The following is a 57671-nucleotide window of genomic DNA, read 5'->3' as shown; positions in this document are numbered from 1 at the left end:
CTTGCCAGTCTGTTTTTTGCTCAGCTATCTCATCTAATTTTTGCTCTAAATCCGATGTAAAGTCGCTATCTACTATATCATTAAAATGCTCTTCTAGCATGCCTATCATGCTAAATGCTATCTCGTTTGGTATTAGCTGTTTTTTCTCAACTTTTACATAGTCACGCGAAGTTAAAAGAGAGATGGTAGGAGCATAAGTTGATGGGCGACCTATACCAAGACTTTCTAGTTTTTTTACAAGTCCTGCTTCTGAATATCTAGATGGAGGCTCTGTAAAATGTTCACTATCTTTAATATTTTGTAACTTCATATCATCGCCTATATTTAATAAAGGCAAAATTTTATCCTTATCCACATCGCCATAAACTTTATAAAATCCATCAAAAAGTACTTTTTTGCCGCTTATTTTTAGCTCAGATCGCTCACTTTTTACAAATACATTTTGCGTCTGGCTTACACTATCACTCATCTGTGAAGCTAAAAATCTATTATAAATAAGTGTGTAAAGCCTTAATGCATCTTTTTCTAAAAATTTAGTCGCAATTTCTGGAGTAAAGCTTAAATTTGTTGGGCGGATAGCCTCGTGCGCCTCTTGTGCGCTTTTTGATTTTGTTGTGTATATATTTGGCTTTGAAGGCAGATACTTCTCTCCAAACTCAGCCTTTATCTTATCTCTTGCGGCTTTTATAGCCTCTTTTGCTATATTTAAGCTGTCAGTTCTCATATATGTTATAGCACCCATAAAGCCATCATGCATCTGCACACCCTCATAAAGACTTTGAGCAAGCATCATCGTTTTTTTAGGACTAAAGCCAAGGCTATTACTGGCGCTTTGCTGAAGTGTTGATGTCATAAATGGTGCAGATGCCTTTGTTTTTCTATCTTTACTCTCTATCTCACTGACCTTAAAATTTTCATGTGTTAAAACATCGACGATAAGCTTTGCTCTGTCTGGATTTTGTATAGTTAGCTTTTCTATCTTTTGATCATCAAATTTAATAAGCTCGGCCTCTAAATCCTTTTTAAACCTAATATCTATACTAAAGTATCTAACTGGCTTAAACTCTCGAATTTCACGCTCTCTATCAACTATGATTTTAAGAGCAGCGCTTTGAACACGGCCTGCTGAAAGCCCCTTTTGTATCTTTAAATTTAAAAGCGGACTAAGCTTATAGCCAACTATACGATCAAGTAAGCGGCGTGCTTGTTGAGCATTTACGCTATCCATATCAAGCGAGCGCGGATTTGCAAGAGCAGCTTGTATGGCTGTTTTTGTAATCTCATGAAAAACTATACGAGGCAAGCTGGTTGGCTCTTTACCTATGGCATGGGCTATATGAAAAGCTATGGCTTCTCCCTCCCTATCCTCATCGGTAGCAAGATATACCTTCTCGGCTTTTTTTGCAAGCTCTTTTATCTGTTTAACAATAGCTGAATGATCGGTGCTAACGCGATACTCTGGTATAAATGTGTCATTTTCTATTTTTATGCCAAAACTTGACTTTGGCAGATCTCTAATGTGTCCTTTTGAGGCGATAACTTCATAGTCTTTACCAAGAAAATTCTTAATCGTCTTTGCTTTTGCTGGAGACTCCACTATGATTAAATTTTTCATATTTTCGCTTAGCCTTTTTACTTTTTTTGCGTAATTGTAGCAAATTTGTAACTTAAAGTTTGTTAAATTTATCAATTTCTAGATAATTTTAAAAAAACAAAAGCTTTTTTTCTTATAATACCAAAATCTAAATTTTAGGACATTTTATGCTTTTAAATGAGCCCTTGCTCTACTATAAAAATATTTATAAAAAATTTCCAAATAGCTATCTTTGTGAAGACAAAGACCAAGTTATAATAGGTATAGACTGTGATTATATAGACGCGAATAAATGTGACTTTAACCAACTAAAAGTCTATTTTTTAAATGCAAAGACAAACAATGAGATAGAGGCTAATTTTGCTGGTTTTTTTGGAGTTTTTGCTCACGATGGCGTAAATTTCTTTGAAAATATAGGTTTTAGTAAAAAAAAGCAATATGACTTTCCTAAGTTTTTTTATGCAAATGCCAAAGCCTACTTGCACTATGATAAAGTAAGCAAAATTTACACATTTTATGGCGATGAGGATAGGTATTTTTCATTTTTAGAGCAAGCTTTTGAATCAGATGAGTCAAAAAAAGAGTATTTTTACAAGATAAAGACGAATTTATGTGAAGAAAAGAGACATTTTAAAGCCATTGTAAAAAAAGCAAAAGAGTATATAGCTAGTGGAGATATTTTTCAAGTTGTGCTTTCAGAACAGCTAAAAATAGAGACAGATTTTGATAGCATTGACTTTTATAAAGAACTTAGCACATTAAATCCTAGTCCATATATGTTTCATTTCCCTACACCTTACGGAGATGTGGTAGGAAGTTCTCCAGAGCTTGTTTTTAGTCTTAAAAATGGAGAAATTTTTGTAGCGCCCATAGCTGGAACTCGTCCAAGAGGAAGTGATGCAAATGCCGATGCGATGCTTGAAAATGAGCTTTTAAATGACGAAAAAGAGCTAGCAGAGCATAAGATGTTAATCGATCTAGCCAGAAACGATATAGCTCATGTGGCAAAACCAAGAAGTGTAGTAGTAAAAAACGCCATGCATATCCAAAGATATCAAAGCGTTATGCATATAGTGAGTGAAGTTTATGGGCAAAAAAGTGATAACGCCGATGCATTTGATGTTTTAGCTTCGATATTTCCAGCTGGAACACTTAGCGGTACACCAAAAATTCGTGCCATGCAGATTATCTCAGAGCTTGAGAGCTTTTCTCGTGGTTCGTATGGGGGCGGCATAGGATTTATAAATTTTAACCAAAATGCACTTATAGCCATACTTATCCGCTCTGCGATATTTGTTTCAGAAGGTAACACAAGTAGCGTTTTTGTCCAAGCTGGTGCGGGTATAGTTTATGACAGTATCCCAGAAAATGAGTATGATGAAATTTGCCATAAAAGAGCAAGTGTAATGCGCGTATTTAAGGACAATAGCAAGGAAATTTATGATACTTTTGATAGATAACTATGATAGTTTTGTATTTAATGTAAGACAGTATGTTGCAGAGCTAACAAATGAACAAATTTTATGTGTAAGAAATGACGAGATAACGCTTGATGAGATCCGCTGTCTTGCGCCAACTCATATCATTTTAAGCCCAGGACCAAAGCACCCAAAAGATAGCGGTGTGTGTTTAGAAATTTTACGCTCAGATATTGAAGTACCGATACTTGGAATTTGTCTTGGTCATCAAGCCATAGGGCTAAGCTATGGTGGCAAGATAAAACAGCTTTCACACCCTCTTCACGGTAAAACATCAAACATAGACATTTTGTGCGCCAAGCCGTTATTTAGTGGGCTTCCGAGCAAAGTTGAAGTTATGAGATACCACTCGCTTTATGTTGATGAGCTTAGTGATGAACTACAAAGCCTTGCGGTAAGCGAAGATGGCGTGTGTATGGCACTTCGTGTTAAAAATAGAAAAATTTTTGGCATTCAGTTTCATCCTGAAAGCTACTTTTCGCAATATGGCAAAAAAATGATAGAAAATTTTCTAAACATTGACAAAAAAGAACAAAAACGGGAGAACAAAATGATAAATTTCGCACCTTACATGGTAAAGCTGCAAAATGGCATAATGCTTGATGGGGCTGATTATGCTGTTATTTGCAAAGCGATAAATGATAAAGAGTATGACATCGTGCAGCTAGCTGGACTCTTGGTGTTAATAAGTGAAAAAAGCCTTTATGCTCAAAGCGTTGCAGCACTTGTAACAAATATCTTAAAATACTCACAAACCTACACAGACACAAGCGATATGTTTGACATCGTGGGAACTGGTGGCGATAGGTTAAAAACCATAAATATTTCAACAACAGTGGCTTTTATACTCGCAAGCCTTGGTGTAAAGGTCGCAAAACACGGCGGAAAAGCAGTTACAAGTAAAAGCGGAAGCTCTGATACGCTAAGCGCACTTGGTGTAAAACTTAGTGCAAGCATTGATGAAAACAGAGCAAAGATACAAAAGCAAAATTTAGCATTTTTTCATGCGCCATTTTTTCATAATATTATGGCTGAGGTTAAAGAGGTTAGAGAGCGCCTTAAAATAGGTACTTGCTTTAACATGATGGGACCACTGCTTAATCCAAATTTGGGACTAAAGTTTCAGATGGTTGGCAACTATTTGGAGCCTATTAACGAACTCATGGCACAAACCCTACTTACACTTGGCAGAAAGCATGCCTTGGTTGTGCATGGAATGGACGGCATGGACGAGATAACGCTTTGTGATGAAACGCTTATTCACGAAGTAAAGGATGGTAAAATTTTATCTTATCGGGTAACGCCGGAGCAATTTGGATTTCAAAGGGCATTTCATGCTGATATTGAGGGTGGCACAAGTGAAGAAAATGCTGAAATTTTAAAAGCGACTTTGCGTGGCGAGATAAGTGGTGCAAAGCTTGATATAGTCGTGCTAAACGCGATGTTTGCACTTTATGCAGCTGACTTTGTAAAAAGTCCAAGTGATGCAAAACCGATCATTCTTGAAGCTATTAGCAGTGGCAAGGCATGGAAATTTTATCAAGAGTATATAAAAGAGTAGTTTTTGAAAACACTTATAAAAATTTGCGGTATCAAATCAACTGATGAAGCTAAGGCGGTACTTGAAGTTGGCGCTAAATTTGGCACTCTAGCCAGTGTGAAGCCTTGCATAAATGGTAAAAATACTTCTAGTGATATGGATTTTAGTGAGATAAATTCTAGCAAAAGTAATGTGCTTGATAGCTTAAGTGTGTCGCTAGAAAATGCCATTAGTTTCATAGGCGTGATATTTGCTCGCTCAAAGCGTCAGGTAGATATACAAACCGCTCGTGAAATTTCGCGCTTGGCTCATCGTTATGGTGTTAAGTGCGTTGGAGTGTTTGCAAGTAGCGACGCGAAAAGTTGTGTGAGCTATTTAGCGCAAAACGGCGTTCAAAGTGACTGTGAGATAATGGAAATATGTGAGTATTGTGAGCTTGATGTGGCACAAATTCACGGCACGATAAGCCAAAATTTATACGCAAATTTAAAAGATATGGGTTTAGATGTGTTTAAGGCTGTGAGTGTATCGCCTAACGCAAAGACCTTGCCAAGTGTAGATGAGCCTTGCGATATGGCTCTATATGACTGCAAGGGCGAGAGTTTGGGTGGAAATGGCACGAGCTTTGGCTGGGAAATTTTGCGTGATTTAAAGCCTTTTAGCTTTGGTATGGCTGGTGGCATAGGCGAGCAAAATTTCGCCCAAGCTTTAGAGTTTAAGCCATTTTTAATCGACATAAACTCAAAAGTAGAAGATGAAAATTTAGTAAAAGTGCCAAGTAAAATTGAGAAAATTTTACAAATTTTTCAAGGTGCTAAAACGCTAGACTTTAACAGGCATAAATGATACAATTAACAAAACTAAAAAAGGCAAGCAATGAATAAAAAAGCGTATTTTGGAAAATTTGGGGGGCAGTTTGTGCCAGAAACTGCGATGTTTGCACTCGCTGAGCTTGAAAAGGCTTATGAGAGTATCGCAAAAACGCCAGAGTTTAAAGCCGAGCTTAATGACCTGCTTAAAAACTATGTCGGTCGTCCAAGCCCACTTTACCACGCCAAACGCCTGTCTAAGCACTACGGACACGAAATTTATCTAAAAAGAGAAGATCTAAACCACACAGGAGCTCACAAGATAAATAACGCCCTAGCACAGGCACTTTTAGCTAAAAAAATGGGAAAAACTAAGATCATTGCCGAAACTGGTGCAGGTCAGCACGGCGTAGCCACAGCCACAGCAGCGGCACTTTTGGACTTAGAGTGCGATGTGTATATGGGTGCGGTTGATATCGCTAGACAGAGCCTAAACGCCTATCGGATGAAACTACTTGGTGCAAATTTAATCAGCGTAGAAGATGGACTAAAAACACTAAAAGAAGCGACTACGGCGGCGATTCAGACTTGGGTAAATGAGATAGAAAGCACATTTTATGTCATCGGCTCAGTCGTTGGACCGCACCCATATCCGCTAATAGTGCGTGATTTTCAAAGTATCATCGGTCGTGAGACTAAAGCTCAGCTAAAAGAGTATGGCGTAAAGGCTGACTACATCATCGCTTGTGTAGGTGGCGGCAGTAATGCGATTGGGATTTTTTACGAGTTTTTAAGCGATGAGAGCGTAAATCTCATCGGTATCGAAGCGGCTGGGCTTGGGGCTAGCACGCCCTATCACGCAGCCACGCTCACAAAGGGTCGCGAGGGGATAATTCACGGTATGAAAACCATCGTTTTGCAAGATAAATATGGCATGATAGAGGAGGTGCATAGCATTTCGGCTGGGCTTGACTATCCTGGTATCGGACCAGAGCATGCATATCTGCACGATATCAAACGCGTAAAATACGAGCCAGTAACCGACGATGAGTGCATAAATGCCCTAAAACTCACAACTCGCCTAGAGGGCATTATCCCGGCGATCGAGAGCTCTCACGCCTTGGCGTATCTTGAAAAACTATGCCCAAATTTAAAGGCAAAGTCCGTCATCGTCGTCAATGTATCAGGCAGGGGCGATAAGGACATCGATACGATTATGAACTATGAAAAAGGCAAAATTTATGGATAAAATTTCAAATGCACTTAACGGCAAAAAGGCAAATATCGGCTACATTGTGGGCGGTTATCCAAGCGTGGAGCATACGAAGGAGTTTTTGGCAAATTTAGACGCAAGTTGCCTTGATTTGCTTGAAATTGGCATACCATACTCAGATCCGCTTGCAGACGGCAAAGTCATAACAAAGGCGAGTTTTAGCACTGCACAGCGTGGGCTAAACACCGATAGTATCTTTGAAATTTTAAGCGAATGCAAGGGTAAATTTAACAAGCCGATTGCGTTTTTGGTCTATTTTAACCTTGTTTTTGCTTACGGCATTGAAAAATTCATCAAAAAAGCCAAAGAGTGTGGCGTAAGTGGTATGATCGTGCCTGATCTGCCAAGCGAGGAGAGTGGGGAGGTTTTTGCGATCTGTCAGAGTGAAAATTTCGCTCTTATTCCGCTTATTAGCGTTACATCTGGTGAGCGTATTAGCGAGATTTTAAGCCGTGCAAGTGGCTTTGTCTATGCGGTTGGAGCTATCGGTGTGAGTGGCTCAAAACGCGCAAGCACCGAGCGCCTAAAAGAGCTTGTAAAAAATGCTAAAAATTTTACAAATTTACCAGTTTGCGTTGGCTTTGGCGTTAGAAATCGTGATGATGCAAATGAGGTTAAAAGCTACGCCGATGGTGCGATAATAGGCACGGCAATCGTGGAGCTAGCGGATAAATTTAGTGGAGATGAATTAATGCGAAAAGTAAGCGAGCTATTTTAAAGGGCAAAAATGAAGCAAATCATGCTATGTGCGATAAGTTCGCTAAGTTGCGGAATATGCGATGAGGACTGCGGATACTGCACGCAAAACATCAACTCAAAAGCAAAAATTTCACGCTATCATATAAAAAGTAAAGACCAAGTCGTAGCTGAAGCAAAAAGAGCAAGTGAGAGCCATGCTCTTGGCTTTTGCCTAGTTACAAGTGGAGCAAGGCTAGATGATGCTAAAACTGAAAAAGTGGCACGCATCGCACACGCCGTTAGCAAAAACTTTCCACGACTAAAGCTCATCGCTTGCAACGGTATGGCAACACGCGAACAGCTAAAAGAGCTAAAAAGTGCTGGTGTATTTAGCTACAACCACAACCTAGAAACAAGCCGTGAGTATTTCCCCAAAATTTGCACCACTCACAGCTGGGATGAGAGATGGCAGACAAATCTTAATGCCAAAAGCGTAGGACTAGAGCTTTGCTGTGGTGGGATATACGGACTTGGCGAGAGTGAGAGCGATAGAGTGAGCTTGCGTGCTAGCTTAGCTGAGCTTGCGCCATTTTCAAGTCCGATAAATTTCTTTATGCCAAGCAGCGGACTTTTAATAAAGCAAGAAATTTTAAGCGCGAACGAAGCGTTTAAGATCATTGATGATAGCGTAAAAGCTTTGCCAAACACTAGGCTTATGATAGCTGGTGGTCGTGAAAAAGTACTTGGCAATAGGCAATATGAAATTTTCTCACACGGTGTGACAGCAATAGTATTAGGCGACTACCTTACGCAAAAAGGCGAACTAGTTAGTAAAGATATAAGCGAGCTGATAAAGCGTGGATACAGTTTTGCGGTTGCATAAGTAGATAAAATTGAGTAAAATTTTATACCAAAGGGCGAGTAAAACACTTAAAGCTACACCAAGCAAAGCACGATGTAGCCGAGCTTTTAGTAAGCTCTTGTAATTATTAGGCAAATTAATGCTATAATTACAACTAAGGTTTTAATGGACAATTAACTCACCTCATTTCCGAGGTAAAATTTAAAGCCAGAGGTTGCGACCCTTTGGCTTTAACCTCTGCGTGTGATTATATCAGATAGAGCTTTATTTTAGGTAAGTTTTTTAAATTGATGAAATTTTAAATGAAATTTACACTCAAGAAAGTAAAATTTTAAAATTTTATACCAAAGGGCGAGTAAAACACTTAAAGCTACACCGAGCAAACCACGATGTAGCCGAGCTTTTAGCAAGCTCTTGTAATTATTAGGCAAATTAATGCTATAATTACAACTAAGTGATTTATACGGTTCAAATCATCACCTCATTTCCGAGGTAAAATTTAAAGCCAGAGGTTGCACCCTTTGGCTTTAACCTCTGCGTGTGATTATATCAGATAGAGCTTTATTTTAGGTAAGTTTTTTTAAATTGATGAAATTTTAAAAGAGCGCTAGTAAATTTTACCAAAACCAAAATTTTAAAAAAAATATGAAATCTCTCTAAAAACAAAAATAAGAATATAGATTATAAATATATAAAAGACCTAGACCGCCGAGACGATCTAGGTTGAGTTTTAACACTTTTGCAGAAGAAGCATATCTTTTTAAAAAGATATTTTCGGTGTGTTGCCACACCAAGGTTAGAAACTTACATAAGTGGTTAAACTACTGTAAAAGTTTCATAACATTTTTCCAGCCAAAGAGCTTAAAAGCTCTTTGCGTAGAAATTTCATTCAGCTTTTACTACTGTAAAAGCTTCATTACATTTTAAAGAAATGTTATATTAAGCTACCTTAGTTATTGAAGTAGCTTCATAACATTTTGCTGAACGCTGTTAGCTTGACTCATAGCATAACTACCAGACTGAGCTAGTATATTAAACTTAGAGAAGTTAGCAGACTCAGCTGCAAAGTCTACATCACGGATCTGAGACTCAGCTGCCTTTACATTCACCTGAGTTGTAGTGATGTTGTTTATAGTTGTGATAAGCTGGTTTTGTACAGAACCTAGGTCAGAGCGGATCTGATCAAGTGTGATCTGAGCTGACTCAGCTATATCCATAACTGCCATAGCGCCGCGTAGTGTCATAACACCAGCTGATTGAGCTACTGACAAATCTTTGCTCATTCTTTGAAAGCCCATAGCTGTCGCTAGCTTAGCATCTATCTGACCACGAACATCTCTTAGAGATACTGACTGCTGTTGTCCACCATCAGTTGAGAAAGCTTTACTTAGTTTAAAATCTGCATTTGCTGACAGTTTAATATCACGACCATCAAGGCGAACTAGATTTAGACGACCAATAAAGCTAGATAACTGCTTTTTGCCACCAAGACCAGCAGAAATATCTTTTCCTTTAATCTCCATAGCACGACCTGAACGGCTTGTTAGTACCATCTTACCTTCTGTATTTACAGAGGCTTCAACACCTGTTTGGTCTTTAACAGCATTGATAGCATTTACCAATGCGCCATTCTTATCATTTTCCTTAACTTCTAAATCACCTATCTTCACGCCATTAATAGTTAAAGATTTGATCATACCACCAGATATAGCTTTTGATGCTATCCAAGTAACATCAAATGATGCTCGAACACCAGTTTTATCTGAAACCTTGTTGATATTTTCAGCCAAAGCACCTAGACCATTACCAAGACCAGATGAGATGATAGCTGAAGCTACTTTAACATCATTTACACCATCTACATTTAAAAATTTAAGTTCAATCTTTCCTGCTTTTGTCAAAAGCTTAGAGCTTTCAAAACGAGTAAGACCGATCTTGTCAGATGTAGTAGCACCGATGCTAGCTTTAACAGTTTGGTTAGAGTAGGCACCTATCTGAAATTCTTTGTTAGAGAATGTTCCGTTAAGTAGCTGCTGACCGTTAAAAGATGTAGTGTTACCTATGTTATCAAGCTCTTCCATCAAACGAACGATATCAGCCTGAAGTGCTTGACGAGAACGAGTAGTTTGACCATCTTGAGCAGACTGAGTAGCTTTAGTCTTAATAGTGTTAAGAATTTTTAGCTGCTCGTCCATAGCTTTGTCAGCTGTCTGGATGATACCGACTGCGTCGTTGCCGTTAGCTATAGCTTGACCAAGGGCACTTGCTTGTGAACGAAGGCTATCTGCAATAGCCAAACCTGATGCATCTTCTGCCGCGGTGGTGATTCGTAAGCCTGAGCTTAGCTTTTGCAAAGAGCCTGAAATGTCTCTGTTGTTGCCTACAGCATTAGCGTGCGAATTCATCGCGTTGATGTTTGTGTTAATACGAAAACTCATTGTAAATCCTTTTAAAATGTATTTAGCAACCTGTCCTTTGGTTACTTGCATACCATATCGGACAAAGTCAAAAAAACTTTATAGCTAAATATAAAAAATTTGCAAAAATTTTAAAAATTTTCTAGAAAGTAGGAATTTTCAAGCTTTTTAGCCACTTGGCTAGCGTGAATTTCTGAACTAAAGTCATCTAAATGTTTTGCGTCTGGTTCATTTTTGTAAATTTCATAAATTTTTTCAAGCTCTTTTACTATGTCATCAAGGCTGTTTTGCCCATCAAAAAGAAGTGCTGTCCTAGCATCCAAAGTATCCATATAGGTCTTTGAGTTAAGCTGTGTGGCTAGCAACATAACTGGCTTATGCGTGCTAGCAAAGTATCTAAGATAGCCTGCTACTCTTGGCTTTAGTCTAGTTTTGCCCTTTTCATACTTTATATGGCTAAATTTTTGTGTGGATAAAAGTGTGGCTGGGTTTGCCATAAGCGCCAAAAAGGCATCGACGCTATCATCGCTAATGCCAAGCTCATTAATACTGATACTAGCTGGATAAGCGTCATAAATTTTAGCAAAAATTTCGTTAAACTGCGGGTTTAGTGGCTCATCATTTATACTATAACCATCTTTTGTTTTTTCAAGCTTTGCGATGATGTGAATGAGTGAAATTTCATCAAGGCTGATGTTTGTTTCAGACTCTTCGTTTATCTCATCTTTGTGCATAACAAGACTCTTGCGAAACGAGCGATTTAAAAAAAAGTCACGCATTTGCTCGCGGTCGATACGACTTTTATAGGTTTTGTTTATATGTCTATCAAATCTAGCAACGCCAATACCAGGTGCAAAAACATCATCAAGCGTACTTTCAACCAAATATCCAAGCCCAAAGTCGCTTAGGCGGTTTGCAAATTTGTAAAAAAGCTGTGCTTCGTTTGTCGTTTCAAAAAACTCGTGCAAGATGTAGTAGTCGTTTTTGCTATCTTTTAGTATAGAACGGACGAAATTTAGCTGTGTAAGCAGTAGCTCTTGAGTTTGTTTTAGAGCTTGGCTACTTTTAGCATGAAAGTTCATACGCAAAAACTCACCCATAAAATTTAGCTCTCTTTTTGCGATATCAAGGCGTTTTATGCCACTTTCATCTTTGGCACAAAACATCATATAATCACGCAAAGTATCAAAACTTTTCCAACCCGGATAGACATTATAGGATATAAAGGCAATGCCATTTTGTTTTAAAAGTGTCTTTGTGAGCGCAAGAAAGGCGTCTCTGACATTTTTTCTAACCCAACTATAAAAGCCATGAGCGATAATGTAGTCAAATTTCCCAAGCTCTTTTATATGCTCTGGACTTAGTGCCATTATATCAGCTTCAATAAGATGAAAATTTTCAATCCCCATCTGATTGGCGATGGCATTGCCAGTATTTACCTGTATGCTTGATATATCAACACCAACAACCTCAGCGTCTGGATAGGCTACTGCAAGTGGCATGATATTACCACCAAAAGCGCCGCCCAACTCAAGCACTCTAGCCTTATGAACTGGTGTTGGCTCAAGACGCAAAAATTTACCTATCGCATGCAAGCGAAGTACCGAGCTATCGTGAAAAGCTGCCGAAAAATAGGGCATCTGGTCGTAAGAGCTCTTTACTTCAAATGATTGCATTATCTTGCCTTTGTTATAAATTTTATGAAATTATAACGCAAAATCTTGTTTTTAACAAAAAAAATGTATAATAAAAGCAAATTTAACACGGAAAGAAACTTGCAAGAGAACGGACTTTATATACTTTTAACGCTTGCGGCGATCATTTTTGCTTCGCCTTATATCTCCAAAAATTTTCGCATACCTATTGCACCAGTGGAGATAATGCTAGGTACTATCGCTGGATATCTTGGTCTTTTGTCACACAATGAGCTTTTTAACGCGATAAGCGAGGCTGGCTTTTTCTTTTTAATGTTTTTAGCAGGCATGGAGGTTGATCTTAGGATCTTTTTAAATGCGGATAGAAAAGTTTTAAAACTAGGCTGCATATATATCGCACTTTTATATGTCATCGCAACTTTTTGTATGTTTGTATTTAAGCTTGATCCGCTTTTTATCATTATCATACCGATAATGGCTGTGGGTATGATATTTACACTATTTAAAGAGTACGGCAAGGATCAGCAGTGGTTAAATTTAAGCATGTTAATAGGCGTTATCGGCGAAGTGGTAAGTATCACACTACTAACGATAACATCGGCTTATTTGCAGTTTGGTGGGAGCTGGGACTTTTGGCTTAGCATTATCTATCTGCTTGGGTTTTTGCTACTTAGTGGGGGGTTATTTAAATTTCTTGGTATTATTTTTTGGTGGTTTCCAGGCTTTAAAACTGTACTTATGCCACAATATGACAAAAACGAAAAGGATATACGCCTAAGCATAGCCGTCTTTCTTGCTGTGTGTGCGCTGATGGTCTTCTTGCGACTTGAAGTTGCATTTGGTGCTTTTATCGCTGGTATGATAATCGCTACATTTTTTAACCACAAACAAGACTTGCCACATAAGCTTGGTAGCTTTGGCTTTGGCTTTTTGGTTCCTATATTTTTTGCTCACATCGGCTCAACGCTAAAAGTTGAGACACTTTTTGTTAGTGAAGTAGTGAAAGAGGCGATATTTATAACAGTAACGATGATAGCATGCAGACTTGTTGCGAGTATAGTTTTTATAAATATCTTAAAGATAAAATACATCATCATCTACGCACTTAGCCACTCTATGCCACTTACGCTTTTAATCGCCGTTGCAACCATAGCTCACAAGTCTGGTAGTCTAAGTGATGAGTTTTATTCATCGTTTGTTTTAGCAAGCTTGTTGCAAGTGCTATTTTGCATGGTTGCTATAAAAATTCTAGTAAATTTTAAATTCAAAAAAGCATGACAAGCTCTGAGCTTTTAGACCTTGCAAAAAGTGCCGCTATAGCTGCTAGTAATGCTATAAAACGCCATTATAAAAGTAGCTTTAAAGTAAGCTTTAAAAGTGATAGCTCCCCACTAACAAGTGCTGATATAGCAGCAAATGAAGCGATAATGCAAATTTTAAAACGCTCAGATATTGCCATTTGCTCTGAAGAAGAAATTTTAGACGAGAAAGAGCGCACGAGTGCAAAGACTTTTTGGCTAGTTGATCCGCTTGATGGAACTAGAGAGTTTATAGATAAAAATGATGAGTTTTGCGTATGTATCGCACTTATAGAGCAAGACGGTGTAACGCTTGGAGTGATAATGATACCGATGAGTAATGAGATTTTTTTTGCAAGCAAGGATGGGGTTTTTACTCAAATTTTAGATGAAAATGGCAAAATTTTACACCAAAGCAAACTTGAGCACTCAAACAAAAACAGACAAATTTTATACACAGGAAGACGCTCAAAAGCTATCCGTGAGCGTAAGATAGCTAGCGAATTTGATCTAAACTTTACACAACTAGGCTCTGCTATAAAATTTGCAAAAGTAGTGCAAAATGGTGGTATATATGCGCGCTTTAGTAAAAGCTCACTTTGGGATATAGCAGCTGGCGAAGCGATAGTGAAATTTAGTGGTGGGATAATGTGTGATATCAAAAATTTTGCACCGATAAACTATAGCGCAAAAAGTCTTGAAAGTCCAAAATTTATAGCTATTAGCAAAGAAAATTTAGCGCAAAAAGATGAAATTTTAGCCCTAGCAAGGGAGCTTTTATAACCTTATATTTTTTTTAAAATATATAAAAACTCACTTACATGGATATTTCTTGAGCTTAAATTTCTACTTGCCCTAAATGTGTTGTATCTTTGCTCGATGGTCTTTACATTTCCAAGCTTAGCCAAGTTGTGTTCAAATTGCTCTTTTGATATAAATCCTTCGCTGTTAAAAGAGATAAGCACTATACGAGCCTTTAGGCACTCTATCAGGCTAAAAAAGGCATTAGCGGCATTTGCTTTTTGGTTATAAATAGAGCGATTCCAATCTTTTGCAATACCAGAAATTCGCGAAATTTCAGCTGGTCGCTCGTTTTTTGCTATCAAATTTAACATAAAGTAGTTTGAGCTGTATGGATGTTGATTATATGGCGGATCAAGATAGACTAGATCAAGCGTATCAAGCTCGTTAGCAAGGGCATTTGCATCGGTTTGATATATCTCGTAAGGTACGCTAAAATTTGAAAAAACGGGTGTTTTTAGCGTTATGTCTCCTGTGATACGCTTTAAAGCATTTTTAGCCTCGCCGCCAAACTGTCCTATACCTTGTTTGTTTTTATAAAAGCCCTTAAATACACCACTTGTATTAGCATGCAAGCTTGCTTCATAAAGTAGTGGAGCGATAAAAAATTTACGCATATCAAGTGGCAACTCATCTATCAAAGCCCTTGCAGTGTCGATAAATATCGCATTTTTTCGGGTATAAAAAACTCTCTCATTTGGCTTTATCGCACTTTCATCTTTTGGCGCATAAAGCTCGGTTATAAAATTTGGTTTTAAGTTTGCATTTACTCGCTTTACAAATGCCTTGTTTGAAGCTTTTAAATGCGTTTTAAACTCATCATCAACATTGCAAAGATAGCACTCATTAACTATACGAGAATAAAGCTCAAGGTCATTTGCTAGGATAAAGCTTGCGTGTTGTTTTAAGTATCTAGCTACGATACCAGAGCCACTAAAAAGATCCGCGCAACTAAGCTTTTCTCGTCCAAGCTCGCTTTTAGCAAATTTCACACCTTGTGCGATTAGCCCAAGCAAGGCTCGTTTGTTACCAAGATAAGTTAAAATTTGCTCTTTTAAAAAGGCTGTATTTTCAGCTTTTAACTCGGTTTTTGTAGAAATTTTAAGCTCTGTTTGGGTGCTATTTTTACTTGGCATTTCACCCATTTTTACGCGCAAACTCTTTCATAAAATCAGCTAAAACTTCCACATCGTTTTGACTCACCGCGTTATATATCGACGCTCTTATGCCACCAACTAGTCTATGCCCTTTAAGTCCGAGCATATTATTAGCCAAGGCATCTGCTACAAATTTAGCCTCCAAAGCCTCGCCACTAGCTATGTTGTAGCTAATATTCATCAAAGAGCGGTGCGCCTTTTGCGCGTGTCCTATATAAAAGCCATTTGAGTTGTCTATCACATCATAAATCGTCTTTGCCTTGGCTAAATTTCGCTCTTTCATCACAGACAAACCACCTTGATCGATAAGCCACTGCATAGTTAAATTTAGTAGATAAATGGCAAATGTCGGCGGTGTGTTGTAAAGCGACTTTGCATCAGCATGGGTTTTGTATCGTAAAAATGTCGGCACATCATTACGCCAAACTCGCTCTATCAAATCTTTTCGTATAATGATAATACTCACACCACTAGGACCTGCATTTTTTTGAGCTCCGCCATAAAGTAGTCCAATGTCACTAAAATCAAGCGGCTCAGAAAAAAAGTCACTACTAGCATCGATGACAAGTAGTGCAGATGAGCGCGGCAGGGCTTTATACTGCGTACCGTATATTGTGTTATTTGTGCAGATATAAGCATAATCAGCATTATCGCTAAAATTTACCTCTGGAATGTGGTTAAATTTCTCACTTTCACTACTTGCAACAACACTTACATTTACGCCCATAAGCCTGGCTTCTTTTATGGCTTTACTCGTCCAAACCCCTGTATTTGCATACTCTGCGATACCGCCTTTATAAAGGTTAAAAGGTATCATAGCAAACTGCAAATGTGCCCCACCTTGCAAAAATAAAACTTCATATTCATCGCCGATACCATAAAGCTTGCGTATTTTAGACATCGCACCAAAATGCACTTCCTCGTAAGTCTTGCCCCTATGGCTAACCTCCATAATGGACGCACCCTCTCCGTGAAAGTCGGTAAATTCGGCTTTAGCTTGCTCTAAAACACTAAGCGGCAAGCCAGTTGGTCCCGCGCTAAAATTTATCTTTCTCATCATCGCTCCTTTAGTTAGTTATCATCGCTTCTCTACTGCCATTTTGTGATACTAGGGTTATTTGTGTGCCGTTTTCTAGGCTCATTAAATCTGCATTTTGCCCATTTATGCGTACCTGTACCATATTTTTTGTTATCTCATAAAACCCACTTCTTGCCTCAAAAAGCGCATGTAGTGTTTTGATATTATTTTCAAGGGCTAGAAATTTAATGTTAAGAGCATTGTCAAGTCGCTCACTAAGGCGCAAACAAAGTGAAATTTTATGCTCTATCTTTGCTTTTAAGGCATTTGGTGAAAGCTTTGCAGTTAGTAAAACTATCTTATTTTCAAGTAGTGCAAAACGCGAACTTAAGGTATTTTCCAGTTTATCATCAAGCTCATCAAGATACTGCATAAAGCTGCTCTCATCAGGCAAAAGCTCAGCCATCGCGGCACTTGGTGTTGGTGCACGAAAGTCAGCTACAAAGTCGCTTATAACATAGTCTATCTCGTGCCCTATCGCACTTACTACTGGGGTTTTTGTGGCAAAAATTTCCCTAGCAAGTCCCTCGTCATTAAAACACCACAAATCCTCTCGACTACCGCCACCACGAGCAAGCACGATAACATCTACACCGTATCTATCAGCTTTTTTAAGAGCATTTATAAGTGAAGCTGGCGCGGCTTGACCTTGTGTAAGAGCATCAAAAATAAAAATTTGTGCCATCTGCCACCTAGCGGCAGTGATACGAAGCATATCTTGCAAAGCAGCGGAAGTAGCGCTTGTAACAAGTGCGATGCGTCTTGGGATATACGGTAAAGGTTTTTTATGCATGGTGCTAAAAAGCCCCTCTAGCTCGAGCTTTTCTTTTAGCTGTTTAAAGGCGGTCTCAAGCGCACCCTCTCCATCAACTAAAAGTGTGCTAGCTATAAACTGATAGCTTCCACTTGGTGCATAAAGTGAAATTTTACCTCCTAAAACCACGCTCATACCATCTTGAACTGCAAATTTAAGCTTTGAGTTTGCCCCCTTAAACATCGCGCAAGAGATACTTGCGTTCTCATCTTTAAGACTAAAATACCAGTGTCCAGAGCCGTGTTTTGTAAGGCGTGAAATTTCTCCGCGCACCTCGACATAGCTAAAATGAGTCTCTAGCAAGATCTTTGCTTGCTCATTTAGTTCGCTAACGCTTAGCATTTTAACCCTTTTAAATTTTTTACATCAAACAAACTCAAGAACGCACCTTTTTAGCGATAAAAAGTGTTGAAATATCCATACTAAAGCCTCTACAAACTTCAACTTCAAAGCCAGCCTCATAAAGCTCGTCGCAAAAAGTTTTTGCATCTAAAAAGCTTTCAATCGAGCTTGGTAAATACTCATATGCCTCTTTATTTTTGCTGATAAGTCCGCCTATAAACGGTAAAATTTTTGTCAGATAAAAGTCTCGTAAAGCCGTTACAAAGCCACTTTTGTTGCGTTTAGTAAATTCTAAAACCACAACATATCCGCCCATTTTTAGCACTCTGTTAAACTCAGCCAATGCCTCTTTTCGGGCTACGACATTGCGTATGCCATAACTTATGCTTAAAATTTCAGCACTTTCGTTTGTTAAAGTTGTCTTGTCTGCAAAAGCTTGGATAAACTCAAAGTTAGGAAATTTTGAGCGCGCAACATCAAGCATGCCACTTGATGGATCTATGCCAGTAAGTTTAGCTATATGCACGCCGTACTTCCGCGCTATCTTACTCCAAAGCCCCATCATATCGCCAGTCCCGCATGCCACATCTATAATATTAATGCTTTGTGCGCGATATTTATTTAGCATATATCTACACGCAAATTTACGCCAGCTCACATCTACGCCTATGCTTAAAACGCGATTTGCCACATCATAGGTAGGGGCGATATCATTAAACATTTCGACTATTTTTTCTTGTTTTTCCATATTTTATGCCTTTTTATAGTGATTTTTAAGCTCTTTTGAGCCTTGCAACACCGCTTTAATAAACTTTTTAACGCCCCTTAAAGTCTTTGTGCGAATTTTATAAATTTTAGCATAAATTCTTACGCACTGCTCATCAGCTTGCTCATCTTGCGGTAGTTTTTGCACTAGGGTTAGGATATTATCAAGTTCTTTTAGCTCTTTTAGTCTTTTTATCAGCTTATTTGCACGCTCTAAAATTTGCCCACTAAAAGTGGTGCCGCGAAATCCTTGAAATAAAATTTCCACTCTTTCAAGCTTGCTAAGTAGAGTAAAAAACTCATCATTTTCGCTTTGTTCACCTATACCTTTTGCAAATTTTGCTGAGCTTATAGCATAAGATCTTGCTCTTTTTGCGAGAGATATTTTAAGGATTTCATCATAATTTTTTGCAACAAAAAAATCGCTCGTATCACTTAGAAAAATTTCCCAATCCTTTAAAAAATCCTCATTTTCAATGACCTTTTTAGCGTTTTTTATCTCGATCTCAAAGGCATTTTCAAGAAAAAATTCAAGCCAAGCGGCATTTTTAAGCTCATCTAAAAACAAAAGTGCTTTTAAAATTTTGATACTTTTTTGGCATGAGTTAAGAAGCTTGGTAAAATTTGCTAAAAAAAACTCAGCTGTTTTTTCGTCAAAAATATCAAAAAACAACTCAAAAGATATCTTTGTTAAAGATATCTTCTCATATAAAGTAAGAAATTTTTGCTCGTTAAACTCGCTTTTAAGATCATCTTTTAAGGTTAAAATTTCTATCAAGTAATAATATAAAAGTGCGCAAACTGCATCTTTTGTGCGTAAATTTTTAGGAAAATTTGGGGCTATCATAAAAGTTTTAAAAACCCTCAATGCTTCAGCAAAGTCAAAATTTTCAAACATACAAAGTGGGGTTAAGTTTTGCTCGTTAAATTCTCTTTCAAGTGTAACTTCGCGAACTATAAAATTTGTTAAAAATTTTGGTGGCTTGAAAAATACACCGTAAAGCTCGTCATTAAAAGCTATCTCTAAAATATAAAGCCCGCTAAGTTCACCTTGAAAAACTTCAATGTTACATAAATTTCCATTTAGTTTAAAACTATAAATTTGTTTTGAAACTATGTTAGATGAGCCGTTTTTTGCAGCTATAAACTCATCTTGCCCAATAGGCAACAAATCGCTATCTTTTTGGTAAAAAAACTTATCATCAGTTTTTATAAATTTGATAGAATTTGTGTAAAAATATGAGTACTTTGAGCTTTTAAAAACAACTTCCCAAGAGTTTAAAAGCTCCAGCAGAGCGCCATCTTTGAGTAGAAATTTGCGTTTTATATCTAAGCTCATCAAGCCTCCCTGAAATTTTATAATATTTTATCAGGTTATGGCTTAATATGCGTTTTACTTTAACGACAATGTTTGCAGTTTTTAACAGTAGCAACTACACTTAGGTTATCAATAATATTGCCAAGTTTTTTCTCAAGCCCCTCCTGATAGGCATCAAGTCCCGCCTCAGCATGCATAACATCTTCAACATGCCCACAACTTTGACAGACAACATGTATATGTGGATGTTCATAGATGTCGTATCTTGGCTTTTGATTTAAAACATTTACCTCAACAACCAAGCCTTCATCTTTTAAGGTATTTAAATTTTTATAAACTGTCGCCAGTGAGATAGATGGATTTTCAGCCTTTATCTCTTCGTAAAGCTCATCAATAGTTGGATGCATGTGCTTATCAAGCACCTTCAAAACACTGAGTCTTTGAGGGGTAACTTTGAGATTAAACTGCTTTAAAAGTGAAACATGTTGCATAATAATCCTTTGATTTTTGCAAGAATATAACAAATTTTTACTTAAGGGATTATTAATTAATATTATTTATCATTTAATAACTTTTTGGAAATTTGCTCCACACTAAGCCCTAAACTATCCTCTACAAGCGATGTTGCGCCATGCGTTATAAACTCATCAGAGTACTCAAAACTGCTTATAGTTACATCATAAATTTTATGCTCTTGCAAAAATCCAGCCAAAATTTCACCAACTCCGCCCCTTTTTGCACTATCGCTAAAAATAAACCATTTTTTACAGCTCTTAGCAAGTTCTAAAAGCAAATTTTCATCAAGCGGCTTAACAAAGATAAGATCGATCAAATTTACACTCATTTGGGTATTTTGCATAACCTTATATGCCTTGCCAACGCCGTTTCCATAGCCGATAAATGCCACATCGCTATCATTTTTTACTAACCACTCGCCCTTACCCAAGGCTGGCAAATTTGGCGCAAATTCATCACTTAGTAAAAATGCTCCACGAGGATAGCGAAGAGCCTTTACGCCCTTATTTGAGTAGGCAAATTCCATACAATTTCTAAGGCACTGAGCACAGCGCGGCGCTAGGATGATGACATTTGGGATGAGGTTAAAATAGCTAACATCAAATGCCCCTTGATGAGTTTCTCCGTCCTCGCCAACTATACCAGCCCTATCCATCGCAAATGTTATATCTAAATTTAATATACAGGCATCATGTATAACTTGGTCAAAGGCTCTTTGCATAAATGTTGAATATATCACGACAAAGGGCTTAAACCCCTCTTTTGCCATCGCAGCCATAGAAGTTACGGCGTGCTGCTCAGCTATAGCAACATCCCAAAAACGCTCTGGAAATTTTTCTATTAGCATATCCATGCCAGTACCAGTTGGCATCGCAGCCGTAACGCCTACGATATCGCTATGCTCTGCTGCCATCTTTAAGAGATGTTCTCCAAAAACTTGTGTGGCTGACTTTCTGTCTGCTTTTTTAATAACTTCGCCTGTAACAACATCAAAAGGTCCTACACCATGCCAGCTCGCAAGATGCCCTTCAGCCTTTTCATAGCCCTTGCCTTTTAAGGTCTGAGCGTGGACGATAACTGGCTTTTTCATCGTTTTTGCTGTGTTAAAGGTAGATATAAGTTCTTCAAGATTATGCCCATCAACAGGACCTATATACTCAAGCCCAAGCTCTTCAAAGAAAATTCCTGGCGTTATAAGCCGTATGCTCTCTTCAGCCCTGCGTGCCATGTAAGAAGCCGACTCTGGCATGTATGAAAGCAGTTTTTCAACACCACTTTTAAATTTTTGGTAAGCCTCACCAGCCATAATGTGGCTAAGATATTTGCTTATCGCGCCGATTGGCTTGCTAATGCTCATCTCATTATCATTTAAGATGATAACACATGGATATTTGCGATCTCCAAGCTCGTTTAGCGCTTCATAAACCATGCCAGCACTCATAGAGCCATCGCCTATAAATGCTATTGGTAAGCGGTTTTCGCCTTTTAAGTTTATAGCCTTTGCGGCACCTACCGCAAGTGATATAGAGGTCGAGCTATGTCCTGCTATAAAGTAGTCAAACTCACTCTCTTTTGGTTTACTAAAACCACTAAGACCCCCAAATTTACGCAAACTTTCAAACTCATCCCATCGATCAGTCAGTAGCTTATGCGCATAACTTTGATGGCTTACATCAAATATAAAAGGATCTTTTTTAACATCAAACACATAGTGCATAGCCACGATTAACTCGACGGCACCGATATTTGAACTAAGGTGCCCGCCATTTTGGCTCACAACTTCTAAAATTCTCTCACGCAACTTTACACAAAGCTCTTTTAGCTCTTCTTGTTTTAAATTTTTTACATCTATCAAAGCAAACTCTTTAATTTTTCAAGTCTAGTTTCAAGCGAACCATCGATATTTCCCGCCTCACTTATAATAACCACGCCACCCTTGTTAATAGCATCATCTGCTTCGATATTCACATGGGCGTTTTGTTCAAACTGCTCTTTTAGAAAATTTGCATCAGCTGGATTTACTCTTAGAGTGATATTTTTTGCCTCTTTTAGCTCGCTCATCAGCGACTTTGCAAGCGAAAAAGCGACATTTGACGAAGAGGTGCTAACCTCTTTTGCGATAACTTGAGCGGCTACATTTACAGCCGTCGCACCAAGCTCCTCCTCGGTTTTTTTAACAAATTCTTCAAAGGTATTATAAAAATTTGTAAGCTTACTCACAGATGAACCAAAACGCTCATTTAGTGCAGCTAGTTCGGCATTAAAACGCTCGCTTTCTTGTGCTACACCTTGCGCGATACCATCCTCTTTAGCCCTTGCTACTTCTGCTTCAAGGCGTCTGTTAAACTCAGCCTCTTGATTTTCGATTTGCATCTGAAGTTTGATAATGTTACCGCTCAGCTCATCCGTTTTTTTAAGAAGTTCTTCAACAAAACCAGAGTCAAATCCAGCCTGAACGACCTGTGGCTGGGCTACATCTTGGGTGTCGTTTGGCAAAATTTCTGGCGAACTTTGATTTGCCTTTTCATTTTCTAAATTTTGCTCATAAACACGCATGGTTTCAGCATCACCCTTGCCTTCACTTGAGAGCAAGACCTTAAAGCGGTAGTTTTCTACAAAATGTCCAGCTGTTTCTTCGTTTGTTATGACGCTACTTTTCATTCAATCATCTCATCTGCTTCGCCAACTTGGAAGACGCCTTGCTCGGCTAGAGCTTGCACTGCTTCAACTATGCGGCGTTGAGCCTCTTCGACATCTTTAACACGCACAGCTCCCAAAAACCCCATCTCCTCAACAAAAGCATCTGCTGCACGCTGAGACATATTGCCAAGGAATTTTTGCTTAAGCTCATCGCCTGAGCCTTTTAGGGCAACCATAAGATCTTTTTTATCAACATTTTTTAAAATTTCTCTTATCGCGGTAGCGTTAAGTGTATTAATATCTTCAAATGTAAACATAAGCTCTTTAATAGTTGTAGCCAGTTTTTCATCCGTTTTTTCGATATACTCGATAGTTGTCTTGCTAGCTTTTTGTCCGAGTCTATTAAGCATCTCAGCAACAGCCCTAGGCCCGCCAACCTCAACTTTATAAGATGTAAGACTTTCAAGCTTAGTCTCAAGAACGGTTGAAACGCGCTTAATCACTGATGGGCTTATATCGCCAAGATTTGCCATCCTAACCACGACATCACTTCTAAGATCATCAGGCAAATAGCTAAGAGTCTCAGCGGCGCTTGTTGCGTCCATATGAGCAAGGATAAGAGCGATGGTTTGTGGATGCTCTTTAACGATAAAGTCAGAAAGTTGCTGAGGTTTGATCTTGTTAAGATAGCCAAAGCTTTTATTATTTTCCATACTTTTTGCAAGGCGATCTAGAATTTTTTGTGCTTCATCTGGTGGAAAAGTCTTATATAAAATTTCTTTTGCATATTCAAGAGAGCCAGACTTTACATACTGGTTTGACTGCATAAGTGCATAAAATTCTTCCAAGATAGCACCAGCTACAGCTTTGTCGATATTTCTAGCAGTAGCTATGTAGCCAGATACATCGGTAATAATATCAATATCCATATGTGAAAAAAGTAAGCTCGTAGCCTCTTCGCCAAGCTGGATAAGCAAAATTCCTATCTTCTCAGGCATAGAAAGCTCTTCGTAAACCGCCTTTTGTTGATCATTAAGTTTCATGGCTATTAGCTATCCTTACGCAAATTAAAATCCGAATCATTTCTAACTATATCTTGCAAAAGCTGTGCGATTTCCTCTCCACGCTCTTGGATGACACCTCTCATTTTTTCTATTAAAACTTCGTACTTTAGCTCATCTTCATCAAAGTCGCCACCTATACCAAGCTGCTCTTCAACCTTCTTGCGTGCAGCTTTAAATTTCTCCAAACTATCCTCATCATCTACCTCAAGTTCTTCAAGATCAACACCGAGCTCATCTCCCTCTTCTTTTTGCTCTTCAAGCATCTTTTGCATAAATGGCACAATGACTTTTTTGTAGAATAAAAATAGCAAAATTCCCGCAAAAATATATTTAAATATCGGCATAAACGGCATTATATAAGTTTGTAAAATACCATTTACCTTCTCAGTCGGAGTTGAGTTATCTGGGCGCTTAAACTCAAAGTTATCAAGGCTAACCTCATCTCCCCTAGCTTCGTTATAGCCGATAGCTTGTTTGATTAAATTTTCTATAGAAGTTTTTTGTGCTTGCGTTAGAGGAACAAACTCAAGCTCACCAGTCGGATTTCCAGCTTCATCCTTTTTAGGCTGATAGCTTCCATCAACAACAACAGCCGCACTAACTCTTGAAATAGTGGCAAACTGCCCTTTAACATTAGTAATTTTCTTTGAAATTTCATAGTTTGTCTGCTGTGAGCTTTTGTTAAACTGCTCCACAAGTTTATTATCTGCAAGCCCTTCAACTGGACCTATATTACTAACCGCACCAGGCACACCACCTATCTCATTTGGTGCGCTACCCTGGCGTTTTTCTTCAACATTGCTCTCACTTCTAACAACATTGTTTGGATCATAAGTCTCGCTTTGGCTATCTTTTTTATCAAAGTCAAAGTCTATATTTACCTTAGCCACAACACGATCTACACCACCAACAATAGGCGTTAATACATTTACAATTTTTAGCTCATAGTTATTTTCAAACTCGCGTTTGTAACGGATCTGCTGAGCTATAACTTCACTATCAAAACCACCATCATCTTCGCCAAGTGCGATACCATCGCTACTAACTATCTTTACATTTTCGATATTTAGCTTCGTAACCGCAGCTGCGACTAAATTTTTAATACCAAAAATTTGCTTTGCATTTAAGCTAGTACCTGGCTTTAACTCAACCACGATAGATGCTGTTGATGGAGCTTGTCTTTCTGTAAAAACCGTCTCTTTTGGCATCGCAATGCGAACAGTTGCTTTATGTATAGGCGCTAGACTTTCTATCGTGCGCGCTAGCTCTCCCTCAAGCGCACGCTGGTATTTTACCCTTTGCTCTTCGTCTGTGGCGCCAAAATTTTGTGTATCAAAAATTTCAAAGCCAACTTTGCTCTCTTTTGGAATTCCAAGCGTTGCAACAGCGATACGCTCTTTATAAACATCAGCAGTTGGTACAAGTATGGTGCCTTCATTTGCAAGTTTGTAGCTCACGCCATCCTTGTTTAACTGATCTACAATAAGGGCTGAATCACTTGGGCTAATGTTTTCAAAAAGCACGCTATATCCAGCATAACTATCGCCTCTTGTGCCTCTAAATAATACTAAAAATACTAAAAATCCAACAACCACGACAATAGAACCAGCAATGACTGCTTTTTGCTTTAAAGAAAGCTTTTGATAAAGCTGTGCGATTTGTTGAAGTAAAGCTTTAAAATCCATCTATCTCACTTTAAAATTTCATCTAACTCTGCAAGCACTCTGTCGTTTTGAACTGCCGTTCCGATCGTTATGCGGATAGCATTTAGCCCATAACTTTTCATATCCCTTAAAATTATACCCTTTTTGAGCAAATTTTGCACTATTTGACTTGCATTTTGCTTATTAAATTTTAAAATTATAAAATTTGTATAGCTTTTTATATACTCAAGACCATGAAATTTTGCAAATTCCTCATATCGTACCATCTGCTCAAAGTTGCTCTTTATACTATTTTGCACAAACTCATTATCACTAAGCGCTGTTATAGCGGCCGCAAGACTTAGGGTAGTTATATTAAACGGTGCTCTTAGTTTGCCAAGCTCTTTTATGATCTCTTGGTTTGCGATACCATAGCCAACACGCATACCGCCAAGCCCATAAGCCTTAGAAAAAGTTCCTGTGTAGATAGCATTTTTAAAATTTTGCACGATAAACTCAGGCTCTATGCCTTTTTTTGCGTCTTTAAATTTAGCAAATTCATTATACGCAGCGTCTATAACAACTAAGGTTTCATCTTTAACATAGCGTATAAACTCATAAACTTCGCTAGCATCAAGGCACTCGCCAAGTGGGTTATTTGGCACGCAAAGAAATATTACTGAAATTTTATCTTTATGTGCATCATAAATTTTTCTAAACTCCGTAATATCATGTGTTTGCGAATTTGTTTTTATAACATTTGCACCAACTTGTTTTGCATAAATTTCATACATTGCAAATGTCACGCCAGCCATTAAGACTGAGCTATTTTCATTAGCTTTTGCATGCAAACAATACTCTAAAATTTGATCGCTTCCAGCTCCAATGATGATATTTTTTGAGCTGATATTAAATTTATTTGCCAATGCGTCTTTTAGCTCAAAGTAGCTGTCATCAGGATAAAGATGTGCATTTGTAGCTAGCTGTGTGATGCGTTTGGCAACAAGCGGACTAGTGCCAAATGGATTTTCGTTGCTAGCTAACTTTATAACATCTTGTGGCTTGATGCCGTATTCGCGCACGACTAGCTCAATAGGCTTGCCAGCCTCGTAGTTGGTTAAATTTTCTAGATTTTTATTAAATTTCATCACTTATCTCCACTTAGATAACTTCCAAGCCAAGTGATCTCAGTACCCATTTCTTGGGCTATTTCAAAGACTGCTTGCACCTTTTCATCATCGATATGCCCGTCAAAATCAAGATAAAAAACACTTTTAAACTCACGCTGTTTTATTGGACGGCTCTCAAGTTTGGTTATATTTATATTTTCATTTTTAAAGACTTGCAACAAATTTGCAAGCGCGCCTGGCTGATGATCTGTTTTAGCCAATATCGAGGTTTTACAATACTCACTGCGTTGTGTTTTAAAGTCACTTAATACAAAAAATCTAGTTCTATTTGCCATATTATCCTCAATGGTCTCATAAAGGATAGGGATATTATACATCTTAGCAGCGATTTTTGAACAAATAGCTCCCATACTTGGCTCTTTTGAAGCCATCAAGGCTGCCTCGGCAGTGGAGCGAGTCGGAATAAATGGAACATCTAAAAGCATATGGTCTTCAAGAAATTTACGGCACTGATTATAGCCTTGCGGATGAGAGTAAATCCCCTTTATATCGCTTAGCCTGTCCGAAATGCTAGCAAAGCTATGGTGAATATCTTGGTAAATTTCAGCCACTATCTTAACATTTTCAAATTTTGGCAGACAATCAAGTGTCGCTCCTACCGCACCTTCAGTGTTGTTTTCAATCGGTACAACACCATATTTTGCCTCTTTTTGTGCTAACTTTGTAAAAACTGCATCTATGCTAGCAAGCGGTACATACTCACTCATAGCACCAAATCTACTCTCGGCAGCCTGATGTGTATAAGTGCCTTCGGGTCCTAAATAAGCTATCTTTTGAGGGCATTCTAAATTTCTACTTACAGCAAAAATTTCAAGATATATCGCCTCTATAGCCGCTTTATTTAGTGTGCCATTTTTGTAATCAACCAAACGCTCGATTATCGCACGCTCACGCTCTGGTCGATATATCGCTGTTCCACTACTTTGCTTTAGTTCGCCAATCTTTTTGACAAATTCCATCCGCTCGTTAAGCTTTGCTAGAATTTCATCATCAATAGCGTCTATATGCTTTCTAAGTTCATTTAATGAGTTCATTTCATAAATTTTCCAACTCAAGCGCGACAACATCTTCAAAGCTCTCACGCTTTCTTATAAGCCTATGCTCGCCGCCACTTACTGCAACCTCTGCTGCTCGACCTCTTGTATTATAGTTACTACTCATCGCAAAACCATAAGCACCTGCACTTTTTATAACGATAATATCTCCACTCTCACAAGCTGGTAACATAACATTTTTAGCCAAAAAGTCGCCGCTCTCACATATCGGACCAACTATATCGCAAGAGCTTTCATCTTTACTTTTTCCAACCAGCTCAACACCATGAAAAGCTTCATAAAGGCTTGGACGAATAAGATCATTCATAGCCGCATCAACCATAACAAAGCGTTTTTGCTTGTTAAATTTCTCATACAAAACAGAAGTTAAAAGTACTCCAGCATTTGCAACGATAAAACGCCCAGGCTCGCACACAATAGTAACATCAAGTCCATTTAGCTTAGATAAAATTCCTTGTGCATAGTCATAAGTATCAATCTCTTTTTCGTTATCATAAATAACTCCTATACCACCGCCAACATCAAAGAATTTTATATCTATCTCAATGGCTTTTAACTCTCTTACAAACTCAGCCAAAATTCCAGCCGCCTCGATTATCGGAGAGAGCTCAGTTATCTGTGAGCCAATGTGAAAATGCACACCAACTGGATCAAGATACTCGGAGTTTTTGGCATAGATATACATTTTCTTGCCCGTATTTATATCGACGCCAAATTTATTTTCATTTAGGCCTGTGGATATGTATGGATGAGTCTTTGCATCAACATCTGGATTTATACGAATGCTAATTCTAGCTTTTTTACCAAGATCTTTAGCTATCATCTCAAGGCGCTTCATCTCGGCTTCACTTTCAAGATTTATCATCAAAATATCACTATCAAGAGCATCTTTTAACTCATCATCACGCTTACCAACGCCACTAAAAATAATCTGATATTTATTTGCTCCGGCCAAAAGCGCACGCTTTACTTCGCCTATGCTCACACAATCAAATCCAGCACCCAAATTTGCAAGGTGTTTTAAAACACTAAGATTTGAGTTTGCTTTGACAGCGTAGCATATTAGAGATTTTCTAGCATTAAATGCGTTTTTTAGTGTTAAATAGCGAGTTTTTATATAATCAAAATCATAAACATAAAGAGGAGTTTTATAAGCCTGTGCTAAATTTTTGTAATCCATAAAAAACCTTTGTCGTAAATTTAAGGATTTTACAAAAAAAATGCCAAAATTTGGCTTAATAATGCTTTTTTACAAGATATATTGCGTATAAAATCAGTAAAATAACGGGAGCAAGTATCGCAATTTCTGGAAGTACTATCCCACTTTGTGAAAATTTCACTAAAACAAAAAGCACGCCCCATGCCACAAGTGCTATCAAAACAAAGATAAAGCTAGCCAATGCAAGGTTAAAAAATCTACCAGCAACAGGAAGTTTATAGTAAAAAATCATCATCAAAAAAGGTGCAAAAAACGGAAATATCGCAAGGTTGTAAAATACCGTTTTTGCCGTATTTATCTCAACACCCTCATCTTTAAATGTAAAGATAAAATCAAGCGTATCAGGGATATTAAGTGTACTTGCTTGCTCAGCATTTGCGCTTTGTATGCTCTTTGGTTTAAACCCTTTTAAGCCATCAATCTGACTTAAATTTTGTATATCCAAACCCTCTGAACCCAACTCAAGTAAGCTAGGAATTTTTGTTAAATTTACATCCTTTAACTGCCAAATCCCATCCTTAAATTTTGCACTTTTTGCAAAAGCACTAAGCTTTAAATCAGTTTCATTTAGGTCAAAAATATCTATATTTAAAGCTTCATTTGTGATTGAATTTAGCTCTTTGATATATATAAATTTACCTTCAAATTTTATAAATGTATCCGTTGTGCTTTTTGTAAAACTTGAGTTTTTTGCTATATTTTTTTGATAATCATACGCATAAGCAAAAGATGTACAGTTTAGCCCGACATAAAACAAAGTGATAAAAAGCGCTATAAAAAACTGCGGAAAGATAACTGAGTTTTTGCTAACGCCAAGTGCATAAAGACTAACAAGCTCATTTGAGCGGACCATATTTATATGTGCGATAATGTTCGCAAAAACAAGCGAAATAGGAAGCACATAAGATACAGCCGTAAGCGATGTAAGACCCACATAAAGTAGTTGCAAATTTGCTGATCTTGGCAGATCTTTTAAATTTGTAAGCAAATCAATACCAACATAAAAAAGCTCAAGCGCTAAAAATATAATCAAAAATGCCTTAAAATACTCCCAAGCAACATAACGAGCATAAAGTCTCACGAAATGCCTTTGCGTGAAAATTTTTGGTTGATGGTTTTTATATCAGAATTTATAAGTTCTAAAACTGCGCTTTTTGCAACTTGCAAAAGCTCATTAAGCCCTAGTTTTTCGTCTTCACTAAAGTCGCTAAGAACGAAATTTGCCGTGCTTTCGCCTGCAAATTTACTCCGTCCAACCCCTAACCTAACGCGCTCATACTCAGCTCCTATCAAGCCGTCAATAGACTTTAGCCCATTGTGTCCGCCACTGCTTCCGCCCTTTTTAAACCTCATAGCACCAAAAGACAAATCAACATCATCGTGTATAACAACAATACGCTCTGGCTTATAAAAGTCACTAACAGCCTTTACGCTGTTGCCTGAAAGATTCATATAAGTTTGTGGTTTTAGAAGTAAAATTTCACCAACTTTAAAAAGCTCACCTTGAAATTTTGAAGAACTAACACCTTTTGCACGATCGCCATAGCAAGCTAAAAGCTCATCTACAAGCATAAAACCGATATTGTGGCGTGTATTTTTATATTGGGAAGTGGGGTTTCCAAGCCCCACAATAAGCGTCATTTAAAAGCCTGATTACTTAGCTTTAATAACACCAAGAACCGCGATACGATCAGCATCTACGATAGTCACACCAGCTGGAGGCGTGATATCGCGGACCAAGATAGTATCGTCAATATCAAGCTTGCTAACATCTAGCTCAAACGCATTTGGCAAATTCTCAGCCGTGCATTTAACAGCTAAACGGCGCTTAGACTGGATCAAAACACCCTTATTTTTAAGACCGATAGGTGTGCCTACTGGCTTAACTGGGATCATGTATTTTGACACAACGCCAGGAAGTGCAACCTTAAGATCAACATGCTTTAGATCATTTGTAACAACATCTCTTTGATAATCAACGATAACGACATTATAGACCTTTCCACCAACTTTTACATCAAACGCAAGGGTCTGCTTTTTGCGAGCCTCTTTAATAAAGTCATTGACTTTAAACGCAGCTGCAACATTCTCTAATCCCTTACCATAAATGTTCGCGATTAGATAACCATCTCTTCTCAAAGCCTTTGCAGACTTCTTGCCGATACTCTCTCTAACGATACCTTCTAACATCGTTTTCCTTTCGTGAAAATATAGATGGGGATTATACTGAAAAATGTCTAAATTTAAACTAAATTTTAGTTTTTTAGGTTTTGGCAAAGCTTCAGATGAGCTATTTTAATATGATCGTAGTTGTTTAAAATTTTAAGCAAGGCTTGGCATAAAGCCCCTTGCTATACAATCTCAAACTCAACAAAAGTGCTTAAAATTTTACTGCAAACTTGCCATTATTTCATCAAATGCCGTAACAAACGCCTTAAGTCCATCATCAAGAAGCTTGCGATATGCTAAATTTATATCGATATTTTTGCTTTTAAGGGCACTAAAAAACACATCTATGCTCTCTTTTGAGATCGGAGTTTTTGGTTGGGCTGGGCTTTTTATAAACGCTTCGATCGTCTCGACTGGCGCGGTGTTTATGCTATTTGCAAACATCAGTTCACGCACGTAATAATCAGCCGCAATATCATCACCCTTCACGCCAGTGCTAGCAAAAAGCGTGCGAACATTTGGCAGTCCTGTATCATTTATAATGTGATAAATTTTCGTTGCGTTCATGATGCCAACTTGATTTTTAGGAAGTCCAGCCATAGCCAAGCCTTCATTTAAAAGCCTATCAAAACGGCTAACAAATACACTTATAACGCCCTTTGGAAGTGGTGTATTAGGAAAGCGTTTGGTGTAAATTTCACTCGCGGTCTTAAACGCGTCAAGACAGCCTTGTGCCTGATCTGGCGAAAATATAAGAGTTGCATTGACACTAATGCCTTGCGCCATAAGCTCCTTCATCGCTTCAAATCCAGCTTTTGTGGCAGGAATTTTTATCATAACATTTGGCATTTTGATAAGATTATACAGGCGCACACCCTCTTGAATGGTATGCATAGCGTCGTTTGCAAGGTGTGGATCAACCTCGATGCTTACAAATCCATCATCGTCACTAGCAAAATTTTTAAGCATTTTGCTCGCCGCCATCTTTATATCTTGCGTAGCCAAAAGCTCATAAATTTCCTTTGGATGGCGTCTAGTTGCACTTTGCACGCTATTTGCATAGCTTTTACCACTAGAAAACGCTATTTTAAATATCGCTGGGTTGCTTGTAGCACCGTTTATCACGCCATGATTTAGCAAATTTAACAACTCACCATCAATAAAATCGCGCTCGATAAAGTCACACCAGAGTGAAAATTTTGCTTCGTTATTATACATCATTTTGTCCATTTAAATAAATTTTTATTAGAATACAACTTTAAAGTTTAACATATAATAAAAACTATTATAATACAAAAAATTTATAGCAAATTTTATATAAAGTAAAGTCTGTTACAACGACTGCAAAGTCTTCTTCATTTTTCTAGCATTTTTAAGCTCTGTGTTTAGGGCTTTATATATTTCATCGCTTTTTACCTTTAGTAGCATTAAGCCTATTTTGTAGCCAAAAGTATTTATGACATATTTTAGCATCGCTTTTTTGATAGGATTTTTGATGCTTTAGATATTGTTGCTCTTTGCCTTCTTTTAGATACACTGCTAGTAGAGTTTGAGCGTTAAATTTTCTATTTTAAAACATCTTATATCCTCCCGCGCGATGAACTCAAGTCCAAAAATAGACACACGATCCCAAAATCCATCTTCGCCTATAAACAAGCCTGTATTTTTTCTAGATATTATCATCATAAACGCCAATGCACAAAACCAAAAAATATTATGCTAGCAGCTCCAAAAGTCTTTAGACTCCACTCAGGGTACTTCCAGCTTGACTTAGAACTAAACATATAAAATCCAATAGCAACAAAACCAAGCGAAAGTAGGTACAAAAGAATGACTTTTGTCTTGTTGATAGCAAAACTTATCTTGTTTTTATTTTTGTATCTTTGGCTATCAAATTTTTACCTTTTTAAAGTATCTAAAACAATTAAAAAACAGCTCCTTGCTTTCAAACTCAACACAAATCATCTCAAAATTTACTTTTTCACATTCATTGTCTAAATTTTTAGGCGAAATGACAAAGTGTATTTGCATTTTTGATTATCAAACAAAATCCTTTTTAAACCAGAATATACAGCAAGAGCAGCGCCATCATCATACCAGAATTTAAGCTCATTTTTGCAAATTTCTAAATAGTCGCAATTTTGATCCAAAGGAAATTTGTCCGTGGCTAAGCATATGCTATCATCTAAGATCTGCACTCCTTAAGACAAAATGAGTAAGTCATCATTTCATAGCCTCAAAGCTTAAATCTTTAGCAAATTTTTCACTATCTTTGTAAAGTTTTTTGTCATTTTCGTATGGCTTATGAAGCGATACTTTTGGTATTTTGGCTATGAGAATTTTATTTATAAGTCCAAGTTTTGGTGGATATTTGTAAAAAATCTCGCCTTTTGGATAGCCGTTTTTGCTTTGCCACTCTTCAAAATCGACAAAAAAGCAGTCGTGCTTTGGCACTTTTATCTGCAAAAACAGCTCATTATCAACACACCTTGCAAAGCGTTAAAGTCCGTGAATCTCGGCAGCAAAGCATTTGTCTAAATTTTGCGTAGGATAGCCAAATTTTTGATACGCTTTGCAAAGATCTTGTAAAATTTCACTGCATTTACTAGCGTTTTTGTCTAAAACTGCTATTAAAAACTCCACCACTTTACGCTCCCAAATTGTAAGCTTTTTGGCTAGAAATTTCTGTGCTCTTTGGACTGCTGTTTGTTCTAGCTCGGTTTGTTTAAAGTATAAAATTTTTACTAAATTCGCACCATTTTCGCTATAAAATTGCCCAGCACTCAGTGGCAAATCCTGCGGCAAAAAACTCTGAATAATATCAAAATCATTGCATGCAAAGGCGCCAAGCAGGTCAAAAAATGCATATGCGTGATCCGTGCCACTTATAGTCATGGCGTTTTCTAGTAAATTTTGGCGTGATGTCTGAAAAATGGCGTTGTTTAACAGCATAAAGTCTTGCTTTTCAAAGGCGATCAAGAACGCAAAATATTTAATTTCTCTTAGTAACGAAATATAAAGCTTGGTTTTTAAGACGGGATCTGTTTCATCTTTTAGATATTTTTTTAAAAATTTCATCGTTCTCTTTCTCAAACTCAGCATAATCGCTAGGCGGGTAAAAATACCCTCATTGTTTGAAATTTTCCTCACGCTTTTCATCGTAGAGTTTTATAAATTTTTTAATGTTTTTTGAGTTCATTTTTAAGCTCTTTGAATTTGATAAAATTTAAGACTATAACATAAAGCATAATACACAACAAAGGGATATAAAATAGCAAAATAATGCCATTAAAACCCTTATAAAAACCGGCACAAATCACGATAAGAAGGATAAAATAAGCTAACAAAAACAAAGCGTGATAAATTAGCCTAATGCGATTTTTAGCATAAAAACTAAAAATACCACATCCAAGTAATACAAATGCCAAAACTAACGCATCAAAGCTAGAAATCGGCAAGTGCAAATAAAGAGAAAAGGCAAAAATCACAGGATTTAGCAGGTAAAGCATGGGATAATTTTCCTTTTAATACTTTTTGCTGGATTAAAAACAATTAGCAAACCATTAACACAATAAAACAGCAAATAGTAAAAACTATGCCATTTATACACTAAAACAGATGGCTTATGCACCAAAAGCCACAAAACAAACTTTAGCTTGTTGATTGTGTGACTAAAGCACAAAATCGCTAGCTTAAAATTCAAAGTTCTTGCTACAAATGATATCAAAAAACAGAAAATTCATGTCTGAAGCTGGTAGATAAAGCTTTATTTTCTAGATATTTTGATGAGTATAGTTTTGTGATATGCTCAGTCATGCTTACTTCAATGCCATGCAACCCAAGAATACTAAAATAAAATTTCAGTATTTGTTAGTTATTTTATCTAAAATTTTAATAATCTCTCGCAGGTCTTTTGTGTCGATACAATGCGTGGCAGCGGCTTTTAAAACTGGTTTAGCACAAAATGCAACCTTGACGCTAGAATGTTTAAACATCGAGATGTCGTTTGCTCCATCTCCAACGCACATCGTTTCATCTTTGCTGATATTTAAAATTTTTTGCATACGCAAAAGCATCTCGCCCTTTGATCTTGAAAACATCATCTCGCCACCTACAAGCCCAGTTAAAACGCCATCTTTTTGGTGCAAGATATTTGCAAAGCTCTCATCGTAGCCTAAAATTTCACGCATATTATCGGTTGCTAAATGAAAACCACCGCTAAAAACAATGACCTTTATCTCACGTGATTTTAGCTCTGCTATAAGCTCTTTTGCGCCGTTCATCAGAGGTAAGTTTTTACAAATTTCAGTAGCTTTTTGAAGCGATAGACCTTTTAAAAGTGCTACTCGCTTGCTTAGACTTTCAAAAAAGTCAAGCTCTCCAGCCATAGCCTTTTGTGTGATATTTTTAACCTCATCTCCGACACCAAAAGAAACGGCGAGTTCATCTATAGTCTCGCCGTCCATTAGTGTAGAATCAAAATCAAAAACACAAAGCTTTATCAAAATTTAGCCTAAAAATCGCGCTTTAACAAGCTTTCAACTTTAAGTATCGTAAGGATATTTTGATCGCGCTTTCCAATACCATAGATCATGCCTTTTTCCTTAACCAAAGTCTCTGGTGGCGGATCAATCCTGTTGCGGTTTATACGAATAGCCTCAGTAAGTCTATCTATAACAAAACCTGCGATATTTTCTTCATCTTTCATAACGATATAGCGTGTGCTTGGTGTTTGCTTACCAGCATTAATAGAAAAACGCTTTCTAAGATCTATAAGTGGTATAACCGTTCCACGAAGGTTAAACACACCAAGAACATACTCAGGAACACTTGGAACACGGGTAAATTCTATGGGCTTTATAATCTCTTTTATGTTTAAAATAGGTATCGCATACTCCTCTTCACCGACCACAAAGCCTACAAGTTGGATTATATCATCGTTATTTCCAACTGTTCCATCGTTTCCTATTTGTGCTTGCTGTTTTTGTAAGACTTCATTTAATTTATTACTCATATCTTACTCCCTCATGGTAACTTAATATTTTTTCTAACGACATTTTCAAGATACTCTGACGAGTATGGCTTGGTAATGTACTCAGTCATACCGACCTCAACGCCACGCAGCCTATCTGTCTTAGATGTCCTTGATGTAACAGCGATGAGTGGAAGAGTGCGATATTTAGAGTATTTACGAATTTCGCCAGCAAGCGTGTATCCGTCCATTCGTGGCATCTCAATATCAATAAGTATCGCATCAAAAGCGTGTTCGCCAGACTTTATAACAGCCAGCGCCTCAACACCATTTGTAGCTTCGATCACAGTTACGCCAGTTGGCTCAAGTGACTTTTGCATAATAGTTCTGTCCATCTTTGAGTCATCTACTATCAAGACTTTATAATCACTTGGCTTCTCTTTTACATTTTTAGTCTCATCCATCTCAGCACGAATATCTACCTTAATATCCTTTGCCATCTCCATCATCGCACCAACATCAATAATAAGAGTAACACGACCATCACCCCTTATCGTAGCGCCTGCTATACCAGGGATGTTTTGCAAATAATCACCCATAGACTTAATAACAACCTCTTCTTGACCAACAAGAGTATCAACTATGATACCAAGTTTTGCCTCTGCAACACCGATGATGACAACATAGGTATGATCTCCGCCATCAAATACCTTCTTAACCCCAAAAACATCAGAAAGGCGAACAAGAGAAAGTACTTCATCTCGCAGGCGAAGTACATTTTTACCATCGATTGTATAAATGTCATCGATTGGCACACGAACCGTTTCAAGAACGCTTGCAAGCGGAATAGCATAAAATTCCTCTTGTGTTCCAACAAGCAATGATTGGATGATGGCAAGCGTGAGTGGAATTTTAAGCTTCATTACAGTACCCTTGCCCACTTCGCTCTCTATATCTATAATGCCGTTTAGTTTTTCAATATTTGTCTTAACAACATCCATACCAACGCCGCGTCCACTTACATTTGTAACCTTTGCAGCCGTCGAAAAACCTGGCTTAAATATAAGGCTAAATGCCTCTTTATCGCTCATCGCATCAGCTTCACGCTCAGTTATGATACCTTTTTCTATCGACTTCATCTTAAGCATCGCAGCATCAAGACCCTTACCATCATCAACGATCTCAATAACAATATGATTACCCTCGTTGTACGCTTTAAGCTCAACAGTACCTTTTTCAGGCTTGCCAGCAAGCTTTCTTGTCTCTGGATCTTCTATGCCGTGATCGCATGAATTTCTAATAATATGCACTAGAGGATCGCCTATTTCTTCAACGATAGACTTATCAAGCTCTGTCTCTTCACCAGAAATTTCAAGGTCTATTTGCTTACCAAGTTCACGACTAAGATCTCGTATCATACGCGGAAATTTATTAAATACTTTTGCGACTGGAAGCATTCTTGTTTTCATAACTGCAAGCTGGATGTCAGTAGTAACAAGGCTTAGGCTAGAGACTACTTGGTTAAGCTCCTCAAGGAATTTCTCACCCTCATATCTCTCTTCAACATCATCATAAATTTTAAGCAAGCGGTTTTTGCCAAGTACAAGCTCGCCAATAAGATTCATCAAGTGATCAAGTCTTTTAACCTCAACACGGATAGTCTGCTCTTGAGCTACTGCACCACTTTGCGCTGGGACTTTCTTATCACCATCTTCCTCTTTTTTAGGGGCAGCGGCTGGTTTTGTAGCTGGTGCTGGAGTTGCTGGTTTTGCAGCTGCTGGAGTGGCGGCAGAAGCTGCATTTTTACTAGCACGGCGTGCCTGATCTTCAGCTTTTCTAACTTTTAACAAACGCTCAATCTCAGCCTCAACCTCATCATCACTTAGTTTTGATAAATTTTCATCACTAATCTCAGGCTCTGGCTCAGCAACGACCTCTGGCTCAGGCTCTGGAGATGGTGCAGCTGGCGCGGCAGCTGGAGCTGCATCACCCTCTGAAATAGCTGTCAAACGACTGCAAATATCTTGTATCTGTATGCCAACATCGCGGTCATTTCCATGATCGCGGATGCCATGCAAAAGTCCCTTCATCATATCGACTGACTCAAGAACAACATCCATAACATCAGGCGTCATTTTAAGCTCATCTTTTCGAGCCTTGTTTAAAACATCTTCCATATGATGCGTTAGCTTGGTTAAAATGTCAAAATTTAAAAAGCTCGAACTTCCTTTGACCGTGTGAGCAACACGGAAAATTCTATTTAAAAGATCCAAGTCTTCAGGGTTTGCTTCAAGCTCAACAAGGTCATGGTCGATTTGTTCAATTAGTTCGAAAGCTTCTACTAAGAAGTCTTCCATTATCTCTTTCATATCATCCATGTTTCACCTCATTTTGCAGAATTTGAGTGTGCTTCAATAACTTTTAGCACCTCTTGATAAAATATACTTGCATCAAATTTTGTAAGATATGCCGCACCGCCAGCCTCTTTACTCTTACCTTCGCTAAATTCGTTACTTAGTGATGAGTTAAAGACGATAGGAATATCCTTAAATCTCTCATCGTTTTTCATAATCGACGCAAAGTGATAACCATCCATCTGTGGCATCTCTATATCGCTTAATATGACGCGAATCTCTTTTGAGATATTATCGCCTAGCCTATCATAAAGCTCGTTCATTCTCTCAACACCCTCAACCCCATTCTTAGCTTCAGTTACCGTTAGACCCATCTTCTCAAGCGCGTCTTTTACGAGCTTTCTAGCCGTTGAGCTATCATCAAGAACTAAGGCTAAGCCCTTTAACTTTTTACTGTCATCGATATTTACATCTATCTTTGGAGAGTAAATTCCAAGCTCCTCAACAATGCTTTCAAGGTCAAGGATAAGCAAAACTTCATCATTTTCTATGCGAGTTACACCTGTTATCTTTCCTTTATCAAGCGTACCAGCACCAGAAGCAAAATTTGCTGGCTCTATATCTTTCCAGCTGATACGACGAATTCTCTTTGCCTCATGCACGATAAAGCCTATTAGGATCCCACTAAACTCAGCGATAATGACTCGTGGTTTTATCGTTACTTCATTGGTTGGCTCAGCGATATTCATCCAACGAGCAAGGTTTATAACTGGTATAACCACGCCACGAAGGTCAAAAATTCCCTCAATATATGCAGGAACACCTGGCAACTCAGTTAAATTTGGCATCTTGATGATCTCTCGTACCTTTGCGACATTTACGCCGTATATGCCCTCATATACTTTGTTTTCACTCTTTTTAAAGATACGAAAATCGACAAGCTCCATCTCGTTTGAGCCCGTTTTTAATACATTGTCCCCAAACATCAATGTCCTTTCAAATTTTTTCTTTCAAATTTTATACTTTGATTTTGGTATTTTACTACAAAATAACTTTGCTCACACGCAAAAGCTGGGAGATTTACATAAATTTTTTCATCAATATCAAAAATTTGCCCTTGATGATAGTGTCCCTCTATCACAATATCTGCATTATAATAGCGAATTTTAGGTGTTATAAAGGCTTTAAAATTTGGTATTTTGTAGTCTAGTTTTTTTAGTGTAAGTTTTTGTAAAATAGCATTTGAAATTCTAAAATTTAGCAAAATATCTATAAAATTCATAAATCTTAAAAACCACTCAAGGCGCAAAAACAAAAGCGCGTATTTGCTAACAAACGGCAAAAAGTTATCACCGTGCGCTATCTCTACGCTCTTGCCATTAGCTGTTAGAAATTTTACTGGCTGAGCTTGTATGGGGAAAATTTTGGCATTTTTAAAAAGTTTGCCAAGGACAAAGTCATGGTTTCCCTCGATATAAAAAAGCTCTGTTTTTTGTGAAATTTTGTCTATAAGCTTGATATGTTTTACATAAAACTTACAAGTACTAACTGAATGTGCCGTCAAAAAGTCAAACATATCGCCCATCAAAAATAGCTGCGGCGCGCAAATTCCACCACGCTCAAAAGCTTGTAAAAACCGCAAAAATCCATCACGATTAGCATTTTCATGCGCGTCAGATATAAATATCGCACCATCTTGTATGACTGGCGTTTGAGTAAAATTTTGCATCAAATGCTAGCCACACATAAAACAAAAATCCTAAAAACAGACACTTTAAGCACACTTAGCCTTCAAAATTTTATAGGCTTATAGCAAACCAAAACGATCTCAACATCACTCCTGCCTTTTGGTAAATTTAGTGTAACTTCATCGCCTTGAGCCTTGCCAATTAGCTGGCGCGCAAGTGGTGAGCTTATGGATATAAGCCCTTTTTCTAGATCACTTTCACTTACTCCAACTATCGTATATGTGTGTTCTAGCTCAGTTTCAACATCCATAATCGTAACACTAGAGCCAAATCGCACACGATCATGCTCATAGCTTGAAGGATCGATAACTTCGGCATTTGCAAGCAAATTTGAAAGCTCGGCAATGCGCGCGTCGATAAACGCCTGCTTCTCTCTTGCGGCGTGATACTCTGCATTTTCTTTTAGGTCTCCGTAACTTCGCGCGACATCGATCTCAGTGACTATTTGTGGGCGTTGAACAAGCTTTAGATCTTTTAGTTCTGCTTCTATTTTTTCATATCCATATATGGTCATTGGTTCACTCATTTATTCTCCTTTTATCATTTTTGCAACATTTTGGCTAGAGCCGTGTTTAAAGTATGCTCTAAGCTCTTTGCAGCCTTGCAAAAATACGCTTTTATCGCAATTTTTATACGCTTTTAACAAATTTTCAGCTGTTACTTCCTCTTGAATAAGCTCGGCGTGAAGCGCTGGCTTGCCCATAAAATCAAATATAATGTTTGCAAGCCCAGCATAGCGTACTTTCACAAGCTTTCTAGCCAGCCACACATCAATGGCTTTTGCCTTAAAACAAAGCACAAATGGCGTACCGATAAGTGCAGCCTCAAGCGTGGCTGTGCCAGAGCAGATGAAGGCAAATTCGCTGTTTTGAAGCGTGCTTGGCGTATCGTATGAGATCTCAAATTCGCTCACATCACCATAAAACTCAGCTATTTTATCTTTTAAGTGGGGTGGAACAACTAAAATCTTTTTGCCTGAAATTTGCTTTACAACCTCACGATATACTGGCATCAAACGCGTTATCTCAGACCTTCTAGAACCTGGTAAAAATGCTATTTCGCCACTATTTTCAAGGCTAGCCTTTTGAAATTTTAGTTCATCAAGCAAAGGATGTCCTACATAACTTGCACGAGTATAAAATTTATCATCAAATGGTAGTATAGATGCTAAATTATCACAATACCTCTCAACTATCTCCACTCTTTTTGGCTTCCACGCCCAAACTTGAGGCAAAATATAGTATGTTATAGGTGTTTTTATGCCAGCTTTTTTGATTGCCTTTGCGAGTGGCAAGTTAAACGCTGGACTATCGATAAGTAGCACAGCATCGCACCCCTTAGCAAATTCAACCATCTGTTTTATGGCGCGTTTTGCCTTTAAAACAAGTGGTAAAACTTCAACAAATCCCATTGCCGAAAATTCGCTACTTTTCATATATGGCTCGCCAAATTTCTCATCAAAAATTCCCACCAACTCACACTCTCCAAGATGTTGCAAAACCTCTGAAAAATGCAAATTTGCCGATGCCTCAAGACAAGAGATTAAAATTTTTTTACTCATTTTTATCCAAATTTTTATTTGATTATATAAAATTTTAGCTAAAATATGTAAATTTACTAAATATAAAACGAAATATTTAAGTATTTTACCACAAATAAAGAAATATTTTAGATTATTAAAAAATGTGACAATCCTAGTTCTAAATTAAAATTTAAAACTAGGATTGGAATTTACATAAATTTATTGTTAAATAGAAAATCTAAAGCCAAGCTTTATTAAACTATTTTTTAGTCTATTTTTAGAAAATGTTTTGTCAGCTTTTAAATTTACAACTAAATTCTTATATATTTCATAATCAAAACCGGCTCCAAGAAATGTCAAATTTCTAGGCTCACTAATACCTTTTATATATATAGGAGTGCTACTATTAGTATAGTTTGCTTCAAATCCAAAATCCTTAGGGTTTGGTATATATATGTGATTTATATTTGCCATAAAGTCGAATTTTCCACTTTTAATACTTGTCCTTGCACCAACTAAAAATGAGTTTGAGGTGTATTGCTTATCTCCACTTGTAATACCAAAATTCTCTTTTTCACTAAAGCCATCTCGTTTTATACGGTTCATTTCATTTGCAAAATAAATATTTGCATTCACTTCATTTAATGTAAAATTTTTGCCGATTTCTGTATATAAAGTATGAGTCTGAGAATTATACTTTACTCTTGAAATAGAATCTATTATCTCTCTATTTACTTCATTTTTTGACCCAATATATCCAAGTCTTGAAGCTATATAAAAATTATTAAATTCATATCCACCATAAATAGAAGCCCCTATGCTTTTCGTTTCATTTTTACCAGCATATTTATCAAATTTGGACTTACTTAAACTTTGGTTTAGACTTATTCCAAGAGTTGTTCTATCATCTAGTTTATAATCAAACCCTACTTGAGAACCTCTAATATCAACATTAGCACCAGTATATCCAGTCTGACTTATTTTAGCATCTGTATATACTCCATCTATCCAAAAACCACTGTCTGCCAACAATATAGAATTATAAACTCTATCTGAGATAGCCCGATTGAAAACTTTATTTATTAGCATTACAGTATTTAAGCTACTAGAATGTATCTCTGCGGACATACTCTCAACAGCTCTTATTAAAGCTGGAGCTTGCATAGTAAATAATGTAAGAGCAGGTGTGGTTAAACTTGCACTTGGATTATTTGCTAATTCATTTAACAATTCATCTAAATTTTTACTTGCATTTAAAACAGAAGCGGAAAGTGTTGTATATTTTTCTAAAGCTTTTGCTACATTCTCTCTTTGATATTTTACACTTATATCTTTATCACTAACATTTAATCCAGTAATCTTTATAAGAGTTGAAATTCTATCAGATATATTATATACACCATTATAGTTTTGTATGCTATTTGCGGAAATAATTTTTTTTATATTTTCGCTTAATTGTGGCACCTCATTAACATTTTCAATATCAGCCAAAATTCTTGAACCACCCATATCCATTTTTCCAGCTACTTCTAAGTTTGATTTATGAATATCTATAACTATTCGAGAATTTTGACTACCTTTATAATCTCCATCTATTTTTAATCCCTTTCCGTATATATTTAACGATCCTTTATTTTCAAAAATATATGAATTTTTATCAACGCCTGAAACACTTACCATATCATTACTACTTTTAGCTTCAAATGTACCTCTATCCTCTATTATAACTTTTGAGTTTTTAAGAGACCCAGAAAAACTAAGTGTACCGTTTTGTATCTTTGTATTACCGCTGTAGGTATTTTTACCACTTAAATAAAGCGTACCCGTTCCACGCTTTATAATACCAGCATCACCTGCTATATCATTACTCCATGTTAGCTTATCTTTATTTTGATATTCTCTATGATCAAAATCAACAACAAGACTATCGTCTTGATCTTTATTTGTTAAAAGCCTTTTATCAAATCTGCCAGGTCCTTTTAATGCTCTTTCTTGATTTAAAACACCCCACCCAAAATCCTTATCTGGATTTTGGGTTTGTTCTTTTGTTCCTGGTTTGTTTGCAGTAGATAATACGGTAATAGTTGCTAAGTGATTACTCATCCAAGGAAATTTATTCCACACATTTGTAACAGCTGCCGTAACAACTGGAGTAGCAAAAGAGGTTCCGCCACTTAAGCTTACAACTCTATTGCTAAATTTTACACTTTGATCACCTTTTGCTGTTATGCCCCAATTTTTTGCTTTTTCACCTATCTTGCTTGAATATTCTGCTAGTTTCGTATCATCATCATTTGTCACTGCCGCAACAGCTATCCAGCCATTTCTAGCATTATCATTTAAAAGTGGATATAAAGACTGAGGCGAGGCATAGTTAGCAGTATTATCCTTCCAAACACCTTGATTTCCGGCAGCAAAGACAAATACGCTATCTGTTTCTGGCTTATTGCCTACAAAATCGTACATATTTGTGCCTTGCTCTTTATCTGATACATTGCCATATGAGTTATTAAAAACTCTTGCACCCTCTTTATACATGTCATCAAACATAGAATTAGTTACAGACATATCAGCATCATTAATAGATGCACTTTGTATTAATACATTAGAATCTTTGTTGTTTGTTATAAATATTCCCAAAACAAATGTTCCGTGTGAATTTAAAAAATGATTTTCTTTACCTGCAGAGCCTCCTTGTGGAGTTTTTACCCTTAACTTACCTTGACCATCTTTAAAAATATCATCCATTGTAAATTCGCTATCAATAATAGCTACTTTTTGTTTAAAATCTTCATCTTTTTTCAAGTCTTCTAGCTTAGATGATAAAATCTGCTCTTGCCTATAGATGTTATAAGTCTTTAAAGTAGGTGATGGTTGTGATGGAAAATGATTTAGCGGTTTATCTAGTGGCTGAATAGGTTTTAATAAAATATGGTCCGCTTGCTGATTATTATTAAGTTGGTTATTTAAAGGCTGAACATGTCCGATATTTATCATTGGTGCTGGAGCGCTCGACCCCCCCCCACCACCACATCCAGCCAAAGATATGATTGCAATTACACTAAGTGTTATATGAGAATATTTATTCCGCATTATTAATAATCCTTTAAGTTAATATTTATATTTTCATTATAGTAAATATCTTGTTAAAAAATCATTAATTTATTTTATACTTTAAAATATAAAGCATTTATTATAAAATACACATTATAATTATGCTTCACACACACTATACATAATTAAATTATTTTCATTTTATCATTTTTGATACTACAAAGTCCAAAAAGTAAAACCGATGCAATAAAACTCATAGTGCAAAATATCATAAAAAAGTCGCTTAGATTTATAATCTGAAAGCCTAAAATTTCTGGAAATTTTACTGGCAATGCGTTTTTAACTAAAATTTCTATAACATCCTGACTTGCTCCATTTAATAAAACATCGCTTAAATTAATGCCTAAATTTTGTGCTTTTACAAACTTATCCGCAGTTGGCGGAAGCAAGGTTGCAAGAGTGCCAGAAAGTGCATATCCAGCAGCGATCGCAAGATAAAAAACACCAAATATAAGACCCAAAAATCGCCTTGGAGCACTTTTTGCCACAAGTGAAAATCCAATCGGCAAAACCATCATCTCAGCGCAAGTTTGGATAAAATAAAGCCCAACAAAAAGCCAAACACTAAGGCTTTGAGAGCCTAAATTTGCCACATTTTGCGAGATAAAAAAGTAGCCAAATCCAAGCAAAAATAGTCCAAATGACTGAATTTTTAGATTATTAAGTGTGCCATTTTTACGCTCCAAATATGCCCATAAAAGCGAAAACGGTATCGATAAAAGCAGAACAAAAAATGGGTTAAACATCGATATCATCGACGCTGGCATATCATAGCCAAAAATTTTCCTATCCATTTGATTATTTGCGATAAAGGTAAGCGATGTGCCTGTTTGCTCAAAAGTTGCAAGGAAAAATACAATAAAAAATGAGCTTATAAAAATGCGTAAAACTGCCTTTTTCTCATCTTTTTCAAGAGATTTTTCTAAAAATACATAACACATCAAAGCAACTCCAAGTGCGTAAATAGCTGGATAAAATACACTTTTAATCCAGTTGCCAGAACTAAGTAAGCTAATTAGCGTAAAAATTAGTACAAAAATAGCTATGCAAATGCCAAGGGAGTGCAAATTTAAGCTAAAATAATCCTGCTTTTTAAAGAGTGTTTTTTCAGAATTTTTTGCCACAAAAATATATAGCAAAAGTCCAAAACTCATGGCAACACAAGTAGCCAAAAAGCCCCATTTAAAGGCACTTAAATCACGCACACCATCACTTGCACTATCTCCAAAAAACGGCACTATAAAGCTTCCTAGCAAAACGCCAAGGTTTAAGAAAAAATAGTAATTTGAAAAAATAGCATCAATACTTGCATTTTTGGGCGCACGAATGCTTAAAAGTGCCGTAATGCTAGGCTTAAAAAAGCCGTTGCCAAGACTTGTTAAAACCGCTGCCAAAACGGCAAAATGTAAGCTAAAAATTCCACTCGCACTTACAAAAAATGCAAGCTGCGAAAGCGTAAGAAGAATAGATCCGATAATGATACTTGCATGATAACCAAACACCCTGTCCGCAAGTACGCCACCAATAATTGGCACAAGATAGCTAAAAGCCAAAAATGCACCATAATAAAGCGCTGCATCACTCTCACTAAGCCCCAAAAAATGGACTAAAAACAGCGAAAAAATCGCCCTAAGCCCATAAAATGTAAATTTCTCCCACATCTCAGTGGTAAAAAGTGTCCAAATTTGCCCCATAAGCTCTCCAAATTTGATAAAAGTACGCTTATTATTGCGCAAAATTGGGAATTTTACAAAAAATTTCAAACAAAATCAAGCAAGAAATTTGTAGCATTTTTGTATTTTTGGGCTTAAAATTTATGCTATTTACTTTATACTTGGGATTATGTTGTAGCCGTCAATCTCGCATGCATCTAACGCGACACTTTCGCCACTGCTTAGAGATAAATTTCGCCCGTCAATGCAAGCACTTATGATACACTTAAAGCTTGCAACCGCCTGTGCGTTAGAAAACCACAGGTGCGGTTGCTTAGTAAAAAATAGCATGCAAAACATCCTACCGCACGGCGTCAAAAGTCGCACACCAGCTTCCACCACTGCCCCTTTTTTGTCATTGCCAACAAAGTGAAGCAATTTAAAATTCAAAAATATTTTTAAAACTTTTTTACAAATTTTAAAACCAGCAAAGAAAAAAATAAGATAAAAGAATAAAGGCAGGATAACCCCTTTTATGGCTGTGTTTTAACTAAAACACCGATTTTATCAGCATTTAATGGCGATTTTCGTTATTTTTGCAAATAATGAAAATAAAAAATAAAATTTGAGTTTTATTTTAAAAAAAATTTAGTAGAAATGTAAAAAATATCTGAACATTTTTAAAAAAGTATTTGCAAAAAAATAAAATTTATGAAGAAAAACAAAGAAGAGCCCAAAAGTAAAAATTATGCTATAATCTTAAGAAAAAAGGATCAACGATGAAAGCAAGTCAAATTCTAGTAGCTACTACGGTGGCTGGGTTAATATTAACCGGATAGTTGCCAGAGTTACCAAAAGTTCAAAGCAATAGTCAAACATCTGATTTTGATAATATTGCAACAAAAAAACCAAATAAATTAACAAAAAAAGAGTGTGAAATACTACTTAAAATGGAAAAAGAAGCTAGAGAAGCAAAGAAAATAGCTGATGAAGAAACAAGGGTTAAGGGGCGCGATAGGGTTAGTGGAGATATATATTTAAGTGCAGCGAACAAAACAGCAAAGCTACAAAAAGTATATTATTTAACCGAGAAGTTGGCATATTGCAGGGATATTGGCAAAGAAAAAGTTAATATAGATATAGATAAAATCATGGAAATGAATAAATAAGGAGAAACTATGCGACCCATCTTAACAAAGGAAGCCATACTTGCATATCTATCTGAAATCAAGCCAAATCTTGAAAAAGATGGAATTCGAAAAATAGGGCTTTTTGGAAGCTATGTCAAAGGCTATGCGGACGAAAACTCCGACATTGATATAGTCGTTTTGGCGGATAAAAAAGAATTTTTAGATAGGCTCAATGCATTTAAGGCACTTAATTATTTGAGTGATTTAAGAGAACAAATAGCCGATAAATTTCACAAATCCGTAGATATTTGCGATTTTTACTCTGAACAAAAAATGCAAGATAACAAAATAGTAAAGGGAGCAATTTATGTCTGACAAGATTATATACCGCTTGGAATTAGCAATAGAAAAAATAGATCAAGTATTCGAAGTTTGCAAACCCAAAGGCATTACTGGAGCTTTGAAAGATGAGTTATTGACAAAGCCCGCAATCATGAAACACATCGACGTCGTATATCAACAATTTGATAAGCTTGAAAAGGCACAAGAATATCATATCCTAGATAAATTTACAAAAGAAGACCTGAAAGGAATACGAAATATTAGAAATTGGTCTTCACACGATTACGACAATATACAAAATGAGATTATAGAAAATGTGATACGCACAAATCTTCCTAAACTCAAAGAAAATATACAAAAAGTTTTAAAAGAAACAAAAAAAGACATGTGCGAAGATTTGCAAAAAAAAATTGATCGTTTTGTTAAAAAGCAAGATATTTTGACTACACAAGCCAAAAACGAGTTAAAATCTGAGATTCAAAAAAGTTACGATATATTACAAAAAAATGGACTTGAGCTTGACAAGACATATGCTAGCAAGCTTAATGATATTATTAAAAATAATTCAAACGAGAATGCGAGATAAGCTTGCATTCTCGGAAATAAAATTTTAACTCTTTTTATCTCTTTTTTACCAAAAAATTATCTTTTTTCTTATTTTTAATTTTGCTAAATTTAAATTTTTTGTTATTTCTGAATTAGACATTTTATTATTTTTAATGGCATATCAAATAATACAGGTACTTAAAACTTAGTATTTGCTAGGGCTAACGGCTATATATATCATTTTTCTAAGCTGTGTTTGGGTTTGGTTGCGAAACCAAAATAATACAAATAAAAGGAGTGAAAATGAAAAAAATTCAAAGCAATGATTTAATGAATATAGAACAATTAGAGCAAGAGTTTGGCATATCAAAAAACGCACAAGCAAAAGCAAGGATGAAAAAAAATCAAGGCAAGGATAATTCTATCCCCTTTTTTAAATACGGCAAAACGATCATTTATAGCAGAAAAGCCATAAACGAGTGGCTACAAAAATTTGCTGTAAATTGCTGATATGGTCTTGTTTTTGATATAATGGTAGTTGGGTCTTTTCAAACAAACACAAAAGCTTTAAAAGCCCATTAAATGGCACTTTTAAGGCGTAGTATTTAGGGAGAGTGTTTTTATTTGGTAAGTTTGCTATGTTTTAGTAAACTTACCAAGAAAAGTAAATAAGGCAGTCTTTAAAGCAGTATTGAAAGCTTAAATCACAAAATGCCGATAAATAGGCATTTTATTAGCTTGTATCTGGTTAGCCTCTACTATTTCATACTAAAGCACTCAATCTCATCTATTGTTAATAAATTTATACGTACCAATCTATAATTTTGCAATAATGACTTTCTTTGCCTATAAAAATAACAGTAATAATTATGACTTAAACCCTATAATAAAAAATTAATTACATACATTATATTTAAACCCAAAAACTGAGCCTTTACCAAATTCGCTACTTACTATAAGCTCAAAGCCATGCAATTTTAAAATTTGTTTTGCCACATAAAGTCCTATTCCAAACGAATTCATATGAATATTATTCTTAGTTTTAAAATATTTTTTAGTAACAAGTTTTATATCTTTTTGTTCTATTCCGACGCCGTAATCCCTTACAAATACACAATTCTCAACAAAATAAATTTCAACCATACCTTGCGAATATTTAAGCGCATTTTCTATAATATTTATCAACACCTGTCTTATAAGCGTGCTATCTGCATATATCCATACATCCTTTTTTTCTATGCAAATCTCACGCTCTTTATATTGCTCCAAAAGCTCTGTCCTAACATTACTTATCAATGCGTATAAATCTAGGCTTGTTTTCTCTAACGACAAGCTTTGAATAGATTTTAAATTTAACTTATCAATCATATCCACGATACGCATTGAGTTGCGAGTTGTCTTTTCTATAAATTTATCTCTCTTCGCATCATCCAAATCGTCATTTAGTATCGCTTGGCTGGACATATTTATAATTGAGATTGGATTTTTAAATTCATGCGAAATCGAACTTAAAATTCCTTGCAATTGATTATTTCTAAGCTTTATTTTGGCGGTTTTCTTAAGGGATTTTTTAGATCTTTGTCTAAGCTTATCCTTAAGCTCGTTTAAACTATCTTTTATCTGTAAATTTTCCTGCAAAAACAAAATTTCTTTGTTGCCACTGAACTTGCCAGCATTTAAGCTTTTAATCATATAATTTATCTTATTTCCATCTTTTGCAATGATAAGAGATATTATAAATGCTGAAAATATAGATACCGCAAGCAAAGCTATTATAAAATTTGGCGAAATTTTAAAAGCCAAAAACATGTAACAAAAATTATAACAAAAATGGTTGCAAAATTTCTAAATTTTATTAGCAAAGCTTATATCCTTGCGATCTTACCGATACTATATACTCAGTATCTCCGAGCTTTTGCCTTAATCTTTTAATTGCTATATTTATCGTTTTTTCGCTAGTTTCAAAGTCATTCCAAACTACATCACAAAGATACTCTCTACTTAAAATCATATTTTTGTTTTTTATAAACTCTATTAGTAAATTTATCTCTAGTTTGGTTAGGTTTATCTCATTTTCACTGACAAGTACACGTTTTGAGCTATTATCTACACTAATATCTTTAAATTTATAAACATCGCTTTGACGACTTGAGCGTTTGATTAAAGCCTTGCAACGCGCGACTAAATCATCGATATCAAAAGGTTTAGTTATATAGTCATCTCCGCCACTTTCAAACCCTTTTAATTTATCCTCTTTTTTATCTTTGGCACTTAAAAAAATTACAGGCGTATCAAATCCTTTTTTGCGTAAATTTGTAACAAATTCTGCCCCTTCGGCATGAATTAAATTTCTATCCACTATCATTAAGCTTACATTCTCTTCGTCTAAAAATTGCTCTACACGAGATACATTATAAAAGCCCACAGTCTCAAAGCCAGCTTTACTAAGATGATACTGCAAAAGTTCTACTAAATCGCGCTCATCATCTATGATTACTATCAAATCAGCCATTTTTCCACCATTGAAAAATTTAATGCTATTTTATCAAAAAAGAGTTATTTTAATCAATCAAATTTGTTTCTAAAAAGTTTCCAAGATACTTTAAACTTACATCATCATTTTAAATTAAAGGAGAAGTCATGAAAATCTTAACAAGTGTCGTAGCAACGGCAATTTTGGCAAGCGTTAGCTTTGCGGATCAAATAAAAATAGGTGGTAGCTCGACTGTTTTTCCTTTTTCAAGCTATGTAGCTGAAGAATTTGGCATCACTAAAAGCAAAAAAACTACGATCGTAGAGAGTCTTGGCACTGGTGGCGGATTTAAGGCATTTTGCTCTGGAGTGGGTGCTAATACACTTGATATAGCAAATGCTTCAAGACCTATGAAAAAGAGCGAATTTGAAGAATGCGTTAAAAATAGTGTTACAAATATAAGCGGATATATGATAGGTTATGATGGAATAGTTTTTGCTCAAAATAAAGACAACAAGGGTGCAAATTTTACAAAAGAGCAAATTTTCTTAGCACTTGCCAAAGAAGTACCTGTAAATGGCGTTCTTGTGCCTAATCCATACAAAAAATGGAGCGATATAGATAAGAGCTTGCCTAATAAGCAAATTATAGTTTATGGACCTCCAACGACATCTGGCACGAGAGACAGCTTTGAAGAGCAACTAATGCAGGCAGCTTCGAAAAGCTTTAAAGAGTATGGCGACAAAGCTGGCAAATACGGCTCTATCAGAGATGATGAAACTTACATTCCATCAGGCGAAAACGACAATCTAATTATCACCAAACTAGCACAAAATAAAGATGCTTATGGAATTTTTGGATATGGGTTTTTAGCCGAAAACGGAGATAAAATTTCAGCCCTTGGCATAGACGGCGTATTACCAAGTGAAATGACTGTAGGTAATGGAAGTTATAAGCTATCAAGAAGTCTATTTTTCTATGTCAAAAACGCTAAAAGAGCGCAAAATCCAAGCATAAACGACTTTGTAAATCTATTCATAAGTGAGCCTATGATAGGCAAAGAAGGCATATTAAAAACTATAGGACTCATTCCAATGAGCGACGAAAATTTAGACAAAATGCAGCAGAACGTTAAAATGCCGACTATGCTGACAAAAGAGATGGTAGAGAGCTCAAAAGTAACACAATAATGCAGTATATAGCAATTTTACTCATCATCGCATATTGTCTATTTATGTTTAGGGGTAAAATTTTACCCCTAATTCAAAACTTAATAGACATAAGGAATAAAAGAGTCGAGAAAGTTGTCACTACATTTTTACTTGTCTCATCGCTAATTACAATACTAGCAACTTTTATGATACTAGCTTCCATCCTTTTTGAGGCTATCAGATTTTTTCAAAAAGAGAGTTTTTTTGAGTTTTTATTTAGTTCAAATTGGGCTCCACACGGCGCATTTTTAGGTCAAGAAGCGGAATTTGGTTCAGTTGGATTATTTTTGGTACCTTTTACATTAGCTTGATTGCCATTCTAACAGCATTTCCATTTGGAATTTTTAGCGCGATCTATCTCTCTAAATACGCAACCACAACAAAGCGAGCTTTTTTAAAGCCTGTTTTAGAAATATTAGCAGGTGTTCCAAGTGTAGTTTATGGTTTCTTTGCAGCAATATTTGTTGTGCCATTTGTGGTAAAGATGGCAAATTTCTTTGGACTTGAAGCATCTTATAATAATGCGCTTAGTGCGGGTGTAGTAATGGGGCTTATGATCATTCCTATGATTTCAAGCATCTGTGATGATAGCATATCGCTTGTGCCAAAGCACTTAGAACACGGAGTGCTCGCGCTTGTACTGACAAAAGAAGAGACGATATGCTTCGTTACACTGCCAACTGCTATGCCTGGCATCATAGCAGCTTGCTTACTTGGGCTTTCGCGTGCCCTTGGAGAAACTATGATAGTCGTAATGGCAGCAAGCTTACGTGTAAATTTAAGTCTAAATCCGTTTGAGGATATGACAACGGTTACGGTTAAAATTGTAGAAGTTTTAAGTGGCGATCAGGAATTTGATAATTCCCTGACACTTAGCGCATTTGGACTTGGATTAACGCTTTTTATCCTTACTTTTATAATAAATTTAGCAGATGTTCTTATCTCCAGAAGTTTTGCTAAAAAGTATAGAATTTCAAATTTATAAGGAAAGATCGTGCAAAATCAGCAAAAAAGAGAGTTAAAAAGTAAAATTTTTAAAGGTGTTGCAATATATTCCTTTATCTTTTGTATTGGATTTTTAGTATTTTTTATATCCTCTTTACTTGTGGCTGGGATTAGTGAATTTAAAAGATACTACGTAAAAGTCGATATCGAAATTACTGAAAAATTGATTCAAAATCCATACTCGCTGTCAGACACTAATAAGAAATATATCTCACGAGCTTGGCTTAGAAATTTACCTAATTTAATCAAAGAGCAAAAGTTTGAAATCGGACAAAATGCGAATTTGCTGGCTCTAGCTAGTGCTGATGTAGATGGATTTTTAAAAGAAAACTTCACAAAATTTAATGATGAGGATAGAAAAGAAGTTTTTAGGCTTGTCGAAAAAGGTGTAATAGTTTCTAAATTTAATAGCAAATTTTTTAGTAGCGGAGATTCTAAAATCCCTGAAAATGCAGGATTTTTTACAGCCATTATGGGTAGTGTTTTAGTTATGATTGTAGCAATAGCTTTTGCATTTCCTATAGGTGTAGCAAGTGGAATTTATCTTGAAAAATTTATAAAAGATAGTAAATTTTCAAAATTCATTGAGATTAATATCAACAACCTAAATGCCATACCTTCGATCATCTTTGGACTTTTAGGACTTAGCGTATTTATAAATTTCTTTGGTATGCCACGCAGCTCAGCGCTTGCAGGAGGCATAGTGCTTGGCATTATGAGTCTGCCTGTTATCATCGTCAGCACAAGAAGCGCACTAAAAAGTGTGCCTGAGAGCATTTCACAGGCTGGATATGCACTTGGACTAACTAAACTTCAAGTTATTAAAGATCATGTCTTGCCAAATGCTTTTGGCGGAATTCTAACAGGTACGATAATTGCTCTAGCCGGAGCCATCGGCGAAACCGCACCACTTATGATAGTTGGTATGATAGCTTTCGTGCCACAAGTAGCTACCGATCTGTTATCGCCCACAACAGTGATGCCAGCTCAAATTTACATTTGGGCTTCAAGTCCTGAAAAGGCCTATATAGCCAAGACTGCAGCAGCGATTTTAGTGCTCCTATTTGTAACATTTAGCCTAAATTTAGCTGCTATAATTCTAAGAAATAAGATAAACAAAAAGGTAAAACTATGAAAATTAAAGCTAAAAGCGTTGATTTAAATCTCTTTTATGGAGAAAAGCAGGCTCTAAAAAATATAAATATGGAAATTCATAATAAAAAAATAACAGCCTTAATAGGTGCTTCAGGATGTGGAAAAAGCACGTTTTTAAGATGTTTTAATAGAATGAATGACCTTATAGAGCACGTAAAAATAACAGGTAAAATTTTAATAGATGATAATGATATATACAAGCCAACTGCTGACGTAATAGATATTAGGCGTAGAGTGGGTATGGTTTTTCAACAGCCAAATCCATTTTTAAAAAGCATATATGAAAATATCGCCTATGCGCCACTCGTGCATAAAATGATAAAAAAAGGTAGTGAGTGCGATCAATTAGTTGAAGATAGCTTAAAAAAAGCTGGGTTATTTGACGAAGTAAAAGATAAACTAAGCTCACCTGCAACAGCTCTTAGTGGAGGTCAGCAGCAGCGTCTTTGCATTGCACGCACTATTGCCGTTAAGCCTGAATTGATTTTAATGGATGAACCTACAAGCGCACTTGATCCGATTTCAACGAAAGTAATAGAAAAATTAATGGTCGATCTTAGCGATGATTTTAGTATCGTAGTCGTAACTCATAATATGCAACAAGCTAGAAGAATAGCGCATTATACAAGCTTTTTTCATCTTGGCGAGCTTATAGAATTTGGTAATACGAATCAAATTTTTGAAGATCCTAAAGAAAAAAAACCAAACAATATGTACTTGGAAAATTTGGATAAATAATACAAGGCTCTGTTTTAATAAAGCATTGATAAAGCTCAAAAAGCTTCGTAAGCAGCACTTGCTTTACAAGAGTACCGAAGAATAACCAAAAAATTTATATGGTGTTATGGTAATTATTTAAAAACCATTATTTTATACTACATAAGTTGCAAATGCCTATACAGCTTTATCATAAACTTCAACTAGTTTAAAACTAACTTCATCACTCTTTACATTACCAAGAATTTTAGGCTCAATCTCTTTTAACACTAAAAATAACTGCAAAATCAAAGCAAAAATAAGCTAAATATATCACAACCAAATTATACAAATAAATTATTATCTACGAGCAAAAAGAAAGTGAAAATACCACATCTAAATAAAATTTTACTACTTTAAAGAGTTAGATTGTATAAATAAAAAACCCAAGCAAGAAATTTCTTGCTTGGGCTACAAGAGACTCGGTTTTAGAAGTCTGTTTTAACTCCATCTTCTATCTGAATGTATATGGTTTGCCCATTAACTTCGCTTGTGCTTTCATAGACTTTATATCCATTTTCAGCTTTACTTTTTTCATCAGATTCTTTCCATTGACCCTTACCACTTACAATATCGCTACTATCGCCTGAAATTTTAAAGACAGTATCTGCATCATTAGTTACATTAAGAACATCTTGTGCTGTCAAAGTAAGCGTAGTGCCTTTATCGCCATCTTTAAGATTAATACCTTCAAAGTCATCAAATTTCTCTGCAACTTTTGATAGATCGATACTAGGCTCTGGATTTAAAAGATTGATAGTATCATGACCTTTGCCACCTTTTATAGCACTACTTATATCGTTTATGTTGGTTACATGTACGACTATATCACTACCAGCACTTAGACCTATCGTGTTTCCAGCATCATCTGTTGCATTTACATCTATTGAGTGATGATTTTTGATGCCATATTTTGCTACTTTTTCATAGCCAGTAATGGTATTTTCGCTTTTTTCAGCTATACCTTGATCATTTGTCATCATCGTAAATTTTCTACCATCATCTAGTGTTACGCTTACTTCTTTGTTTGCCAAAGGTGTTCCATCGGTCGGATCTTTAACCTCTACTTTAACTTCTGTTGTATAGCCGTCAGCATATTTTAGTTTGCCTGTTTCTAGATTATAAACTACTTGACCTTGAGACTCATCATATTCTTTGCTATTTTTTGCAATAGTAATATCTTCTAGTTTAAAACCATGTTGTTCTAAAAGCTCTTTATCTATAAATCTAATTTGTGCTGAATTGCCAAGCGTTATAAGATCGCTAGAAGCACCTTCTGCACCAACAAATTTAAACATAGGTCTTAAAGATGACATTGATTGTTGCACAACATGTTCATACCTTCCGTTTTGTTGTTGAACATTACCGCTATCATATCCGTATGCAGTATCAGCAAAGCGTATATCTAGTTTATAAAATCCACTAGTAGGGATATTCATAGTAATATCCCCAGACGCAACATTTGGATTATTCATCAAATCCACGCTGACTCCATCTACGTGCTTACCTTTTACATCACTTATTTGAAGTGAAAATTTATCATTAACATATTGACGAATCTCACCAGCGCCACCAGGAGAATTAAGCGTATATTTACCTGCTTCCATATATACATAACCATTTAGTTTCATATACACATATGCTTCCCAGTCAATACTGCCTTGATTATTTATGCCAGGTTTTATACTACTTTCTACACCATTGTCAGTTTCTTGATTTGTTCCATCTTTTAAAAATGTTTCAACGGCTTTTTTAAATTTACTATTGTCAGAAACTGTTTTCCACTCAGCTAGTTTATTACCACTTTTATTATCTGTTGAAAACCAAACTTTGTCAGCTTTAAATGAGTAGTTAGGTGTATCGCCGACATACTTAGCCCTTTGTGCTTCTATTTGGTCTAATGTAGCTTTGCCTGATTTATCTCTGCCGTAATTTACTCTAAATACTTCACCTGAGACATAACCAGCATTTTTAAATGTTTCATTGTAATGAATTTTAGTAGTAACATTTACATTAGCTGTTTCATCAGTATCAATTTTAACTTCGTAATTATTAGATACTTCAGAATGTTTGCCATTTGAGCCTACGACTTTTGCAGTAAATTCATGCTCGCCATCGGCTAGTGGTTTCTTAGGTGTAAATTCGAATTCACCATCTTTAACATCAGTTGTGCCTAGAGATTTGCCATTGTCAAAAATTTCAACCTTAGAGCCTGTCGCTGTGCCTTTAATAGTTGGAGTGTTGTCGTTTGTAAGACCATTGTTATCCACTTTGCCTACAACACCACCCGCAACATCGTCAATAACTTCTGTGATG

General features: G+C 36.4%; 50 protein-coding genes and 2 pseudogenes (1 of these 52 running past the window's edge). 16 read left to right on the top strand and 36 right to left on the bottom strand.

From position 1 onward, the window contains the following. Positions 1-1615, bottom strand: the 5' portion of a protein-coding gene (gene topA / locus U5B17_RS00260; protein ID WP_430803376.1) for a type I DNA topoisomerase. The gene continues 485 nt to the left of window position 1, outside the view; only the first 1615 of its 2100 coding nucleotides appear in the window; it begins with the start codon at positions 1613-1615; the stop codon falls past the left edge of the window. Positions 1616-1761: 146 nt separating this feature from the next. Here topA and U5B17_RS00255 point away from each other — a divergent pair, with 146 nt between their 5' ends. The 6 genes from U5B17_RS00255 to U5B17_RS00230 are packed head-to-tail and all read left to right on the top strand — an operon-like array spanning position 1762 to position 8255. Next, positions 1762-3054: an anthranilate synthase component I family protein gene (locus tag U5B17_RS00255; protein ID WP_430803375.1), complete on the top strand. Its 1293-nt coding sequence runs from the start codon at positions 1762-1764 to the stop codon at positions 3052-3054. Continuing rightward, complete coding sequence (trpD, locus tag U5B17_RS00250; RefSeq protein WP_430803374.1) at positions 3035-4633, top strand: anthranilate phosphoribosyltransferase; 1599 nt, start codon at positions 3035-3037, stop codon at positions 4631-4633. The genes U5B17_RS00255 and trpD overlap by 20 nt, the downstream gene beginning before the upstream one ends. A gap of 3 nt (positions 4634-4636) precedes the next feature. Then, positions 4637-5458, top strand: a complete 822-nt coding sequence (locus U5B17_RS00245) for a phosphoribosylanthranilate isomerase (protein WP_430803373.1) — start codon at positions 4637-4639, stop codon at positions 5456-5458. A gap of 30 nt (positions 5459-5488) precedes the next feature. Beyond that, entirely contained in the window at positions 5489-6670 is a 1182-nt protein-coding gene (trpB, locus tag U5B17_RS00240; protein WP_430803372.1) for a tryptophan synthase subunit beta, read from the top strand. Further along, positions 6663-7412, top strand: a complete 750-nt coding sequence (gene trpA / locus U5B17_RS00235; protein WP_430803371.1) for a tryptophan synthase subunit alpha — start codon at positions 6663-6665, stop codon at positions 7410-7412. The genes trpB and trpA overlap by 8 nt, the downstream gene beginning before the upstream one ends. Positions 7413-7421: 9 nt before the next feature. Next, on the top strand, positions 7422-8255 hold the full coding sequence (locus tag U5B17_RS00230) for a biotin synthase (protein ID WP_430803370.1): 834 nt from the start codon (positions 7422-7424) through the stop codon (positions 8253-8255). A gap of 932 nt (positions 8256-9187) precedes the next feature. Here the strand turns inward: U5B17_RS00230 and U5B17_RS00225 are convergent. Then, on the bottom strand, positions 9188-10672 hold the full coding sequence (locus tag U5B17_RS00225; protein ID WP_430803369.1) for a flagellin B: 1485 nt from the start codon (positions 10670-10672) through the stop codon (positions 9188-9190). A 110-nt stretch (positions 10673-10782) separates the two neighbouring features. Then, a complete protein-coding gene (locus tag U5B17_RS00220; RefSeq protein ID WP_430803368.1) occupies positions 10783-12327 on the bottom strand; it encodes a methyltransferase regulatory domain-containing protein in 1545 nt (514 codons plus the stop codon). A 99-nt stretch (positions 12328-12426) separates the two neighbouring features. On the opposite strand from U5B17_RS00220, the gene U5B17_RS00215 reads away from it, so the two are divergent. Together U5B17_RS00215 and U5B17_RS00210 are read left to right on the top strand one after the other, a co-directional pair. After that, entirely contained in the window at positions 12427-13584 is a 1158-nt protein-coding gene (locus tag U5B17_RS00215; protein ID WP_430803367.1) for a cation:proton antiporter, read from the top strand. After that, positions 13581-14387 carry a 3'(2'),5'-bisphosphate nucleotidase CysQ family protein gene (locus tag U5B17_RS00210; RefSeq protein ID WP_430803366.1) on the top strand — a complete coding sequence of 269 codons (807 nt, stop codon included), beginning with the start codon at positions 13581-13583 and terminating at the stop codon, positions 14385-14387. Before U5B17_RS00215 ends, U5B17_RS00210 begins: the two co-directional genes overlap by 4 nt. Before the next feature lie 2 nt (positions 14388-14389). Here the strand turns inward: U5B17_RS00210 and U5B17_RS00205 are convergent, their stop codons facing one another. The 30 genes from U5B17_RS00205 to U5B17_RS00060 form a co-directional block, all read right to left on the bottom strand. Next, positions 14390-15541, bottom strand: a complete 1152-nt coding sequence (locus U5B17_RS00205) for a DNA adenine methylase (protein ID WP_430803365.1) — start codon at positions 15539-15541, stop codon at positions 14390-14392. A 1-nt stretch (position 15542) separates the two neighbouring features. After that, complete coding sequence (serC, locus tag U5B17_RS00200) at positions 15543-16619, bottom strand: phosphoserine transaminase (RefSeq protein ID WP_430803364.1); 1077 nt, start codon at positions 16617-16619, stop codon at positions 15543-15545. A gap of 10 nt (positions 16620-16629) precedes the next feature. Next, the gene (gene xseA, locus U5B17_RS00195; protein ID WP_430803363.1) at positions 16630-17796 is read right to left on the bottom strand and encodes an exodeoxyribonuclease VII large subunit; all 1167 of its coding nucleotides are present in this window, start codon (positions 17794-17796) and stop codon (positions 16630-16632) included. A 34-nt stretch (positions 17797-17830) separates the two neighbouring features. Further along, complete coding sequence (gene ubiE, locus U5B17_RS00190; protein ID WP_430803362.1) at positions 17831-18544, bottom strand: bifunctional demethylmenaquinone methyltransferase/2-methoxy-6-polyprenyl-1,4-benzoquinol methylase UbiE; 714 nt, start codon at positions 18542-18544, stop codon at positions 17831-17833. A gap of 3 nt (positions 18545-18547) precedes the next feature. Beyond that, positions 18548-19900 (bottom strand): CYTH domain-containing protein, encoded by a 1353-nt coding sequence (locus U5B17_RS00185; protein WP_430803361.1) that lies wholly within the window; start codon positions 19898-19900, stop codon positions 18548-18550. A 59-nt stretch (positions 19901-19959) separates the two neighbouring features. Continuing rightward, entirely contained in the window at positions 19960-20370 is a 411-nt protein-coding gene (locus U5B17_RS00180; RefSeq protein ID WP_430803360.1) for a Fur family transcriptional regulator, read from the bottom strand. A gap of 62 nt (positions 20371-20432) precedes the next feature. After that, a complete protein-coding gene (gene dxs / locus U5B17_RS00175; RefSeq protein WP_430803847.1) occupies positions 20433-22247 on the bottom strand; it encodes a 1-deoxy-D-xylulose-5-phosphate synthase in 1815 nt (604 codons plus the stop codon). Continuing rightward, positions 22247-23056, bottom strand: coding sequence for a flagellar assembly protein FliH (gene fliH, locus U5B17_RS00170; protein WP_430803359.1), 810 nt, complete (start codon positions 23054-23056; stop codon positions 22247-22249). The genes dxs and fliH overlap by 1 nt, the downstream gene beginning before the upstream one ends. Beyond that, positions 23053-24078 (bottom strand): flagellar motor switch protein FliG, encoded by a 1026-nt coding sequence (gene fliG / locus U5B17_RS00165; protein ID WP_430803358.1) that lies wholly within the window; start codon positions 24076-24078, stop codon positions 23053-23055. Before fliG ends, fliH begins: the two co-directional genes overlap by 4 nt. A 5-nt stretch (positions 24079-24083) precedes the next feature. Further along, positions 24084-25784, bottom strand: a complete 1701-nt coding sequence (gene fliF, locus U5B17_RS00160; protein ID WP_430803357.1) for a flagellar basal-body MS-ring/collar protein FliF — start codon at positions 25782-25784, stop codon at positions 24084-24086. A 5-nt stretch (positions 25785-25789) separates the two neighbouring features. Continuing rightward, on the bottom strand, positions 25790-26890 hold the full coding sequence (gene hisC / locus U5B17_RS00155) for a histidinol-phosphate transaminase (RefSeq protein ID WP_430803356.1): 1101 nt from the start codon (positions 26888-26890) through the stop codon (positions 25790-25792). Beyond that, positions 26890-27966, bottom strand: a complete 1077-nt coding sequence (pheA, locus tag U5B17_RS00150; protein ID WP_430803355.1) for a prephenate dehydratase — start codon at positions 27964-27966, stop codon at positions 26890-26892. The genes hisC and pheA overlap by 1 nt, the downstream gene beginning before the upstream one ends. A gap of 1 nt (position 27967) precedes the next feature. Continuing rightward, positions 27968-29167: a diaminopimelate decarboxylase gene (lysA, locus tag U5B17_RS00145; protein ID WP_430803354.1), complete on the bottom strand. Its 1200-nt coding sequence runs from the start codon at positions 29165-29167 to the stop codon at positions 27968-27970. A 55-nt stretch (positions 29168-29222) separates the two neighbouring features. After that, positions 29223-30287, bottom strand: a complete 1065-nt coding sequence (locus U5B17_RS00140) for an LptF/LptG family permease (protein WP_430803353.1) — start codon at positions 30285-30287, stop codon at positions 29223-29225. Then, positions 30284-30847, bottom strand: coding sequence for an aminoacyl-tRNA hydrolase (gene pth, locus U5B17_RS00135; RefSeq protein ID WP_430803352.1), 564 nt, complete (start codon positions 30845-30847; stop codon positions 30284-30286). Before pth ends, U5B17_RS00140 begins: the two co-directional genes overlap by 4 nt. A 12-nt stretch (positions 30848-30859) precedes the next feature. After that, positions 30860-31396, bottom strand: a complete 537-nt coding sequence (locus U5B17_RS00130) for a 50S ribosomal protein L25/general stress protein Ctc (protein ID WP_430803351.1) — start codon at positions 31394-31396, stop codon at positions 30860-30862. 198 nt (positions 31397-31594) lie between these two features. Beyond that, entirely contained in the window at positions 31595-32593 is a 999-nt protein-coding gene (locus U5B17_RS00125) for a transaldolase (RefSeq protein ID WP_430803350.1), read from the bottom strand. Between the two features lie 321 nt (positions 32594-32914). Then, positions 32915-33058, bottom strand: a complete 144-nt coding sequence (locus U5B17_RS00120; RefSeq protein WP_430803349.1) for a hypothetical protein — start codon at positions 33056-33058, stop codon at positions 32915-32917. Positions 33059-33598: 540 nt separating this feature from the next. Further along, entirely contained in the window at positions 33599-33841 is a 243-nt protein-coding gene (locus tag U5B17_RS00115; RefSeq protein WP_430803348.1) for a hypothetical protein, read from the bottom strand. 33 nt (positions 33842-33874) lie between these two features. Next, a complete protein-coding gene (locus U5B17_RS00110; RefSeq protein ID WP_430803347.1) occupies positions 33875-34453 on the bottom strand; it encodes a hypothetical protein in 579 nt (192 codons plus the stop codon). Between the two features lie 782 nt (positions 34454-35235). After that, complete coding sequence (gene serB / locus U5B17_RS00105; protein WP_430803346.1) at positions 35236-35880, bottom strand: phosphoserine phosphatase SerB; 645 nt, start codon at positions 35878-35880, stop codon at positions 35236-35238. Between the two features lie 8 nt (positions 35881-35888). Beyond that, entirely contained in the window at positions 35889-36389 is a 501-nt protein-coding gene (locus tag U5B17_RS00100) for a chemotaxis protein CheW (protein WP_230055867.1), read from the bottom strand. 11 nt (positions 36390-36400) lie between these two features. Next, on the bottom strand, positions 36401-38725 hold the full coding sequence (locus U5B17_RS00095) for a hybrid sensor histidine kinase/response regulator (RefSeq protein WP_430803345.1): 2325 nt from the start codon (positions 38723-38725) through the stop codon (positions 36401-36403). Positions 38726-38733: 8 nt separating this feature from the next. Beyond that, positions 38734-39687, bottom strand: a complete 954-nt coding sequence (locus U5B17_RS00090) for a chemotaxis protein (protein ID WP_430803344.1) — start codon at positions 39685-39687, stop codon at positions 38734-38736. After that, positions 39687-40430, bottom strand: a complete 744-nt coding sequence (locus U5B17_RS00085; protein ID WP_430803343.1) for a UDP-2,3-diacylglucosamine diphosphatase — start codon at positions 40428-40430, stop codon at positions 39687-39689. Before U5B17_RS00085 ends, U5B17_RS00090 begins: the two co-directional genes overlap by 1 nt. A gap of 62 nt (positions 40431-40492) precedes the next feature. Next, positions 40493-40975 (bottom strand): transcription elongation factor GreA, encoded by a 483-nt coding sequence (gene greA / locus U5B17_RS00080; protein ID WP_430803342.1) that lies wholly within the window; start codon positions 40973-40975, stop codon positions 40493-40495. After that, positions 40976-42010, bottom strand: coding sequence for a lipid-A-disaccharide synthase (gene lpxB / locus U5B17_RS00075; protein ID WP_430803341.1), 1035 nt, complete (start codon positions 42008-42010; stop codon positions 40976-40978). 186 nt (positions 42011-42196) lie between these two features. After that, entirely contained in the window at positions 42197-44968 is a 2772-nt protein-coding gene (locus U5B17_RS00070; RefSeq protein ID WP_430803340.1) for an autotransporter domain-containing protein, read from the bottom strand. 242 nt (positions 44969-45210) lie between these two features. Next, positions 45211-46779, bottom strand: a complete 1569-nt coding sequence (locus U5B17_RS00065; RefSeq protein ID WP_430803339.1) for a peptide MFS transporter — start codon at positions 46777-46779, stop codon at positions 45211-45213. Positions 46780-46908: 129 nt separating this feature from the next. Next, complete coding sequence (locus U5B17_RS00060) at positions 46909-47136, bottom strand: hypothetical protein (RefSeq protein WP_430803338.1); 228 nt, start codon at positions 47134-47136, stop codon at positions 46909-46911. A gap of 440 nt (positions 47137-47576) precedes the next feature. Here U5B17_RS00060 and U5B17_RS00055 point away from each other — a divergent pair, with 440 nt between their 5' ends. The 4 genes from U5B17_RS00055 to U5B17_RS00040 all read left to right on the top strand — a co-directional run bounded on the left by U5B17_RS00055 (position 47577) and on the right by U5B17_RS00040 (position 49265). After that, entirely contained in the window at positions 47577-47906 is a 330-nt protein-coding gene (locus U5B17_RS00055; RefSeq protein WP_430803337.1) for a hypothetical protein, read from the top strand. A gap of 9 nt (positions 47907-47915) precedes the next feature. Then, positions 47916-48242: a nucleotidyltransferase family protein gene (locus U5B17_RS00050; RefSeq protein ID WP_430803336.1), complete on the top strand. Its 327-nt coding sequence runs from the start codon at positions 47916-47918 to the stop codon at positions 48240-48242. Next, positions 48235-48795 (top strand): HepT-like ribonuclease domain-containing protein, encoded by a 561-nt coding sequence (locus tag U5B17_RS00045; protein ID WP_430803335.1) that lies wholly within the window; start codon positions 48235-48237, stop codon positions 48793-48795. Before U5B17_RS00050 ends, U5B17_RS00045 begins: the two co-directional genes overlap by 8 nt. 263 nt (positions 48796-49058) lie before the next feature. Beyond that, positions 49059-49265, top strand: coding sequence for a hypothetical protein (locus U5B17_RS00040; RefSeq protein WP_430803334.1), 207 nt, complete (start codon positions 49059-49061; stop codon positions 49263-49265). Between the two features lie 384 nt (positions 49266-49649). Here the strand turns inward: U5B17_RS00040 and U5B17_RS00035 are convergent, their stop codons facing one another. Both U5B17_RS00035 and U5B17_RS00030 read right to left on the bottom strand, forming a co-directional pair. Next, positions 49650-50447, bottom strand: a complete 798-nt coding sequence (locus U5B17_RS00035) for a sensor histidine kinase (protein WP_430803333.1) — start codon at positions 50445-50447, stop codon at positions 49650-49652. A gap of 163 nt (positions 50448-50610) precedes the next feature. Further along, positions 50611-51267, bottom strand: a complete 657-nt coding sequence (locus U5B17_RS00030; protein ID WP_430803332.1) for a response regulator transcription factor — start codon at positions 51265-51267, stop codon at positions 50611-50613. 128 nt (positions 51268-51395) lie between these two features. Between U5B17_RS00030 and U5B17_RS00025 the strand changes: the two genes are divergently transcribed. From U5B17_RS00025 to pstB, 4 genes and pseudogenes are all read left to right on the top strand, one after another. Beyond that, positions 51396-52418, top strand: a complete 1023-nt coding sequence (locus tag U5B17_RS00025) for a substrate-binding domain-containing protein (RefSeq protein ID WP_430803331.1) — start codon at positions 51396-51398, stop codon at positions 52416-52418. A gap of 167 nt (positions 52419-52585) precedes the next feature. Continuing rightward, positions 52586-53424 (top strand): annotated as a pseudogene (gene pstC / locus U5B17_RS00020) (phosphate ABC transporter permease subunit PstC). 9 nt (positions 53425-53433) lie between these two features. Then, complete coding sequence (gene pstA / locus U5B17_RS00015) at positions 53434-54579, top strand: phosphate ABC transporter permease PstA (protein WP_430803330.1); 1146 nt, start codon at positions 53434-53436, stop codon at positions 54577-54579. 2 nt (positions 54580-54581) lie between these two features. Further along, positions 54582-55333, top strand: a pseudogene (gene pstB / locus U5B17_RS00010) (phosphate ABC transporter ATP-binding protein PstB). Between the two features lie 450 nt (positions 55334-55783). On the opposite strand, the gene U5B17_RS00005 reads toward pstB, so the two are convergent. After that, positions 55784-57671, bottom strand: a 1888-nt coding sequence (locus U5B17_RS00005; protein ID WP_430803329.1) for an Ig-like domain-containing protein, incomplete at its 5' end; no start/stop codon positions are given.

Source organism: Campylobacter australis, assembly GCF_050586305.1.
Classification (GTDB): domain Bacteria; phylum Campylobacterota; class Campylobacteria; order Campylobacterales; family Campylobacteraceae; genus Campylobacter_A.
This window is presented reverse-complemented; position numbering and strand designations above follow the sequence as displayed.

Bases quoted from the DNA above. Each gene is read 5' to 3' on its own strand.
- U5B17_RS00255 (WP_430803375.1), top strand. From the start codon at position 1,762: ATGCTTTTAAATGAGCCCTTGCTCTACTATAAAAATATTTATAAAAAA.
- trpD (WP_430803374.1), top strand. From the start codon at position 3,035: ATGATACTTTTGATAGATAACTATGATAGTTTTGTATTTAATGTAAGA.
- trpB (WP_430803372.1), top strand. From the start codon at position 5,489: ATGAATAAAAAAGCGTATTTTGGAAAATTTGGGGGGCAGTTTGTGCCA.
- trpA (WP_430803371.1), top strand. From the start codon at position 6,663: ATGGATAAAATTTCAAATGCACTTAACGGCAAAAAGGCAAATATCGGC.
- U5B17_RS00230 (WP_430803370.1), top strand. From the start codon at position 7,422: ATGAAGCAAATCATGCTATGTGCGATAAGTTCGCTAAGTTGCGGAATA.
- U5B17_RS00225 (WP_430803369.1), bottom strand. From the start codon at position 10,672: ATGAGTTTTCGTATTAACACAAACATCAACGCGATGAATTCGCACGCT.
- U5B17_RS00220 (WP_430803368.1), bottom strand. From the start codon at position 12,327: ATGCAATCATTTGAAGTAAAGAGCTCTTACGACCAGATGCCCTATTTT.
- U5B17_RS00210 (WP_430803366.1), top strand. From the start codon at position 13,581: ATGACAAGCTCTGAGCTTTTAGACCTTGCAAAAAGTGCCGCTATAGCT.
- U5B17_RS00205 (WP_430803365.1), bottom strand. From the start codon at position 15,541: ATGCCAAGTAAAAATAGCACCCAAACAGAGCTTAAAATTTCTACAAAA.
- serC (WP_430803364.1), bottom strand. From the start codon at position 16,619: ATGAGAAAGATAAATTTTAGCGCGGGACCAACTGGCTTGCCGCTTAGT.
- xseA (WP_430803363.1), bottom strand. From the start codon at position 17,796: ATGCTAAGCGTTAGCGAACTAAATGAGCAAGCAAAGATCTTGCTAGAG.
- ubiE (WP_430803362.1), bottom strand. From the start codon at position 18,544: ATGGAAAAACAAGAAAAAATAGTCGAAATGTTTAATGATATCGCCCCT.
- U5B17_RS00185 (WP_430803361.1), bottom strand. From the start codon at position 19,900: ATGAGCTTAGATATAAAACGCAAATTTCTACTCAAAGATGGCGCTCTG.
- U5B17_RS00180 (WP_430803360.1), bottom strand. From the start codon at position 20,370: ATGCAACATGTTTCACTTTTAAAGCAGTTTAATCTCAAAGTTACCCCT.
- fliH (WP_430803359.1), bottom strand. From the start codon at position 23,056: ATGAAAAGTAGCGTCATAACAAACGAAGAAACAGCTGGACATTTTGTA.
- fliG (WP_430803358.1), bottom strand. From the start codon at position 24,078: ATGAAACTTAATGATCAACAAAAGGCGGTTTACGAAGAGCTTTCTATG.
- fliF (WP_430803357.1), bottom strand. From the start codon at position 25,784: ATGGATTTTAAAGCTTTACTTCAACAAATCGCACAGCTTTATCAAAAG.
- hisC (WP_430803356.1), bottom strand. From the start codon at position 26,890: ATGAAATTTAATAAAAATCTAGAAAATTTAACCAACTACGAGGCTGGC.
- pheA (WP_430803355.1), bottom strand. From the start codon at position 27,966: ATGAACTCATTAAATGAACTTAGAAAGCATATAGACGCTATTGATGAT.
- lysA (WP_430803354.1), bottom strand. From the start codon at position 29,167: ATGGATTACAAAAATTTAGCACAGGCTTATAAAACTCCTCTTTATGTT.
- pth (WP_430803352.1), bottom strand. From the start codon at position 30,847: ATGACGCTTATTGTGGGGCTTGGAAACCCCACTTCCCAATATAAAAAT.
- U5B17_RS00130 (WP_430803351.1), bottom strand. From the start codon at position 31,396: ATGTTAGAAGGTATCGTTAGAGAGAGTATCGGCAAGAAGTCTGCAAAG.
- U5B17_RS00125 (WP_430803350.1), bottom strand. From the start codon at position 32,593: ATGTATAATAACGAAGCAAAATTTTCACTCTGGTGTGACTTTATCGAG.
- U5B17_RS00120 (WP_430803349.1), bottom strand. From the start codon at position 33,058: ATGATAATATCTAGAAAAAATACAGGCTTGTTTATAGGCGAAGATGGA.
- U5B17_RS00110 (WP_430803347.1), bottom strand. From the start codon at position 34,453: ATGAAATTTTTAAAAAAATATCTAAAAGATGAAACAGATCCCGTCTTA.
- U5B17_RS00100 (WP_230055867.1), bottom strand. From the start codon at position 36,389: ATGAGTAATAAATTAAATGAAGTCTTACAAAAACAGCAAGCACAAATA.
- U5B17_RS00095 (WP_430803345.1), bottom strand. From the start codon at position 38,725: ATGGATGATATGAAAGAGATAATGGAAGACTTCTTAGTAGAAGCTTTC.
- U5B17_RS00090 (WP_430803344.1), bottom strand. From the start codon at position 39,687: ATGTTTGGGGACAATGTATTAAAAACGGGCTCAAACGAGATGGAGCTT.
- U5B17_RS00085 (WP_430803343.1), bottom strand. From the start codon at position 40,430: ATGCAAAATTTTACTCAAACGCCAGTCATACAAGATGGTGCGATATTT.
- greA (WP_430803342.1), bottom strand. From the start codon at position 40,975: ATGAGTGAACCAATGACCATATATGGATATGAAAAAATAGAAGCAGAA.
- lpxB (WP_430803341.1), bottom strand. From the start codon at position 42,010: ATGAGTAAAAAAATTTTAATCTCTTGTCTTGAGGCATCGGCAAATTTG.
- U5B17_RS00070 (WP_430803340.1), bottom strand. From the start codon at position 44,968: ATGATAAATATCGGACATGTTCAGCCTTTAAATAACCAACTTAATAAT.
- U5B17_RS00065 (WP_430803339.1), bottom strand. From the start codon at position 46,779: ATGGGGCAAATTTGGACACTTTTTACCACTGAGATGTGGGAGAAATTT.
- U5B17_RS00050 (WP_430803336.1), top strand. From the start codon at position 47,916: ATGCGACCCATCTTAACAAAGGAAGCCATACTTGCATATCTATCTGAA.
- U5B17_RS00045 (WP_430803335.1), top strand. From the start codon at position 48,235: ATGTCTGACAAGATTATATACCGCTTGGAATTAGCAATAGAAAAAATA.
- U5B17_RS00040 (WP_430803334.1), top strand. From the start codon at position 49,059: ATGAAAAAAATTCAAAGCAATGATTTAATGAATATAGAACAATTAGAG.
- U5B17_RS00035 (WP_430803333.1), bottom strand. From the start codon at position 50,447: ATGATTAAAAGCTTAAATGCTGGCAAGTTCAGTGGCAACAAAGAAATT.
- U5B17_RS00030 (WP_430803332.1), bottom strand. From the start codon at position 51,267: ATGGCTGATTTGATAGTAATCATAGATGATGAGCGCGATTTAGTAGAA.
- U5B17_RS00025 (WP_430803331.1), top strand. From the start codon at position 51,396: ATGAAAATCTTAACAAGTGTCGTAGCAACGGCAATTTTGGCAAGCGTT.